The sequence below is a fragment of the Stenotrophomonas sp. Steno-Z10-BAI genome, assembly GCF_056393115.1.
Genome location: NZ_JBWJOZ010000005.1, coordinates 1 through 56394, shown reverse-complemented (window position 1 = coordinate 56394; position 56394 = coordinate 1). Strand labels below are relative to the sequence as shown.

Genomic DNA, 56394 nt, shown 5'->3' with positions numbered 1-56394 from the left:
ATTGCCGCACTGGATGCCAACATGCTGGCCCCGATCGAGCTGATCCGCACCACGGTGGATGGCATGATCGAGCGTGGTTTCGGCCGCGTGGTCAACATCACCTCCTCCTCGGTGAAGGCCCCCATCGACATCCTCGGGCTATCCAACGGCGCGCGCTCCGGCCTGACCGGGTTCGTGGCCGGGCTGGCACGCAAGACCGTCGCCCACAACGTCACCCTCAACAATCTGCTGCCGGGCCAGTTCGATACCGATCGCCTGCGCGGCAACTTCGCGTACCTGGCGCAGCAGCAGGGCATCGATGCCGGCCAGCTTGCCGAGCGCAAACGCACGCATATTCCCGCCGGCCGCTTCGGCACCGCCGATGAGTTCGGTGCCGCCTGCGCCTTCCTGTGCAGCGCACAGGCCGGCTACATCACCGGGCAGAACCTGCTGATCGATGGCGGCGCCTACCCGGGCACCTTCTGAGTCCACCGCACCACCGTTTTGAGCCGTGAGTACCCCATGACGTCCAGCTTCGATCCCCATCACGTCCGCCGCGCCTTCTCGCGCGCCGCCAGCAGTTACGACGCCGCCGCGGCACTGCAGCGCGAGGTGGAAAAGCGCCTGCTCGAATCGCTGGATTACCTGGAAAACCGCCAGCCGCAGGTGGTGCTCGATGTCGGCAGCGGCACCGGCCATGCCAGCGCTGTGATGAAGAAGCGCTGGCCGAAGGCCCAGGTGATCGCGCTGGATCTGGCCCAGCCGATGCTGCGCGAGGCGAAGAAGCAGGCGGGCTGGTGGAAGCCGTTCTCGCGCGTGTGCGGCGATGCGCAGGCGCTGCCGGTGCTGGACCAGAGCGTGGATGTGATCTTCAGCAACCTGTGCCTGCAGTGGGTGGAGGATCTGCCGGCGGTGTTCGCCGGGTTCCGCCGCGCGCTCAAGCCCGGGGGCCTGCTGCTGGTCTCCACGTTCGGGCCGGAGACCCTGATCGAACTGCGCGATGCGTTCGCCGCCGCCGACGAGGTGCCGCATGTCAGCCGTTTCGCACCGATCGCACAGTTCGGCGATGCGCTGATGATGTCCGGCTTCCGCGATCCGGTGCTGGACCGCGACCTGTTCACCCTGACCTACGACGACCTGACCGCACTGATGCGCGAACTGCAGGCGATCGGCGCCACCAACGCGCGCCAGGACCGCCGCCACACCCTGACCGGGCGCGGGCGCTTCGATGCCGCGCGGGCCGCCTACGAGCCGCTGCGGCGCGAAGACGGCACGCTGCCCAGCAGCTGGGAAGTGATCTACGCGCACGCCTGGGCGCCGGAAGGCGGCGCGCCGATCCGCGAGCGCGGGCACGATGTTGCCACGGTGCCGGTCTCGGCGATTCCGATCCGCCGCAAAACGCCCTGAGCCGACCCGCCGACCGATGGTCGGCTGTCCGTATGGTGGCTCGGTGGTCCGGCCGACCAACGGTCGGCTCTACGACGGGAACAGATCGCGATGGAAGAAGTAGATTTCCTGCGCCAGGAACCGCCAGCTGGTGTGGAAGCTGCGGAAGCGCGTGCTCGGCGTGGACGAGGCCAGCGCATCGATGCCCAGCTCGCGGCACAGGCGCAGCGCGCGGGCCATGTGCAGCGGGTCGCTGACGATGATCACGCGGTGCAGCTTGCGCTGATCCATCAAGCGCCGCGCCTCGATCAGGTTCTGCCGCGTGGTGCGTGAGGCGGTCTCGATCAGGATCGCATCGTCGGGCACGCCCTGCTTGAGCGCATAGCGGCGCGCCACCTGCGATTCGGAAAAGCGCGCGCCGGTGCCGCCGTAGCCACCGGTGAAGATCAGCAGCGGCGCATAGCCCTGCTGGTACAGGTCCAACCCGTGCCGGATGCGCTCTTCGAACACCGGCGACGGCTTGGCGTCATAGGCCGCCGCGCCGAGCACGATGATCGCATCGGCTTTCTGCGCCTGGTCGCGCTCGCCGATCCAGACGATCCACGCGGTGACCCCGAGCAGCCACACCGCCAGCACGATGCACAGCCGCCACAGCCACCCGAACACACCCACCCGCGTGCGCCGGCTCATGCCGCACCCCACGGCAGGGCATCCAGATCGACATTGCCACCGGACAGCACCACGCCGACCCGTTTGCCGGCAAAGCGCGCCGGTTCGGCGAGGATCGCCGCCAGGGCGATGGCCGAGGACGGTTCCACCACCTGCTTGAGCACCTGCCAGATCTGCCGCATTGCGGCGACGGTGGCCTCATCGGCGACGGTGATGACCTGCGCCGCGCCCTGCAGCAGGGCGAAGTTGGGCGCGCCGAGCGTCCCGCGCAGGCCATCGCAGACGGTGTCGGGGGTGAAGTCGATGCGGCGCTCGCCAGCCGCCAGCGAGCGTGCGGTATCGGCCGCGCCCAGCGGTTCGGCCAGAACCAGCCCGGTTGCCGGGGCGACCGCCTGCAGCGCCAGCCGCGTGCCCGAGGCCAGGCCGCCGCCGCCCACCGGCACCACCATCATGTCCAGGCCCTCGCTGGCGTGCAGCAGCTCCAGCGCCGCCGTGCCCTGGCCGGCGATCACCTGCGGGTCGGTATACGGATGCACCAGGGTCGCCCCGGTTTCGGCCTGGACCTGGGCGCACATCGCTTCGCGCGCGGCGATCGAGGCATCGCAGCGCCACAGCGTGGCCCCGTGACGGCCGATGTTGGCCAGCTTGGCGGCCACCGCGCCCTCGGGCACGACCACGTGGCAGGCGATGCCGCGGGTGCGCGCAGCCAGCGCCAACGCCGCGCCATGGTTGCCGGAGGAGTGGGTGACCACCCCGCGCCGGGCCTGCGCCTCCTCCAGCGCCCAGACGGCATTGCAGGCGCCGCGGAACTTGAACGCCCCGCTGCGCTGCAGATGCTCGGCCTTGAAGAACACAGTGGCGCCGGTCATCGCATCCAGCGTGCGCGAGCGCAGTACCGGCGTCACGCAGGCGTGCACGGCAATGCGCGCCGCCGCCGCCAGCACGTCGTCAACACAGGGCAAGGGTGAATCGCTCATGACGCAAGATTAACGTATGCCCCATGCCCACACCCGTCCGGATGAACGTGTCAGCATGGCAACCATTCATTCGGATCGGGCTGAGTTAAGGGCCGATTCAATGCCCTGGGCTGAAGCTGGCCCTACAGCCCTTTGGGGGGACCCCATCATGAAAATGCGCCTTGTTCTTGCCGGTGGCCTGTTATTGGCCCTGTCCGGCTGCGCGACGTACGACTATGTCGGCGGTGGCGGCGGCAATGGCTACTACCACGGCGCACCCTCGGTCGAGTATCGCTACCCGGCCGGCTATCCCTACGGCTACGGCAGCGGCTATTACGGCGGCGGTGGCTATTACGGCTACGGCGGGTATGGCGGTGGTTACGGCTATCCGGTGTATCGCCCGTACCCGAACTATCGCCCGCCGCACAATCATCGGCCGCCGCCGCGCCCCGGCAACGGCAACGGCAACCCCACCCGTCCGCCGGATCGCCCGCGTCCGAACAACGGCGGCTCGCCGTGGCGGAACATGGATTCGGTGGGTGGCCCGCGCCGCCCGCAGCAGCAGCAACAGCAGCGCCCATCCCCACCGCCCCAGGCACGCCCGGCCCAGGCCCCGCGTCCCTCTGCGCCGAGGATGAACGGTTCCCCGTGGCGGAATCTCAACAATGCGAACCAACGCACAGTTGAGCCGTGAGATGGCTTGATTTTCACGCGCCCGGCAGTTCACTCTAGTCGGGCAGTGACAGTCACGGTCACAAAGTGCCAAAAGCGACAAGTGACGTCACATTCGGCTCTATGTCGATATCCGCCAGGAACATCTGGATCCCCCCTGTTCCGGCCCTGTCGGATGTCGGCACCTACAACGCAGAAGGCCCCGCCAATGGCGGGGCCTTTTGTATCTGGCGCCCAGCCAGCCGCCGCGCGCCGGCAAAAAAACAGGGCCGGCAGTCCCCCGACTACCGGCCCCTCTGCTTCCCCACGATGCGCTTGGACCGGCCCCTGTTCCAATTCCGGTCCGTTACGCACAAGGCGCATGCCATCCTGGGTGCTATTGGGTTATCTGCAGAAAACGTGCCAACTTGAGGGTGGATTTCATCGCCCCCGACGAATGGCGCTAAAATCGCCACCCGCGCCCTGCCTACAGGGCTGACCCTGGGCCGCCCGGCCCCGTCCCGAGTTCCTCCGCCAATGACTGACTCCTTCTATCGCTACGACGTCATCGTCATCGGCGGCGGCCACGCCGGCACCGAAGCGGCGCTGGCGGCCGCGCGCAGTGGCGCGCGCACCCTGCTGTTGACCCACAACGTGGAAACCATCGGCGCGATGAGCTGCAACCCGGCCATCGGCGGCATCGGCAAGGGCCACCTGGTCAAGGAGATCGACGCCCTCGGCGGAGCGATGGCGCATGCCGCCGACCGCGCCGGCATCCAGTGGCGCACGCTCAATGCCTCCAAAGGCCCGGCCGTGCGCGCCACGCGCTGCCAGGCCGACCGCAATCTGTACCGGATGGCGATCCGCCAGATCGTCGAAGCCCAGCCCAACCTGACCGTATTCCAGGCGGCGGTCGATGACCTGATCATCGAAGGCGATGCCGTGCGCGGTGCGATCACCCAGACCGGGCTGCGCTTCAGCGCGGCCGCGGTGGTGCTCACCGCCGGCACCTTCCTGGCGGGCAAGATCCACGTCGGTGAAACCCAGTACGCCGCCGGCCGCATGGGCGACCCGCCGGCGACCACGCTGGCCGCGCGCCTGCGCGAGCGCCCGTTCGTGATCGACCGCCTCAAGACCGGCACCCCGCCACGCATCGACGGCCGTTCGCTGGATTACACCGTGATGGAAGAACAGCCCGGCGACGATCCACGCCCGGTGATGTCCTTCCTGGGCAGCGTGGCCGAGCACCCGGCGCAGGTCAGCTGCTGGATCACCCATACCAGCGAGCGCACGCACGAGATCATCCGCAACGCCCTGCACCGCTCGCCGCTGTACAGCGGCCAGATCGAAGGCATCGGCCCGCGCTACTGCCCCTCCATCGAGGACAAGGTGGTGCGCTTCGCGGAAAAGGCCAGCCACCAGATCTTCGTCGAGCCCGAAGGGCTGGACGTGGTCGAGATCTATCCCAACGGCATCTCCACCTCGCTGCCCTTCGATGTGCAGCTGGAGCTGGTCCGCAGCATGCGCGGTTTCGAGAACGCGCACATCACCCGCCCCGGCTACGCGATCGAATACGACTTCTTCGATCCGCGCGGGCTGAAGAACACGCTGGAGACCAAGTCCGTCAGCGGCCTGTTCTTCGCCGGCCAGATCAACGGCACCACCGGCTATGAAGAAGCCGCCGCGCAGGGCCTGCTGGCCGGGCTCAACGCCGCGCGCTTCACCCGTGACGACGCCGGCTGGTGCCCGCGCCGCGATGAGGCCTACCTGGGTGTCCTGGTCGACGATCTGATCACCCACGGCACCAACGAGCCCTACCGCATGTTCACCAGCCGCGCCGAATACCGGCTGCAGCTGCGCGAGGACAACGCCGATGTGCGCCTGACCGGCCTGGGCCGCGAGCTGGGCCTGGTCGACGAGCGCCGCTGGGCCGCCTTCCAGACCAAGCAGGATGCCGTGACGCAGGAAACCGCACGCCTGCGTGCGCTGTGGGCGACGCCAGGCAATGCGCTGGGCCGCGAAGTGGAGGCCACGCTGGGCGTGGCGGTCAGCCGCGAAACCAATGTGCTGGACCTGATCAAGCGCCCGGAACTGGACTACGCCACGCTCATGCAGGTGCCGTCGCTGGGCCCGGCCGTGGCCGATGCCAAGGTCGCCGAACAGGTCGAAATCGGCGTGAAGTACGCCGGCTATCTGGACCGCCAGCGCGACGAGATCGAACGCCAGCAGCGCCACGAGAACACCGCGATCGCGGCCGATTTCGATTACGCCGGCGTACGCGGTCTCTCGGCGGAAGTGCAACAGAAGCTCGAGCGCGTGCGGCCGCAGACCCTCGGCCAGGCCCAGCGCATCCCCGGGATGACCCCGGCGGCGATCTCGCTGCTGCTGGTGCACCTGGAGCGCGCGCGCCGTACCCGCGCCGCGTAACACGGCACCGACCGCCGGTAGAGCCGACCGGTGGTGTACGGACCATCGGCAGGCGGCGGGCGCACCCGCGCTATCATCGGGGGCCGGGACAACGCTGCAGGCGGCGTCCCAGCCCTGCGTTGCCGGAGTTTGCGCATGTCCCCGATCCGCCCCTTCCTCGACACACTGCCGATGCTCGGCGAGCGCGTCTACATCGATCCGGCGTGCACGATCATCGGCGATGTGGTGCTGGGCGATGACGTCTCGGTGTGGCCGGGCACGGTGATCCGCGGCGATGTGAACCACGTGCGGATCGGAGCGCGCAGCAACATCCAGGACGGCACCATCATCCACGTCAGCCACCACAGCCCGTTCAACAAGGGCGGCTACCCGACGATCATCGGTGAGGGCGTCACGGTCGGCCACGGCACCATCATCCATGCCTGCACGATCGGCGATTACTGCCTGATCGGCATGGGCGCCTGCATCCTGGATGGCGCGCAGGTGAGCACGCACGGCTTCCTGGGCGCCGGCGCGGTGCTTGGCCCGGGCAAGGTGGTCGGCGAAGGCGAGCTGTGGCTGGGCAACCCGGCACGGCTGGCGCGCACGCTCAGCGACAAGGAGATCGAGTCGCTGCATTACTCGGCCGATCACTACGTGCGCCTGAAGGACCAGTACCGGGGTTGATTGCGGCCACCCCGCTGGGCATCGGGATCCGTGCGCGGTAAAGTCCTCAGCCGACCAGGAAGCAGTCGAGAACCGCATGCCCCCGCTGGCAGACCGGAGAGGAATCCGGCGTCCCCTGTGGCCTTCCGTACGATCCACCGTGATGCGCCGCCGATGAGCGCGCCCATGCTGGATACCTACCGGGAGGTCATCACCCCCGAAGGCGTGCCTCTGCACCTGCCCGTGGCCGGGCCGTTGCCGCGTGCGCTGGCCTGGGCCATCGACTTCGTGATCCGCATTGGCGCGTTGATGATGCTGAGCATTCCGCTGGCGTTCCTCGGCGGGTTCGGCCAAGGGCTCTACCTGGGCCTGATGTTCCTGCTGATGTGGGCCTACACCATCGTCCAGGAAGCCTGCTGGGGCCGCACGCTGGGCAAGCGCGCGATGGGCCTGCGCGTGGTGGCGGGCGATGGCGGCCCCATCGGCTGGATGAGCGCGATCACCCGCAACCTGCTGCGCACCGTGGACATGCTGCCGTTCGGCTATGCGCTGGGACTGCTGTCGAGTCTGTTCGATACCCATGGCCGCCGTCTCGGTGACCTGGTCGCGGGAACCGTGGTGATCCACCAGGGCGCAGCGCCGTTGGGAGGTACCGTACCGGTCGGCAGCGTGCTGGCCCCGCCGCAGCCCCTGCAGCCGGCCGAACAGGCCGCCGTGGTCGCCTTCGCCGAGCGCGCGCCGCGGCTGTCGGTGCCGCGCCAGCAGGAACTGGCCGACATCGCCTCGCCGCTGACCGGGAGCCACGGCCAGGTCGGCGTGCTGCGCCTGTATGCGATGGCCAACTGGCTGCTGGGACGGCGATGAGACAGGAGCAGTTCGTCGCCCGCTACCAGGCCGAGTGGCAGGCGCTGGAACACTGGCTGGCCCAGCGCGGTGAGCGCCCGCGGCAGGCGCGCCGGCAGCCGGCCCACGAGGGCCTGGACGATGGCGATTTCCCGCAGCGCTACCGCCGCCTGTGCCAACAGCTCGCGCTGGCGCGCCGACGCGGCTACAGCCCGCAGTTGGTCGCACGCCTGCAGCAGTTGATGCAGCAGGGCCACACGTTGCTCTATCGCACGCCACGTCCGCAGTGGCAGCGCGCACTCGCCTTCCTGTTCGCCGATTTCCCGCAGCTGGTGCGCAGCCAGGCGCGCAGCATGTGGGTGGCCGCCGCATTGTTCGTGGTGCCGCTGGTGGGCAGCTTCGCGCTGATCCTGTGGCGCCCCGAACTGATCCATCTGCTGATGGACAACGCGCGGATCGCCGAATTCGAACGAATGTACGACCCGGCCTCGCCGAACCTGGGCCGCGACAGCGGCACCAACTGGACGATGTTCGGCTACTACATCATGAACAACATCAGCATCGGCCTGCGCACGTTCGCCTTCGGGCTGATTGCCGGCGTCGGCACCGTGTTGGTGATGCTGTTCAACGGCGTCGGCATCGGATCGGTCGCCGGCCATCTGCAGCACGTCGGCCATGGCGATCCGTTCTGGCGCTTCGTGGCCGGTCACGGTGCCTTCGAGCTGACGGCGATCGTGATCGCCGGCGGCGCTGGATTGCAGCTGGGCATGAAACTGCTCGCGCCCGGCCGCCGGCGGCGCATCGATGCGCTGGTCGAGGGCGGCGTGATCGGCGCCAGGCTGTGCGTGGGGGTCGCGGCGATGTTGCTGATCGCCGCCTTCATCGAAGCGTTCTGGTCCTCGATCGCCGCGGTTCCGGCATGGGGCAAATACAGCGTGGCGGCCGTGCTGTGGACCACCGTGTTCGTGTGGTTGTGGCGCGGCGGACGCGGAGCGGCCGATGCAGATTGATCGGCTCAACGTCGTCCTTCGCGCACGCTCGGGCTGGGAAGCCATGGAGCTGGGCATGGCGCTGGTGCGCCGGCATGCCGCGGCGATCTGGGCGCCCTGGGTCATCGTGTCGCTGCCGGTATTCGTGCTGCTCAACGCGCTGGCCTGGTGGACCGACAGCTTCGGCTGGGCCTGGCTGGCGATGTGGTGGCTCAAGCCATTGTTCGAGCGCATCGCGCTGTACGTGATCTCACGCGGGGTGTTCGGCGATGCGTCCACCACCCCGCAGACATTGCGCGCGCAGCGCACGTGGGGCTGGGAGGGCTTCTGGGGCTATCTCGGCTGGCGGCGCCTGAGCCCGCTGCGTTCGGTGCTGCTGCCGGTCAATCTGTTGGAAGGCGCGGATCCGGCGCATCGTCGCCAACGTCGGCGCGCCATCGCCGGGGGTGCGATGGGCCATGCCGTACTGCTGACGCTGGTGTGCATGGTCTTCGAGATCGTGCTGGTGGTCGGCGGCATCGCCGCGGTGTTCCTGTTCATTCCGGTGGACCTGCTGTCCGAGTCCTGGCGCGCGGCGTGGGAGCTGGCCAAGCAGGACATGCCGGCATGGATGCAGCTGGGCGTGAACCTGCTGTTCTGGTTGGCCGCCACGCTGATCGGGCCGTTCTATGTCGGTGCCGGCTTCGGCCTGTACCTGGACCGGCGCACGCAGATGGAAGCATGGGATGTGGAGATCGCCTTCCGGCGCCTGCATGCACGGTTGCAGCGGGCTGCGCCGCTGCTGGTCCTGGCCCTCGTGCTGGTCTGGCCAGGCGCGGCACTGCACGCCCAACAGGCGCCGGCGCAGTCGAACACCAAGGGTGCGTTGCCGGTGCCGGCCGATGACGCTCCGTCACCTGCGCAAGACGCCGATGCGGCTTCGGACGCGGACGCCGACGGTAGCGAAGACGATGACGCCGATGACCCGCCGCGTACGTACGACAACGATCCGGACAACACGCCCCCGGTCATCTTTGGCGCTGAAGCGGTGGATACGGCTGGCTTCCGACAAGCCGTGCAGCGCGCGTATGAAGACCCGCTGCAGAGCCCGACCCGCGAGGTCACCGAGTGGACGCGCATCGAAAGCGACGCAACCGAAGCGGAGAAGGCAAAACGTGAGGCTGCGGCCAAGGCCACTGGCCAACGCGGCAGCAAGGGGCCGCTGTTGCCGGCCCGGATCGCCGAATGGACGCTGTGGGCGGTGGTCGGGGTCCTGGTGTTGCTGCTGCTGGCCACCGCACCGCGCTGGCTGCCGTGGCTGCGCGGCTCCGGCCAGCGCCGTCGTGCGAAGGCCGCAGCGGTCATCGAAGAACCAATCCGGATACCGGACGTCGTGCCGCCCGATCCGGCGTCGCGTGCGCGTGCCCTGTGGCAGGAAGGACGCCCCCGCCAGGCGCTGGCGCTGCTGTACCGCGCCAGTGTGGAATCGATGAGCGAGCGCGCCGGGATCACGCTTCCGCCGGGTGCCACCGAAGCGCAGTGCCTGCGTGCCTCGCGTCGGATGCCGGTCGAGGCCGACCGCAGCCTGTTCGCGCGCATCGTGCGGATCTGGCAGTACGCGGCGTATGCCGGCCGATTGCCCAGCGATGAAGACTTCAATGCGCTGGCCACGATTCTGCAGGCCCAGTTCGGGTGGCGCGCGTGAGCGTCCGTCTGCGCTGGCTGCTGATCGTCCTGGGCCTGCTGGTGATCGGCGTGCCGCTGGCGATCCTGTTCCTGCGCACCCACGAGCGGGTGACGCACACAGAGCACCTGCCGCCACAGGGCGAAGCCAGCTACAACCCGCTGTACGTACTCGGCCAGGCGCTGCGTGCGGACGGGCTAACCGTGCAGTCGCGGCCACGCCTGGACCTGACCCGGATGCCGCTGGAACCGGGCGATACCGTGGTGCTGCTGCAGGACAGCGCGGAAGTGCCCGCACCTGCCGTAGCAACGCTGATGGCCTGGGTGGAGCGTGGTGGGCACCTGATCGTGCGCACGCCACCGGTGGGCAAGGACGCCGCCCGCAATGGCCCGCTGCTGGACGCGCTCGGCGTGGACAGCGCGGGCTACGGGAGCTATTGCCAGCAGTTCCACGTGCGCGATGACCCGCAGCATGTGGAGTTCTGCACCGGCCGTCGCTTCGCGGTGGAGCCAGCCGCGGGCATGGCGGTCGAGCGCGAGTGGGGCACCGCGGCCGACCTGGTCTTCGCCCGCCTGCGCCACGGCCGGGGGCACATCGATGTGTTGGCCGACATGGCCTTCATGCAGGGCAAGGGCCGGCCCAACCCGGCCGCCCCGCCGAACGCCGCCAACGCCCTCGTTGATGGGCTGCACGACAAGGCCCACCGCGACCTGACCCGCTACGTGCTGGCGCCCAACTATGGCAAGGGCACGATGTGGCTGGTCTACGCCTCGCGCCCGCCGTCGTTGTGGAACCGCGTGTTCTACCTCGGCTGGCCGGTGTGGGCGCCGTTGCTGCTGGCGCTGCTCGGCTGGCTCTGGCAGCGCGCGCAGCGCCTGGGCAGTGAGCTGCCCTCGCCTGCCGCGGAACGCCGCTCGCTGCTCGAACACATCCGCGCCAGCGGCGAACACCTGCTGCGCTTCGGCAAGGCACCGCTGTTGTATGACGCGGTCCGCCGCGCGTTCCTGGCGCGTCTGCGGCGGCGTTCGCCGAGTGCGGCCGCACTGACCGGCGAGGCCCGGGTGCAGGCCGTCGCCAGCCTGCTGCAGTGGTCGCAAGAGCGCGTGCAGACCGCCTTGACTCCACCCGCTTCCCACGACGTCGCCGGCCTGCGCGACCGCATCCGCCTGCTGATCCAGATGAGAAACCTGCTATGACCGAGCCGACGCTTCCGCCGCCGCTGTCCCCTCCCGCCGTGACGCCGTCGCCATCGCCGTCGCCGTTGTCCGAGCGCGTCGATGCCGTGCGCGAGGCCGTGGGCCGCGCCTTCATCGGCCAGCCCGAGGTGCTGGACCAGATCCTGATCGCGCTGCTGGCCGGCGGCCACGTGCTGATCGAAGGTGTGCCCGGGCTGGGCAAGACCCTGCTGGTGCGCGCGCTCGCCCAGGCGCTGGAGCTGGATTACGGCCGTGTGCAGTTCACCCCGGACCTGATGCCCAGCGATGTCAGCGGCCATGCGGTGTATGACCCGAAGACCGAGAGCTTCAAGATCCGTCGCGGCCCGGTGTTCACCAACCTGCTGCTCGCCGATGAAATCAACCGCGCCCCGGCCAAGACCCAGTCGGCACTGCTGGAAGTGATGCAGGAAGGCCAGGTCACCATCGAAGGCAAGGCGTTCGCGCTGACCCCGCCGTTCCTGACCCTGGCCACGCAGAACCCGGTCGAACAGGAAGGTACCTACCCGCTGCCCGAAGCGCAGCTGGACCGTTTCCTGCTGAAGGTGCTGATCGACTACCCGACGCTGGACGATGAGAAGCGCATGGTCGATGCGATCACCACCGGCCGCAGCGCCGCCGATTTCGATCTGTCGCAGGTGCCACGCGTGCTGAACGCGGCCGAGGTGGTCGCGTTGCAGCAGGCGACCGCTGCAATCACGGTCGACCCGGAAGTGATCGACTACGCGGTACGGATCGTCGCCGCCACGCGGCAATGGCCGGGTATCGCGCTGGGTGCCGGCCCGCGCGGGAGCATCGCGCTGGTGCGTGCGGCGCGTGCGCAGGCGGTGCTGTCCGGTCGTGATTTCGTCACCCCCGATGACGTGCGCGATATCGCCAGGCCCGCCCTGCGCCACCGTATCGCCCTCGCACCGGAACTGCAGATCGAAGGGCAGAGTGCCGACGATGCGCTGACCGCTTTGCTGGCCAAGGTGGACGCACCGCGCAAATGAGTGGGCGCGTCCTCCATCGCGAGCGACCGGCATGAGGCCGGGCGCACTGCTGCTGGCATTGCTGGCCGGCTGGGGCCTGCTCGGCGTGCCGGTGGTGATCGGCACATGGCCGCACGCGGTCTGGTGGGCGATCGGTGGTGGTGTGGCGCTGATCGCGCTGGTGGACCTGCTGCGCCTGCGTCGCCAACCCTCGCCGAGTGTGCACCGCGAGCTGCCGGAGTCGCTGGCACTGAATGTCGAGCGTGAGGCGACGCTGCGGCTGGAATCGAGCCGGCACCAGCGCGTGGAGGTATTCGATCTGGTGCCCGGCGGCTGGAGCCTGCACGGCCTGCCACGATCGCTGGCGCTCAAACCGTTGGTCACCAGCAGCGTGGCGTACCGACTGACCCCGACCGCGCGTGGCCGTTTCGTGTTCGAGGGGGTGCACCTGCGCATGCACAGTGCGTGGCGGCTGTGGCATCAACGGCGGCAGCTGCCGCCGGCGATGACGGTGCGCGTCTACCCCAACTTCGCACCGCTGACGCGCTTCGCCTTGTTCAGTGCCGAGCAGGCCTCGCGCCTAGTCGGCGCGCACCTCAAGCGCCGCCGCGGCGAAGGCACCGATTTCCACCAGATGCGCGAGTACCGCGTCGGCGACAGCCTGCGCCAGGTCGACTGGAAGGCGACCGCCCGCGCGCGCAAGCTGATCTCCCGCGAATACCAGGACGAGAAAAACCAGCAGCTGGTGCTGATGATCGACACCGGCCGGCGCATGATGGCCAGCGAAGGCGGGCTGTCGCACTTCGATCATGTGCTCAATGCGGCGCTGGTGGTGTCCTACCTCGCGCTGCGCCAAGGCGACGGCGTGGGCCTGTTCGCGGCCGGGGGCGACAGCCGCTGGGTCGCGCCGAAACGTGGCATGGGCACCATCGATACCCTGCTGCGCGCCAGCTACGATCTGCAGGCGCAGCCGGTCGCCACCGATTACCTCGCCGCAGCCACCGAGCTTTCACTGCGTCAGCGCCGTCGCTCGCTGGTGATGCTGGTCACCAACGTGCGCGATGAGGACATTGAAGATCTGCTCGCGGCCGTGCGCCTGCTGCAGCGCCAGCATCTAGTCTGCGTGGCCAGCCTGCGCGAGCGCGCGCTGGACGATGCGCTGGCCCAGCCGGTGGAGAGCCTGCAGGACGCTGCCCAGGCCGGTGCGATCGCACGTTACCTGCAGCAGCGCAGCGACGCACATGACGCGCTGCGCAGCCACCGGGTGATGGTGCTGGATGTCACCGCCGAGGCCCTGCCTGGCGCGCTGGTGGAACGCTACCTGGCGGTCAAGCGGGATGGGTTGTTGTAACGATCAGAGATAGATGCGCGTCGGCCCTTCGTCGATGATCGCGTGCGGTACGAAGCGGGCGCTGTCGCGGGTGATCCGGCTGTTGTCTTCGCGGATACCCATGCCACAGGCCTGGTCGCCCACGATCCAGCTGCCGATCAGCGGATAACCGCCATCGAACGCGGTGAGCGGATGCGCGGCCTGGCGGATCGCCGGGCCGGTGTACGGGCCTTCGCTTTCCTGCCAGCTGCCATCGGCCAGGTGCATCGCCACGTTCGCGCCCTCGCGCGAGAACAACGGCTTGCGGACCCAGCCGCGCGGCAGCTCGCTGCCATCGTCGAACTCGGCGGCGAGCAGGTTCGGGTGGCCGCGGTGACGCTGCCACAGCAGCGGCAGCACGCCCTTGTTGCTGAGGATCGCCTTCCATGCCGGTTCCAGCAGCTGCACGCCCGAAGCGGGCAGCGCCTGGCCGAACGACTCGGTCATCAGGTCTTCGAGCGGATACAGCTTGAACAGGCTGCCGATCACGGTGTCGTCGAGCGCGGTGAAGCGCCCGTCCTCGGACAGGCCGATATCCTCGATCGCGATCGCGTCGCCACGCAGGCCGGCCTGGGCCGCACAGTCGCGCAGGTAGGCGACCGTGCCCTGGTCTTCCTCCGACGCACCGACAGCACTGAAATACAGCGGCGGCGGCAGCTGCGCGGCCAGTTCGCCGAAGCGTTCGACCAGCGCCTCATGGATCGCGTTGAACTGATCGGCATGCGGTGGCAGCCGGTTCTGGTTGCGCTGGTCCTCCAGCCACTGCCACTGGAAGAACGACGCTTCGAACAGCGAGGTGGGCGTGTCGTAATTCAGCTCGTAGAGCTTGGCCGGGCCGGTGCCGTCGTAGGCGAAATCCAGCCGCCCATACAGGTGCGGCTCGCGGCGGCGCCAGCTGTCAGCGATCCAGTCGCGGAACAGCGGCGGGATCGCCAGCTGGTCCATCAACTGCTGGCTGCCCACCACCTCGTCCACCAGGTCCATCGCCATCGCATGCAGCTCGGCACTGGGGTCTTCGATGTCCTGTTCGATCTGGCGCAGGGTGAAGGCGTAGTACGCGGTTTCATCCCAGTACGGCAGACCATCGATGGTGTGGAAACGGAAACCCGACTCTTCGGCCCGAGCGCGCCATTGGCTGCGCTCGGCGATACGCACGCGCTGCATCGATCAGCCGCCGACGCTGCTGCGGTTGCTGCTGGTGTTGCCGAAGCCACCGCGGCTGGCGGTGACCGCCCGGTTCGGGGTGGCATTGACCGGGGCCAGGCCGGCCTTGCCGGCGCCGATGCCGCTGGCGGTGTTCATGCCGCCGGTGGACGGACCGGGGCGTGCCCAGCCCTTGGCCTTGTCCTGATAGGCCGGGCTCGCCGCCGGCTGCTGGGCCAGGCCCGCGCCGCCACGGTTGCTGAGCATCTGCGACATGAAGAAGCCCATCATCATCGGGCCGATGAACGAATGGCCGGTGGAGGTCTTCTGTTCCACGCACTGCTCGGCGTTGTATTCGGCCTCGCAGGCTTCGCGCGTGGCGTATTTGGGGGCGGCATCGGCCGACTGCTTCTGCGCCTCGGCAAACGCGTTGCGGCAGCTGGACGGATCGCCGGTGGCTTCGGTACAGGCCTGCACCGAGGTGTAGAGCCCTTCCTGCACCTGCACGGCCTCGTTCTTCTGGCAGGCGGTGAACAGCAGCGGCGCAGCGCTCATCAGCAGCAGCGCAGTGGTCCTGGAACGTTTCATGGCGTCATGCCCCCTAGTACGGTTATCTCCCCAATCATGCCTGATCGGGGCGAACAACCAAAACCGGCAAAGTCCAAAACATGAACAGCGTTTCAGCATTCGCTCTGGGCGGGGCCGCGGCAGCGGCGAAGGTGGTTGCAAACGCAACCGGAATTTTTCGGCAGAATCGAGGTGAAACGCGCCCCCACGGCCCGCCAGATCCTGCCAGCCACCATGCCTGAATACCGCTCCCGCACCTCCACCGCCGGCCGCAACATGGCCGGCGCACGCGCCCTGTGGCGCGCCACCGGGATGACCGATGGCGACTTCCACAAGCCGATCATCGCCGTCGCCAACTCGTTCACCCAGTTCGTGCCCGGCCACGTGCACCTCAAGGACCTGGGCCAGCTCGTGGCGCGCGAGATCGAGCAGGTCGGCGGCGTGGCGAAGGAGTTCAACACCATCGCGGTGGATGACGGGATCGCCATGGGCCACGACGGCATGCTGTATTCGCTGCCCAGCCGCGAGATCATCGCCGACTCGGTGGAGTACATGGTCAACGCGCACTGTGCCGACGCCCTGGTGTGCATCTCCAACTGCGACAAGATCACCCCCGGCATGCTGATGGCCGCGCTGCGCCTGAACATCCCGGTGGTGTTCGTCTCCGGTGGCCCGATGGAAGCCGGCAAGACGCGCCTGTCCGAGCACAAGCTGGACCTGGTCGATGCGATGGTGATCGCCGCCGATGAAAGCGCCAGCGACGAGAAGGTCGCCGAGTACGAGCGCAGCGCCTGTCCCACGTGCGGGTCGTGCTCGGGCATGTTCACCGCCAACTCGATGAACTGCCTGACCGAAGCACTGGGCTTGTCGCTGCCCGGCAACGGCTCCACGCTGGCCACCCACGCCGACCGCGAGCAGCTGTTCCGCCGCGCCGGGCGCCTGATCGTGGAGCTGTGCCATCGCTGGTATGGGGGCGAAGAAGCGGGTGCATTGCCGCGCGGCATCGCCACCCGCGAAGCGTTCGAGAATGCGATGACGCTGGACATCGCCATGGGCGGTTCCACCAACACCATCCTGCATCTGCTGGCCGCGGCGCAGGAAGCGGAGGTGGACTTCGATCTGCATGCCATCGACGAACTCTCACGCCGTGTGCCGCAGCTGTGCAAGGTTGCGCCGAACACACCGAAGTACCACATGGAGGATGTGCATCGCGCGGGCGGTGTGTTCGGCATCCTCGGCGAGCTCGCGCGCGGTGGCCTGCTGCATACCGACGTGCCGACCGTGCACAGCCGCACCCTGGCCGAGGCGATCGCGCGCTGGGATGTCGCGGTGAGCACCGATGAGACGGTCCACGATTTCTTCCGCGCAGGGCCCGCCGGCATCCCGACCCAGGTCGCGTTCAGCCAGGCCACGCGCTGGCCGACGCTGGACGTGGACCGTGCCGAAGGCTGTATCCGCGCCGTCGCGCATGCCTATTCGGCCGAAGGCGGGCTGGCGGTGCTGCGCGGCAATCTGGCCGTTGATGGCTGCGTGGTGAAGACCGCCGGCGTCGATGAATCCATCCACGTGTTCGAAGGCAACGCGCGCGTGTTCGAGAGCCAGGACGCCGCTGTACAGGGCATCCTCGCCGATGAAGTGGTCGCCGGCGATGTGGTGGTGATCCGCTACGAAGGACCGCGCGGTGGCCCGGGCATGCAGGAAATGCTGTACCCGACCAGCTATCTGAAATCCAAGGGCCTGGGCAAGCAATGCGCCCTGCTCACCGACGGCCGTTTCTCCGGTGGCACCTCGGGCCTGTCGATCGGGCATGCCTCGCCGGAAGCGGCCTCGGGCGGCACCATTGGCCTGGTCCGCAACGGCGACCGCATCCGTATCGACATTCCCGCACGGCGCATCGATCTGCTGCTCGATGACGCCACGCTGGCCGCACGCCGCGCCGAACAGGACGCGCTCGGCTGGAAGCCGCGCGAGGCGCGTCCGCGCAAGGTCACCGGTGCACTGAAGGCGTATGCGTTGCTGGCCACCAGTGCTGACAAGGGCGCGGTGCGCGACCTTGCGAAACTGGAGGACTAGCTCCACGCCACGCGTGGATGGGTGCAGTTTCAGGCTGCGGCGCGTTCTGATCGGAGAGCAGCCACGCATGGCGTGGCTCTACCGTTTCGCAACGCAACGCCCCGTTGCAAGTGTCGTGTACCGCTACCCGATCACCCGCTTGAACGGCGGCAGTGAATCGATGATGCGCTTGCCGTAGCGGCGGGTCAGCAGCCGCGAGTCGAGGATGATCACGCGGCCGGTATCGGTGGAGGTGCGGATCAAGCGGCCGGAGAACTGGGTCAGCGTACGCAGGGCGTGCGGGATCGCGATCAGGTTGAAGGCGTTCAGGCCACGGCTTTCGAACCACTCGCTCAGCGTGGAGGTCTGCGGGTCGGTCGGCACCGCGAAGGGCACCTGGGTGATCACCACCGTGGTGCAGGCCTCGCCGGGCAGATCGAGGCCCTCGCCGAAGGAATTGAGCCCGAACAGCACCGAGCCCTCCCCGGCCGAGGTGCGCCGCAGGTGCTCGTCGATCATTTTCTGCTTGGCGGTCTCGCCCTGCACCAGCACGTGCTTGCGCTGCGCGGCCGGCATCAGCTCGGCCACCTTCTCCATCTTCCAGCGCGAGGTGAACAGCACGATGCTGCCCTTGCCCCAGTCCAGCTCCTTGACCAGGTACTTCGCGATTTCCTTGGGGTGACCTTCCTTGTCATCCGGGGTCACCGGGAACGCTGGCACGATCAGCTGGGCCTGGTTGGGCAGATCGAACGGCGAGGCCAGCGAGACCATCTCGGCTTCGGCCGGAATGCCGTTGTCGATCGCCAGCGCCTGGAAATCGCCACCGCCGGTGAGCGTGGCCGAGGTCATCACCACCGAATCCACTTCATCCCAGAGCAGCTTGCGCAGCACGTTCGCGGCCGAGACCGGCGAGCCATGCAGGACCAGGTCGCCATCGCGCGAGAGGGTGATCCAGCGCGCGGTCGGCGGCTGGCCCTCCTTGTCTTCGCGGCGCCAGCCGGTCCACAGATTGTGCTGCTGCTCGATCATCTCCAGCGCCATGCCAAGGTTGCGCTGCAGGCGTTCGCGCGCGGCATCCTCGGGCTTGCCCTTGGCGACCTGCGTCAGCGCGGCATGCGCCCAGTTGAACAGCGCGCGGGTGTCGTCGGCGATGGTCTCGATATCGGGCATCCAGATCTCCGGCAGGCGGCCGTTCGGGGCGCGCCACATCGGCTCCTGGGCGGCCGGGTCCGGCCGCCAGCTGCGGTCGATCACATCGCGGAACGCCTTGAGCTGCTTGCTGACCTTGGCGGCGGCTTCGATGGCCTCGTTGGGCAGCAGGTTGCCCAGCTTGTCCTTGTCCACCGCGCGGTAGGACGCAGCGATCAGCACCTGCAGGCGGCCGGTGCGCTTGGCCATTTCGTCCAGCGCGAGGCTGGCCGCGCCCTGGTCGATGGCGACGTTGCCGATGTGATGCCCTTCATCAAGCACCAGCAGCATGTCCGAGGGCGGCGCGATCAGCGGCTGGCCGTTGTCGCTCTCGCCGATCGACAGCGCCGACAACAGCAGCGCGTGATTGGTCACCACGATCTGCGCCTCGCGCACGGTGTTGCGCGAGCGCAGTACCGCGCACTGCGCCGAGTAGGCGCACTTGCGCCCGGCGCAGCCCGAGGCGGGCGTGGTGATGCGCGAGCGCAGGGTGTTGCTGATCGTTTCCGGCGCGTTGTCCAGGTCACCGTTCCAGCGGCCTTCGAGGAAGGCCTTGCTCAGCGACTGCGCCAGGTCCATCTCGATCGGCGCCAACGGGCGGTCGAACAACGGCTGTTCGTCGTCGAACATGCCTTCCTGCGCGCCGTCGCCATGCGCTTCGGCCGCGTTGCGGGTGCACAGGTAGCGGGTGCGGCCCTTGGCCAGCGCCACGGTGGCTTCGATGCCGGTGGCCTTGAGGAAATTGGGGATGTCGCGCTCGACCAGCTGCGACTGCAGCGCCACGGTGCCGGTGCTGATCACCAGCTTCTTCTTGGTCGCCAGCGCAATCGGCACGCCGGCGGTCAGGTAGCCCAGCGACTTGCCGACGCCGGTCGGCGCTTCGACCACGCCGACGCCGCCGCTGTGCGAGAGCGCACGCGACACCACGCCGATCATCTGGCTCTGCGAACGCCGCGTGCTGAAGCCGGGCGTATTGGCCTGCAGCTTGGCGTAAGCATCGCGGATGCCGGCCTTGAGCTCGTCGTTCAGGGCGCGGGGGGCTTCAACTTTTTCGGTCACGCCGGGGGACTGCCTGACTGGATCACAGTCCCCATTTTCTCACGACCCGGGGGCCGTGACCGGCGCCATTTTCCGCGGCGGTTCATATCCGTGACGCGGCCCACGCCAACGCTGTGGGCCGCGACAGCCTGCTGCACCTGCTCAGCGCGGCGGCAGCGGCGCAACGGGCGGAACGGCGTGGCCGCGCAGCGCGCGGGTCATCGCCCAGACCAGCAGCACCAGCGCAAGCGCCTCGAACAGATTGAGTGCGAAGTGGCCGGCACCGAGCAGCTTGGACATCAGCTGCAGGTTCTCGTAGTTGCCCTGCTGCACCATCCACATCGGCACCAGGTTCAGCACCAGGCCGGCCAGGGTGGTCAGCGCCATCACGCCCAGTGCGCCCAGGGCCACGCTGCGGATCGCGCCGCGCGGGGTATCCACCACCCAGACCACGGCGATTGCCAGCGCAATCAGCACCGGCAGGCGCACGCCCACCATGGTCAGCATCGAGATCAGCAGATCCATGTCCACCGGTTCAGTCCTCGCCGGCCAGCGGGGCCAGCTGGGTGCGCAGCTCGGTGTAGACGGCATCGGTCTGCGGGCGCACGGCGTGCCACTGCAGGAAGCTCTCCGCCGCCTGTTCGACCAGCATGCCCAGGCCATCAACGATGTTGCGGCAGCTGGCCGAGCGCGCCCACGCAGTGAAGGCAATCGCAGCCTCGCCGTAGTTGAGATCGACCGCGGTGGTCATGCTGTTGACCAGCGACAGCGGCAGCTTGAACTCCGCGGCGCGGTCGCGGCCGGCCGAGGTGGCATTGATGATCAGCTCGAAATCACCCAGTTCGCGGATGTCTTCCCAGTAGCGGGTGATGGCGCGGCCCGGCTCGCCCATCGCATCGATCAGCGCGTCGGCGCGCTCCGGGGTGCGGTTGACCACCACCAGCTCCAGGATGCCGGCATCCAGCAGCGCCGGGGCCACGCTGCGCGCCGAGCCACCGGCGCCGATCAGCAGGGTGCGGCGGCCACGCAGGTCCAGGCCGTGGCGGTCGGTGAGATCCCGGACCAGGCCGATGCCATCGGTGGTATCGCCATGCCAGCGGTCGCCCTTGCGCAGCAGCGTGTTGACCGCACCGGCGCGGCGCGCGCGCGAGGTCAGCGTGGTGCACAGCGCGAAGGCAGCTTCCTTGTGCGGCGCGGTGATGTTGGCGCCCACGCCACCCTCGGCAGCGAAGGCCTCCAGCGCTGCCAGGAACTCGGCCGGCGATGCCTCGATCGCACGGTAGTCCAGCGCCAGGCCTTCCTGCCGGCCGAACGTGGCATGGATGTGCGGCGACTGCGAATGCGCGATGGGCTGGCCGAATACGGCGTAACGGTCGGTCATGGGTTTCCTGCTCCGGGCCTAGAATGGAACGCAAACCCCAACGGACGCGATGATGCGCATTCCATTGTCTCTGCTCGCGCTGAGCGCCAGTTTACTCTGCACACCCGCCGCGATGGCGCTTTCCGAATTCGGCATCGAGGGCATGGGCGTGGTCTCGACCAAGGCCAACGAAGCCCAGGCCACGATCGCGCCGGACGGCCAGCGCATCGTGTGGGCCAGCGACCGCGCCGGGGCCAGCGGCGGCTGGAACCTGTGGCAGGGGGTGCTGCGCGAAGGGCGCTGGCAGGACCCTGCCCCGCTCGCGCTCAACAGCGCCGACGACGAACGCGACCCGTACTTCAGCCACGATGGCCAGTGGCTGTACTTCGCCTCCAACCGCCGCGGCGGCCAGGGCGGGTTCGATCTGTACCGTGCCCCGGTGGCCACCGATGGCACCTTCGGGACCGTGCAGGCCCTGCCGGCGCTCAACACCCGCACCGATGAACGTGCCCCCGCGCTGCGTCCGGATGGACGCACGCTGCTGTTCTCGCGCAATGGCACAGCCACCCAGGGCGGCTTCGATCTGTATCTGGCGCCCGTGCAGGGCGAGGGATTTGGGACGGCGCAGGCCCTGCCGGCCCCGCTCAATACGGCCGCCGACGAACTCGGGGCCGCCTGGCTGGACAATGCGGGCGCGCTGGCCTTCACCCGCGCAAGCCGGGGGCATTCGCAGGTCCTGCTGGCGAGCTGCGATCACCGCCAGGCGGCGGTGCCGCTGACGCTGTCGTTCAATACCGCCGACGGCCAGACCGGCGCGCCGGTGGTGGACGCGTCCAAGCCTTCGGAGATGGTCCTGGCTGGCATGGCACGCGCACCGCGTGCCGGCGGGCTGGACCTGTACCGGATCAAGGCGCCGTCAGCACCGCGAGGTGCCGGCTGCGGTTGACGCCGCGGTCGCCGAAAGGCCGCCACGCATGGCGTGGCGCTACCCGTGATCGTGCTGGCCGAGCGCTAGTGCGCCTGCAGCAGCGCCGCGCGTTGCTGCTCGTACTGCGCTTCGCTGATCTCGCCGTGATCCTTGCGCTGGTTCAATGCCGCCAGCTGTGCCTGCAAGGCGGGCGACAGCTGCGCCTCACGGGCAATGCGCGCGGCGGCGGAGGGTTGCTCCGGCGCCTGCCGCGCGGCGCGGCGCACACCACGGATCACCAGCCCGATGACCACGGCAAAGGCCAGCACGCCGGCCGTCCAGGTCACCCACTGTAGCCATCCCATCGTCTGCATCATCCTCGTCCTGTATCGGGGTGGGCGCGTATTGTCAGCGTTCGCGCAGCCAACGCGCCACCTGCGGGGCGAAATAGGTCAACACGCCATCGGCGCCGGCGCGCTTGAAGCCGATCAACGATTCCATCACGCAGGCCCGCTCGTCCAGCCAGCCATTGGCGAAGGCGGCCTTCATCATCGCGTACTCGCCACTGACCTGATAGGCGAAGGTCGGCACGCCGAACTGCTGCTTCACCCGGCGCACCAGGTCCAGGTAGGGCATGCCCGGCTTGACCATCACCATGTCCGCACCCTCTTCCAGGTCCAGCGCGATCTCACGCATGGCCTCGTCGCCGTTGGCCGGGTCCATCTGGTAGGTCTTCTTGTCCGCCTTGCCGAGGCCGTTGGAGCTGCCGACCGCGTCGCGGAACGGACCGTAGAACGCCGAGGCGTACTTGGCCGAGTAGGCCATGATCCGCACGTTGACGTGGCCGGCGGCATCCAGCGCACGGCGGATCGCACCGATGCGGCCATCCATCATGTCCGACGGGGAAATGATGTCCACGCCGGCTTCGGCGTGCGACAGCGACTGCTTGACCAGCGCCTCCACCGTGATGTCGTTGAGCACGTAACCCTTGTCATCAATGATGCCGTCCTGACCATGCGTGGTGTACGGATCCAGCGCGACATCGGTCATCACGCCCAGCTCGGGGAAGCGCGACTTCAACGCGCGGATGGCGCGCTGTGCCAGACCATTCTCATCCCACGCCGCGGCGGCATCGAGCGACTTGCCGGCCGGATCGATCACCGGGAACAGGTCGATCACCGGGATGCCCAGTTCCAGCGCTTCTTCCGCCACGTTCAACAGCTCGTCGATCGACAGCCGCTCCACGCCGGGCATCGAAGCCACCGGCGCGCGGCCGGCCAGCTCGTGCACGAACACCGGATAGATCAGGTCGTCGGTGGTCAGCGTGTTCTCGCGCATCAAACGACGCGAGAACTCGTCGTGACGCATGCGGCGGGGGCGATAGTCAGGATGTGCCATGAGAAGCTCCGGAACGGAAGGCAGGAATTACTGCAGCAGGTACTGCCGCGGTTGCAGGGGCTCGGGCAGCGGCTGGACGCCCAGGCTGTCGAGCAGATCGATTTCGACGGTGCGCACCATCGCATCCAGCGGCAGGTCGTTGGATTCCAGCCCGAACGGCTCTTCCATCTCCTCGCCGAGCTGGTCCAGGCCGAAGAACGCATACGCCAGCACGGCCGAGACCACCGGCGTTGCCCAACCCAGCGAACTGGCCAGGCCGAAGGGCAGCAGCACGCAGAACAGCCACGCGCACCGGTGCAGCAGCAGCGTGTAGGCGAACGGCAGCGGCGTGGTCAGGATGCGCTCGCAACCGGCCTGGATGCTGGACAGCGCATGCAGGCGTGTTTCGAACTGCGTGTAGAGGTACGAATCCAGCTGACCGGCGCGCAGCGCCTGGGCGAGATCGGCAGCGATCATCGCCAACAGTTGATCCGGTGCATTGAGGCGCTGGCCGAACCGCGCGCGATCGGCCTCGGGTACCCACGGCAGCGCCGCCAGCGCCATGTCGCGGCCACGCAGGCGGGCCGCCAGCGCATGCGCGAAACCGATGCACAGCCGGCACACGCGATCACGCAGCGCCGTATCGTCGACCAGCAGCGCCTGGCACAGGCGGGCCAGGCTGCGTGATTCATAAATCAGCTGGCCCCATAGCTTGCGGCCTTCCCACCAGCGCTCGAAGCAGGCGTTGTTGCGGAAGCTGAGGAAGATCGACAGCACCAGGCCCAGCAGGGTGAACGGTGCCACCGACACGCGCTCGATGCCCGGCGGGTGCCACAGCTCGGCCAGGGCCGCGACCGCGACCGACAGCAATAGGATCGCCACGACCTTCGGAGCCACCGCCGGAACGATGGAGCCGCGCAGGATGTAGAGCAGTTGCCAGCCGTGGGGACGAGGACGAATGATCATCGGTGCAGGGAGAGCGCCCGGACGGGCGTGGACCGCCGGCAGAGCCGGATGCGGCAGCCGGTCATTCTACGCCGATGGTACCGGGCGGCCGTGAGCTGCGACGGTCGGTCGCACCCGCACGGCTCAGATGATGCCGCCACCCAGCCCGAGCCGGACGATCCCCACCACCACCACGATGCCGTTGAGCACCAGCCCGGTCCAGGCCCGGCCGCGCTTGCTGGCGTGGGTGAACAGGATGCCGATGGCGGCGATCACCGCACCCACCGCGGCAAACGGGATCAGGAACCAGTTGCCCCAGCCCAATAGCGGGATCAGGGCCACAATCATCCAGAGCAGCGCGACGATGCCCCACAACAGACTGATCAATCCCATGCCCGGCTCCTTGAGGTGAATGCGTGGCCCACCATAGCGGTTCCCGGCGCAGGCGCAAGCGGCAGCGAGACGCCGTTGGCGGGGGCCTCACCGGGGCGGTGCTAGGGTGCATTGGCAGGGGTTGGGACCGATTCAGTCGCCAGCACCGATCATCCCAGCCATGACACACAGGGGTAACGCCATGAACATCCGATGCGCTGCATTGCTGGGCCTGGCGCTGCTCAGCGCCGGCTGCGCCAGCACCTCCAAGGTCATGCTCGGCCAGGCGCGTGCCCCGGTCGATCCGGCCACGGTGCAGATTTATTCCACGCCGCCGGCAGGGTCACAGGAAATCGCCCAGCTCGAATCGGCCAGTGCGGTCGGTTTCGGCACACAGGGCCAGACCGATGCCGCGGTCATGCGGCTCAAGCGTGAGGCCGCCGCCCTCGGTGCCAACGGCGTGATCCTGATGGGCGTGGGCTCCAGCGGCTCGCCAGTCGGCATGTCCGTCGGTGCGGGCAGCTACGGCTCGCACGTGGGCGGTGGTGTGGGCATCGGCATCCCGACCACGCAGAAGCGCGCGGCCGGTGTGGCCATCTGGGTCCCGAATCCGCCGCCGGCGCCGCGCCTGCCGACGCAGACGATCACGCCGCAGCGGTAACGAAGGCCGCGGTAGACCACGACCGTTGGTCGTGGCTGCTGGGATAGCGCACCGACCAACGGTCGGTGCCTACCGCAAACGCGTCAGCGCTTGGCCGCGCTTTTGTACTTCGGCACGAAGACGTCATTGACGGCCTTGGCCAGCTGGTCCGGCGGCAGCAGGCCCTGGTCGAGCAGGAAGTTGTTGAACGCCAGCCGGTCGAAGCGATCGCCCAGCGCCAGCTCGGTCTGCATGCGCAGCTCAAGAATCCGGGTGTAGCCGTAGAAGTAGCTGCCGGCCTGGCCGGGCATGCGCACCATGTAGCGGTCCAGCTCCTGCGTGGCCATCGCCTTGGACAGGCCGACCTCATCGATCAGCACGCGCTCGGCGTTGGCCCGGTCGATCTGACCCAGGTTGAGCATCGGGTCCAGCATCGCGCGTGCGGCCCGCAGCAGGCGGAACTGCAGCGCGATCAGCTGACCGTCCAGCGGCTCGTACGGCACCATCTCCGCTTCGGCATACAGCGCCCAGCCTTCCACGTTGACCGAATTGAAGGCGAACATCGTGCGGGCCAGCGAGATGCCGCGCTCGACCATCGCGGTGAACTGCAGTTCGTGGCCCGGGCGGCCTTCATGCGCGCTCAGCGTCCAGGCGGCCGAGCCGAAGTTGAAATCGTCGTACTGCGCGGCCTTGTCGCCAGCGGCCGGGTTGCCCAGCGGCAACACGAAGGTGCCCTGCTGCCCGGTATTGCCGACCAGCGGCGCCGGCAGGAAATGCGGTGCCGGCGAGGCGGCGCTTTCGGCAGCCGAGCCCAGGCGCATCTGCATCGGGCGCTGCGGCACATCGACGATCTTTTCCTTGCGGATGATCGGGTCGATCGCATCGATCACGCCGCGGTAGTGGTGCTCGAGCTGATCGTCGGGAATCTTGTCGCCCTTGAGCGCACGTACCACGGCCACCGGGTCGGTGCTGTCGGTGACCTTCAGGCCCTTGGCCTGCACTACCAGCGGTGCCAGCTGGCGCATCGCCGAGCGGGTTTCCATGAATTCCAGCTGGGCCCGCTGCATCAGCAGCGCCGGGGCGATGTCGATGCCCACGCGCTTGAGCTGGTACGCATACAGCGGCTCGGGCAGACGCGCATCGGTGCGGGCCTTGGGCAGCACCTCGCGGCGGGTCCAATCGCGGTACTCGCGCAGCTGGCTGGCGATGGTCTGCAGCGCCTGCTCGGCGCCGGCCACCTTGTACTTGCCGAACAGCTGCTCGATGCCGGTGATGTAGGTGTCCACATTGGCCAGCGACTGCTCCACTTCGATCTTCGTCGGCTGCAGCAGGGTCTTGTCGCCCAGGCGCTCTTCATAGCGCTGGCGCGACAGCGTGGTCACCGGCTGCGTGCCCGGGGCAAGCCCGGCGTAGGCCTTCAGGCGATCCAGCGCCTTGGCCCGGCGCTCGGTGGGCACCTGGTCGGACAGCAGCAGGTTGAGGCCGCTGAACACCGTCTGCGGGGTGTCGCTCCACGGCAGCAGGTACTTCTCGTTGAGTTCGCTGCCTTCGATGTTCTGGTTGGCAGCGGCGATCATGATCGCCAGGTCCTGGCGGACGTTGGGATCGCGTTCGGTGGCGAGCTTGGCCTGCAGTTCACCGCGGGCCTTGGTCATCGCCGCGCGGTAGCGAGCACCGTTGTCGGGGCCGAAATCGGCCACCTTGTCGTCATAGCCGGGTACGCCGAAGAAGCCGGTCTCTTCCGGCTGGAACGGGCCCTGCGCATCGAGCAGGATCTGCGCCAGCGTGTTGCTGCGGGTGACCCAGGCCCGCGAGGCGGCGGGCTTGGCGGCAGCCGGGGCGGCCAAGGCCGGCGGGGCCGACAACGCGGCGGGAACGGTCAGGGCCAACGCGACAGCGAGGACAAGCGGCTTCATGCAGGAACTCCAGGGCAGGATGCCTGCGACCCTACGCACTTGGCGGGCCGGGGGCAATTGGCCGGAGGTCATGCCCCGCCGGGAGGCTGGCCGGCGGTGTCGAGAATGAACGGGTCGACAGGATATGGGTCGCGCACCGTGGGTGCCTCATTGGGAACCCGACGCAGATCGATGCGCAACAGTAGATCCCCAAATAGCTGATACAGCACGTGGCCCCGTGAAAAACTGGACATGAAGTCGCCGTTGCCCAGTTCGGTGATGTCCACGGTGCTCGGTATTCCCCCAGGCCCGCGCACCCCGATGATCGTTCCTGTCCAAAGTCGCCGCGATGTGGACGAGCGCTGGACAACATGTGTGCTGCCTTCCGCCACATACAGACGAACATCCTCCGGCTCGGTGGCGATGAGGGACGTACGTTCGATAACGAGCACCTCGTCGAACAGATCGACCTGGATCCGATCGGAGGCCAGTGCGGTCCGGTCCACCTTGACCCTCCGTGCCCAGTCGTACATTCCGGTGGAGTAGCGCTTGCGCGCCTCCGGCCCGGGGCCCCATCCATCGGCGGGCACCTCGATGAACGGTACCGCCGCCCACGTCGTCGACGCCAGCAACACACCACAAAGCGCGATCAACCAACCACACAGGATGCGTTTCACGTCTCCACCTCGCTTGGAGCATTGCCGGACATTGCCCGACCCGGCTTTCCACGTTTCAACGCTGGCATGATGAATGGAATTTCACTAGCTAACGCTAGGCACATTGCGTAGTTCTCTCGCCTGTAGGCAATGATCAAGGGTCTGGATAGAAGGCCGCAATCGTGGCACGCGTCTCGTTCAGCACGCGAACGTTGTGATGTTGCCGCGCCGTTCCGGCGGGTAGTCCATTGTGACTTCCGCTTGGCGAAGACCATCGATTGATGCGACCGCATTCGCGGTCGCTGCAATCGTAAGCCATCACTGTCCGCCAACGATCAGGCGTGTTCAGCGGCGCCTGATAGCCGTGGCCATATTCGAATTTCGGAGGATGGACGGAGGCATGCGCCAGGTCATGATCGGCGCCAAGCAAGTGGCCAATTTCATGAGCAAGGCTGTTCTTCTCGTCTGCAAGGCAGTTCCGCTCCACCACCGCAAACGCCGTCTCCTTCGTTGCCAGCAAGCGCTGTGCCTGGCCGCAAACAGTAGGTGCGTCGTCTGTATCGACGATCATCAAGATGAGATCCGCTTTCTCCATCTGCCGCATTCTATGGACGAGCCAGAGCGGCCCTTCGATGCCTAACGCTAGATCGTCCAGCGCCTGCAACACGGTCGATTCGGCATATCCGGGGAGCGCATTTCCCGCCCGCTGCAGGTCAACGAGAACTCCGCTCTCTCGAAATCCTTCATTTGCATGTGCGACAGCTCTTTGCATCATGCTAAAGATCTGCTCTCTCCCATCCGCCAGTGATTTGTTCCCATAGCCGAAGGCGACCCGGATAGTGGATCGCTCATCGGACTGAGTGACTTGGTCGAGAATGAGCGGATCCACTGGATATGGGTCGCGCACCGTGGGTGCCTCGTTCGGCAGCCTCCGCAGATCACTGCGCACCAACAGGTTCCCGAACAGTTGGTAACGAAGATGACCTCGGGTGAAGCTCGTCATCAACTCGCCATTTTCCATTTCGATGACGTGGACAATCTGGGGCATGCCCCCTGCACCACGCCCACCGACCACTTCACCCACCCACAGGTGCCGCGACGACGTGGCTTCACGATGGACTTCCCGTCCCGTTCCGATGGCCTGATAGAGCGGTGTAATGTCCGTCTCACTATTGGCAGCGCGCATACGGTTGACGACGAGAATGCCGTCAAACAGATCGACCTGAAGCTGGTCAGCCGCCAGCGCAGCACGGTGCACCTCTACCCGCCGGGCCCAGTCGAAAATGCCCTTGGAGTAGCGCTTGCGCGCCTCCGGTCCAGGGTCCCATCCGTCGGCGGGCACCTCGATGAACGGTACCGCCGCCCAGGTCGTCGACGCCAGCAACACGCCACACACCGCGATCAACCAACCACACAGGATGCGTTTCACGTCTCCACCTCGCCTGCAGCGTTGCCCGACCGGGCAGGTGCATCGAGGCTAACGGCAGCAGGTGCGCGGAACGCCGCGCGGCATCACGGTATCAACGAAACCATCCGTCATCTCGGATTCGAAAGGCTGACGCTTCCAAGCCACCCCTCAAAGACGGAGCGACGGTGGGCACTCGCCCTTGGCCCGGCACTCGGCCAGCGCGCAGCGCTCGGCGGCCTCGGCATCATCCAGCGCGGTCAGATCGATGGCGTCGTTGGCATCGGTGACCACATACAGCATCGGGTAGTCCCAGTGCACGCCACTGCGCTTGGCATTGAGGAACAGGCGGCCCTTCCCTTGTGGACCGCTCACCCCGATCACGAACTGGCTCTGCCCGTTGGAATGCATCGACCCCGCGGGCAGGTAGCCATCGCGCAGGGGCTCACCCAGCGCTTCAACCAGCTCGACGTTGCAGCGCGCGCGGCGCATGGCCTCCTGGTAGGGCGTGCTGGATTTGCTCCAGTACGCCCACTGGGACAGCGCGAACCACACCGCGCCCGCTGCCGCCGCCATGCCGACCACCACCGCCACTGGCATGGCCCAGCGCCAGTGACGGCGCCACCAACCGGTGCGCACGGTGGTACCAGGAAGTGCGGGCGGCAATGTCATCGGCAAACTCCTTGTCAGGCCGGTGGCAGCAACGGCGGATCAGGGCGCCAGGCAGCGCCCCAGGAAGTCCTCGGCCAGGCGGTAGCGGTGCAGCGCGTTGCTGCCCGACAGGCCGTGCTTGGCACCGGGATAGGTCATCAGTTCAAACGGCTGGCCGCGCTTCTGCAACGCGCTCATCAACACTGTGGAGTTGGTGAACAGCACGTTGTCATCGGCCATGCCGTGGATCAGCAGCAGGCGCGAGCGCAGGCCGTCGATATGCGCCAGCACGCGCGCTTCTTCATAGCCCTTGGGATTGTTGCCCGGCAGGTTCATGTAGCGCTCGGTGTAGTGGGTGTCGTACAGGCCCCAATCGGTCACCGGTGCACCGGCCACGCCGCAGGCGTAGCTGTCGGAGGCCTTGGCCAGCAGCATCAGGGTCATGTAACCGCCGTTGGACCAGCCCTGCACGCCGATGCGCGCCGGATCGACCCAAGCCTGCTGCTTCAGCCAGGCCACGCCGCGCAGCTGGTCGGCCACTTCCACCGTGCCCTGCACGCCGTACAGCGCACCGCCGAAATCACGGCCGCGACGCGGGGTGCCGCGGTTGTCCAGCGAGAACACCACGTAGCCCTGCTGGGCCAGGTACTGGTTGAACAGGTGATCGCCACGGCCGGGCCAGCTGTTGGTGACCGTCTGCGAGGCCGGGCCGCCGTAGACATACACCACCACCGGGTAGCGCTTGGCCGGATCGAAACCGGTCGGCTTGATCAGGCTGTAGTGCAGCTCGGTCTTGCCGTCGGCGGCGGTCAGGGTGCCGAACTCGACCGGGCGCTGCGCATCGAGATAGTGCGCGTAGGGATGTGCCGGGTCTTCAAGATTGTTCTCGACCAGGGTGGCGATCTTCTCGCCGTTGGCACGGTGCAGCGCGATCTGCGGCGGCGTGGTGGTGTTGGACCAGCTGTCCACGTAGACGCTGGCGTTGCGCGCGAAGCTGGCGGTATGCATGCCCGGGGTCTGCGACAGGCGCTGCGGCGCGCCACCCTGCAGCGACACGGCGTACAGCTGGCTGTCGCGCGGGCTGTCCACGCCGGCGCGGAAGTAGACCTTGCCGGCGTCTTCGTCCACGGCCAGCAGTTCGTCCACCGGCCAGTTGCCGGCGGTCAGCGCGGTGACGGTCTTGCCGTCATCGGAGATGCGGTACAGGTGCTCGAAACCACTGCGCTCGGACGACCACACAAAACCGCCCTGCTTGAGGAAGCGCAGGCTGTTGTGCAGCGGTACCCAGGTCGGCGACGTTTCGGTCACCAGGGTGCGCTGCTGGCCGCTGGCCAGTTCGGTCTGCACCAGTTCGAGCGTCTTCTGGTCGCGCGACTGGCGCTGGAAGGTCAGGTGCTTCGGGTCGCGCCAATCGACGCGGGCCAGATAGATGTCGGGGTTGCGGCCCAGGTCGATCCAGCGCGGCGTGGCGTTGCGGCGCGGGGCGATCACCGCCAGTTTGACGGTGACGTTGTGGTCGCCGGCGGCCGGGTAGCGCTGCTCGATCATCTCGGTGCGGTCGGCATACATCTCGTAGCGCTTCTGCACCGGCACCGGCGATTCGTCGATGCGGGCGAAGGCGATCGCCGAGTCATCCGGCGCCCACCAGTAGCCGGTGTGACGGTCCATTTCCTCATCGGCGACGAACTCGGCCACGCCGTTGCCGATGGTGTCGCTGCCATCGCCGGTGAGCTGGATCTGCTGGCCGCTCGCCAGATCGATCACCCACAGGTTGCGGGCGCGCACGAAGCTGACGAAGCCGCCCTTGGGCGAGAGCTTGGCATCGGTAGCGAAGCCTTCGCCGTGGGTGAGCTGGCGCACCGCGGCCTTGCCCTGCTTGCTCAGGTCGTACAGGTACAGCTCGCCACCGAGCGGGAACAGCAGGGTGCGGGCGTCCGGCGACCACTGGTAATCGACGATGCCGGTCATCGCGGCGATGCGCTGGCGCTCGCGGCGCGCCTTTTCAGCGTCGCTCAGGGTTTCCGTGCCGGGCAGCACCACCTTGGAATCGACCAGCAGATGGGTCTGGCCGCTGGCGATGTCGTACGCCCACAGGTCCAGCTGGTTGCGGTCCGCATCCTTGCCGCGCAGGAAGCTGACCTGCGAGCCATCCGGGGCCACCTTGGGTTTCATCAGGGTCGGGCCGGACAACGGCAGCGGGCCGGTGATGGCATCCAGGGTCAGTTTTTCAGCGTGGGCGATCGAGGTCGAGGCGAGCATCAGGGCGAGCGAAGCAAACAGGTGGCGCATGGAGGGTTCCGGGAGCGTCTGGGCAGTCCCCGGCCAGGAAAACGGCACGGGGAACGCTTCATCCTAACCAAAACCGCTCCGATCGTGCCGGGGATGGCGGGTATCCTGCCGCGCCAAGCGTGCCGGAAAGCCGGCCAGCGGCCGGCATGACCGGGCAGGCGACCAATGCGTCAGCGCTGGCCGAACAGGCGCTTGCGCTCTTCCTCGCTGAGCGGCTTTCCGGCCTGCGGGTTCACCTTCTCGCGCAGGGCATACGCGCGCTGGGTGGCCGGACGGGCGGCGATCGCGTCATGCCAGCGCTTGAGGTTCGGGAAGGCGTCAAAGTCCACCGGGAGCGTGTCGTAGGCCCCGATCCACGGATAGCTGGCCATGTCGGCGATGCTGTAGTCATCGCCGCCGAGGTAGGCACTCTCCGCCAGGCGCTTGTCCATCACCCCGTGCAGGCGACGCACTTCGTTGTTGTAGCGCTCGATCGCATAGGGAATCTTTTCGGGCGCGTAGACGTTGAAATGGCCCATCTGCCCGCTCATCGGGCCGAGCCCGGCCATCTGCCAGAACAGCCATTCCAGTACCGCCACGCGGCCGCGGGTGTCGGCCGGCAGGAAGCGGCCGGTCTTCTCGGCCAGGTACAGCAGGATCGCGCCGGACTCGAACACGCTTTGCGGGGCGTCGCCGTCGGTGGGCTGGTGGTCGACCAGCGCCGGCATCTTGTTGTTGGGTGAGATCGCCAGGAAGGCAGGCGTGAACTGGTCCCCGGCGCCGATGTTCACCGGCTGGATCCGGTACGGCAGCCCGGTTTCCTCGAGCATCAGCGTGACTTTGTGGCCATTGGGGGTAGGCCAGTAGTACAGATCGATCATGGCGAGGGCTCGCGAAGAGAGAATCCCGAGTCTAGTCCGTCACTCGGCTTGGCAGGGTCAAGCCGGACCGTTACGCTGCGCCGTCCCCGCAACGCAGCATTCCAGCATGAGCTCGACCTCGAAATCCCCGAACGCCCTGTCCACCCTCATCTTCGCCTCGCGCTGGCTGCAGGTGCCCCTGTACCTCGGCCTGATCCTGGCCCAGGGCGTCTATGTGTTCCTGTTCGGCAAGGAACTGTGGCACCTGCTGCACCAGGCAAACCAGATGGGGGAGCAGGAAATCATGCTGCTGGTGCTGGGCCTGATCGACGTGGTGATGATCTCCAACCTGCTGGTGATGGTGATCGTCGGGGGTTATGAAACCTTCGTCTCGCGTCTGCGCCTGGAAGGTCATCCGGACCAGCCGGAGTGGCTGAGCCACGTCAACGCGAGCGTGCTCAAGGTGAAGCTGGCGCTGTCGATCATCGGCATCTCCTCGATCCACCTGCTCAAGACCTTCATTGGTGCCGGCAACCTGGGCGCCCTGCCCGCCTGCAACAGCGAGGCGTACCTGAAGGCCGTCGCCGCCGTGGGCGATGTCATCAAGTGCTCCACGATGACCTCCGACGGTGTGATGTGGCAGACCATCATCCATGGCGCCTTCATCCTCTCGGCGATCGGCATCGCCTACACCGACAAGCTGATGAGCGGCACGCCAAGCAAGGCACTGTCTCACTGAGGCTTGCACGGCAGCGGCGGCATCGGTGAGGATGCCCCCTGCCCTGGACGCCTGGCCCCCGGGCCGGGCGGGGTGATGCTAGATTGCACACCTGCGGGTCCGCCGTGGACGTCGGGAAACGTCCATGGCCTTCGGTCGGCCTGACCGCATCAGGCCCTACGTATCGTCGTCTTCAAAGGGGAGTTGGATGTCGCACGTCAAGACTCATGGCCCGGCGCGGCTGTTCGCGCCGATGATCCTGCTGGTGGCCCTGTCCGCCTGCTCGGGCAAGGACGAGACCGTACCGGCGACGCCGGCGGCCCCTGTGGCCCCCACTGCTGCCCCGGCCGCACCGGCGGTGTCGGCCAAGGTCCAGTCGATGGGCACCGAGGAACTGCGCGAGCTGGCCAGCAAGGCGCTGCGCGAGAACCGCATGTACGCCCCGGCCGGCGACAATGCCATCGAGTATTACCTGGCGCTGCGCGACAAGACGCCGGATGACGCCTCGGTCAAGAGCGCGCTGACCGATCTGCTGCCCTACACCCTGATCGCCGCCGAGCAGAACCTGGGCCGCGAGGACTTCGCCGAGACCCAGCGGCTGGTCGCGCTGATCGAAAAAGTGGACCCGACCGCCCCGGCGTTGCCGCGCCTGAAGCAGGGCATCAGCGGCAGCATGCAGACCGCCCTCAAGCGCACCCAGGAAGAGACCGACAAGGTCAAGAAGGACGCCGAGACCCGCGCCAAGCAGCTGGTGGAACAGCAGAAGCTGGCCCAGCAGCAGACCACCGAAGCCGAGGCCGCACGGCAGATCGCCGCGCAGCAGGAAGCCGCGCGCCGTGATACGCAGGATGCCGAGCGCCAGGCCACCGCCCGTCGCGAGGCCGAACAGCGCCAGCAGCAGGCGGCCGCCCAGCAGGCGGCGGCGACCCGCCAGGCCGCCGCCGCACCCAGCCTGCGCCCAGTCAGCACGCCCGCCCCGCGCTACCCGGCCGACGCCCTGCGCTCGGGCACCTCCGGCGAAGTACTGGTCGAACTCACGGTCGGCACCGACGGCTCGGTGACCGCCGCTCGCGTGCTGCGCGCCACCCCGGCCCGCGTGTTCGATCGCGAAGCGCTCAATGCGGTCAAGCGCTGGAAGTTCGAACCGGTCGGTGCACCAGTCACGACGCGCCGTACGCTTGCCTTCGCGCCTGAAGGCGGCTGATCGCGGCGTCACGTTGGATGACGAAAGGCCCGGAGCGATCCGGGCCTTTTCTTTAACGGGGACGGGGGTGGTTAATAACGGGGACGGAGGTAGTTAAGCGCGCTTCTCTTACGGCTGCGTGCACCACAGGCCTAGCTCTTTTCCCTGCGTGGGTCTGCAAGGTAACGGTTCGCCATCAACGTTGCCGACCATGCCCCGTTCCGCTCGCTTGGTTCTCCCCGGCATTCCGCTTCACGTCATACAACGTGGGGTCAATCGCGCTGCACTGTTCATCGACGATGAAGACCGGCGTCACTACCTGCGCCTGTTGCGCAATGCCTGCCGCAAGCAGGCGGTAGCCATTCACGCGTTCGTGCTGATGGGCAATCACGTCCATCTTCTGATCACACCGTCTACAGTGGAGGGGCTGGCCCCCGCCATGCGGCAGTGTGGGCAGAACTATGTGCAGTACTTCAACAAGCGACATGTGCGGAGCGGTACGTTGCTGGAGGGCCGGTTCAAATCCTGTCTGGTGGATTCCGATGGTTACCTGTTGATGGTGCATCGATACATCGAGCTGAATCCGGTACGGGCCGCGATGGTGGCGTTTCCAGAGGAATATCGATGGTCCAGCGTTCGGGTGTACCTCGGCCTTGAGCACAACCCGATGCTGACACCACATCCCTGTTACACCCTCCTGGGCCCGACGCCGGAAGCGCGTGCGAATGCATACAGCGAATGGCTGCGGGCCAGCATTCAACCAGACGAACGAGAGCGGATCGTGATCTACGTCGCGCAGGAGCGCGCGTTGGGCAGTCCGCGCTTCCAAGACATGGTGGGACGGGCATTGCAGAGGTCCGTGGTCTGCAGGCCTGCGGGAAGACCGGTCAAGGAGACGGGCGACTAGCAGACTATCGGTCAGCGTCCTGGTACCACCTGACGCCCCCGAATTAACTACCTCCGTCCCTGTTATTAACTACCTCCGTCCCCGTTAAGAAGAAGGGCCCCTTTCGGAGCCCTTCGTGGATCAACCCGAAATCGCCAACCGTTCCTGGTGGTAGCGGCGCACCGCGGCATACCAGAACAGGGCCGCCAGCCCGAAGCCCGCGCCGAGGTAGACCGCCCACATCTGCGGGCTGATCGCTTCGTGGCGGATGATCTTGAGCAGCATCTGGTTCTGCGCCAGGAACGGCACCGCGAACTGCCACAGCTCACTCTTGATCGGGTACACCATCAGCGCATACCCCGGCAGCATCGGCAGCAGCATCAGCCAGGTCATGTGGCTCTGGGCTTCTTTCATGCTTTTGGCGGCCGCCGAGAGGAAGGTCAGCAGCGACGTACCGATGAACAGCATCGGCAGCATGATCAGCAGCATCTGCAGCATCGGCAGGAAACCCATGTTGAGCTGCCGGCCTACCCCGCCCGAGGAAAGCTGCGCGCTGATCTTGAAGGCCGCCAGGGTCAGCAACAGCGATGCCACACCGACCGCGCAGGCCGCAGCGATCTTGCCGCTGACGATCGCACTGCGCGGTGCGGGGGTGGCGAGCAGCGGCTCCAGCGATTGCCGCTCACGTTCGCCGGCCGTGGTGTCCATCACCAGGTAGGCGCCGCCCAGGAACGAGGTGATGGTCAGCAGGATCGGCAACAGCACTGACAGCATCATGCCGCGCTTGGCTTCGGCGGTGGCCAGATCCTGTGCGGCGACGTCCAGCGGTCGCGCCACCTGTGCATCGATACCGCGGGCCAGCAGGCGCAGCGCACCGACCTGCTGGCTGTAGCCGCCCAGTGCCGCCTCCAGGCGACTGCTGGGAATATCGGCGGCGCGGCGCGTACTGTCCTTGATGATCTCCACCAGCGCCGGGCGGCCGTCGGCCCAGTCCTTGCCGAAGTCCGGGCTGATGCGCAGCGCCACATCGATCCGCTGGCTGCGGATCGCCTCGGTGAGGTCTTTCGGTGCCTCGGTCGCATTCAGACCCTGCGACGCCAGGAAACGCACCAGATTGGGGGCATGCTCGCCGCCGATCATCGGGATTTCCAGCGGCTGCTCGATCTGCGTCTTCACCCGGCTTTCGGCCAGCTTGCTCATGCCCAGGATCAGTACCGGGTACAACAGCGGCCCCAGCAGCAGCGTCAGCGCGAGCGTGCGGCGGTCACGGGAGAGATCGCGCAGTTCCTTGCGCATCACGGTCAACAGCGTGGCGAACGAACTCATGCGTGCAATCCTTCTTCGGTACCGATCGCCTTGACGAAGGCATCTTCCAGGTTGCTTTCCCCGGTCTGTGCGCGCAGCTCATCGGCGCTGCCGGCGGCCATCACCGTGCCCTGCGCGATGATCACCACGTGGTCGCACAGCGCAGCCACCTCCTGCATGATGTGGCTGGAGAAGATCACGCAGCGGCCTTCGTCGCGCAGTCCCCGCAGGAACCCGCGCAGCGCGCGCGTGGTCATTACGTCCAGCCCGTTGGTGGGCTCATCCAGGATTACGTTGCGCGGGTCGTGCACCAGCGCGCGGGCGATCGCGGTCTTGGTGCGCTGGCCCTGCGAGAAGCCTTCGGTCTGGCGGTCGAGGATGTCATCCATCTCCAGCGCCGTGGCCAACACCTTGGTGCGCTCACGGATCCGCGCCGCGCTCAGGCCGTGCAGCTGGCCGAAGTAGGCGATGTTCTCGCGCGCGGTCAGGCGCTTGTAAACCCCGCGCGCGTCCGGCAGGACCGCCAACTGGCGACGCACTGCGACCGGGTCCACCGCCGCGTCGATGCCATCGACCAGCACGCGGCCCTGATCAGGTTTCATCAGCGTGTACAGCATGCGCATGGTGGTGGTCTTGCCGGCACCATTGGGACCGAGCAGGCCGGTGATGCGGCCGTCTTCGGCCTGGAAGCCCACGTTCTGGACGGCCTGGATCAGGCCGGTCTTGGTCTTGAACGCTTTATGCAGGTTCTCGGCGACGATCATGCGCGCCTCGCCCCGGTGCGGTACGAAGTACGGTTCATGGGGCCCATCCGTTGAACGAGGTGAATGCCGGCACCGGGCTGAGGGTATCCAGGCAGGTGGCGTCGAGCGACTTGGCGTCGGCCGTGTCGATGAACTGCCCGAGGATGCGCGGCATGCAGCCGGCGTTGATCGTGCCGTGGCCCTGCCCCTTGGCGAGCAGGTGACGGCCGTTGGGCAGCTGCTTGACCACCTGCTCGGCGTAGCGCGGCGGTGTGACCGGATCGAACTGGCCCGACAGCAGCAGCACCGGCAGCGTCGAGGCGAACGGCGCGGTGAAATCCTTTGGTCGCGAACCGGCGTTCCAGGCCGGGCACGCGGCGAAGAACATGCGCGCCACTTCCGGGCCCAGCACGCGGTCGCCCTGCGCGCCTTCCTGATAGCGATCGGCATCTTCGGCGCACAGCACCGACCACTGCATGCCTCGGTTCATCTGCACGCCGAGGGTGCGGCTGGCCATCTTGCTCAGCGACATCAGCGGTGCATATCGTCCTTGGGCAGCTTCATCCAGCATGACCGGCAGCAGCGAGGACAGCTCGGGCATGTACGAGAACATGAAGGCCAGGGCGGTGACCGAGTCGGCGGTCAGTACGCCATGCTCTGCCTGACCGGTGCCCGGGTTGCGGTACTCGACCTCGACCGGGGCCTTGGCCAGGGTCGCCATGACGTTGCGCAGCTGCGTGCGGGTATCCACCGGGAAGCGCTTGGCGCAGATCGGATCCTGGCGGCACTGCGCCGACTGCAGGCTGATCGCATCTTCGAAGGTGTTGGCGAAGTCACCGCCAACCACCAGATCGTTCGGCACCACACCGTCGATCACCACCGTGCGGGTGTGCTGCGGGTAGCGCGCGGCGTACTGCTGTGCCACGCGGGTGCCGTAGGAGCCACCGACCAGGTTGACCTTGTCCACGCCCAGCGCCTTGCGCACCGCATCCAGATCACCGATGGCCTCGGTGGTGGTGTAGAAGCGGGTATCGGCGCGGCCGGTCAGCGACTGCGCGCACTGGCGGGCGTAGTCCTCGATCAGCGTGCTGCTCGGCGCCGCATTCTCGTCCAGCGGCAGTTCCTTGCCCTGTACATCCAGGCAGCTCAGCGGATTGGACTTGCCGGTACCGCGCTGATCGATCAGGAAGATGTCGCGCTGCTTGCGCACGTCGCGCAGTGCCATGTTGACCGGTGCGGCAACCTCCGTCGCGGCCTGGCCCGGGCCCCCGGCGACGAAGAAGACGGGGTCGCCGTTGCCCGCGCCATCGTTGCCGGCGTTCAGCCAGGCGATGTTCAATCCGATCCTGCGACCGTCCGGTGCCGCCGGGTTCTCCGGCACCTGCAGCGTGGTGCATTGGGCTTCGACATTCGCGCTGGCCTGTGCGCTGGTCAGGGTGCAGGGCTGGAATGCGAGCGTCCCGTAGAGGCGCTCCGCCGCCTTGGGCGTCGCCTCCGGGGCAGCCTGGCAGGCAGCCAGCAGCAGGACTGCTGCGCTGGCCAGGGGACGGCAGGGAAGTCGCATGGTCGATCTCGTCCTGGAGTGAAGGGTCTCAGCATGCCATGACGACCGGGCGGCGCGGATGTGACTACACGCGTTGAGGCCGCCGTTGCGCCCGGTGCACGAAGATCTTCCTGTGGACCCGCCGAGCGGCGTCAGTCCACCAGGATCGCCGCTGCGCTGATGGTGCGGTCGCGGCCCTCGGCTTTGGCACGGTACAACGCGGTATCGGCGTCGCCGAGCAGGCGTGCGATGTCGTCACGGCCCGCATCGATGGCGAGGCCGATGCTGGCCGTGACCGGCACCAGCAGGCTCTCCACGCGGGCCGGTGATTCGCGCAGCGAACGCCGGATCCGATCCGCACACTGCAGTGCCTGCGCGGCATCGGCTCCGGGCAACACCACAACAAACTCCTCACCGCCATAGCGCCCGAGCAGGTGCTCGCGGTCGGCCACGCAGCCGGCCAGCACGTCGGCCACATGCCGTAGCACCGCATCGCCGGCCAGATGCCCCCAGCGGTCGTTGATCTGCTTGAAGTGGTCCACGTCCAGCAGCAGCAGGGCCAGCGGTCGCGGCGTGCGGCGCACCACCTGCAACAGGTTCGCGCCATCAGCGAGCACGGCACCGCGGTTGAGCAGGCCGGTCAATACGTCGGTGCGCGCCAGCCGCTGCAGATCGACCAGCATCCGTTCCACCAGCAGCAGCACCAGGGCGAAACAACGCGCCAGCTCCAGAATCAGGCCGGCCAGATACGTGGCGAATACCGGCGAACCGGCGCGCATGATGTCCTCGCCCGCATCCGGCGCCACCGGCAGGAACAGGCGTACCAGGTACAACAGGGCCTGCGCGGCGAACACCGCCGCTGCCAGCCGGCAGCTGGTGCGCTGGGCAGGCGGCGCGTGGCGCAGCAGCAACCACGCCATCCAGGCGTTGAGCAGCACCGCGAATACACTGAACACATTCAGCCGGATGACCAGGCTGGGATGGACCACCAGGAAAAAGGCGATGGCGCCGAGATACGTGGTGGCCAATGCCAGCGGCTGCCACCCGGGCAGCCGGCGGCCCAGATGGCGCGCCACGCCATACAGCATGAGGACACCGGACAGCGCGACGGCGACATTGCCGACGAGGATGCCCGCAACCTGCGGCAGATGGGGCCGCAGCGCCACCAGCGTCAGGCTGACCGAGAGCATCCACAGGCTGGCCGTCCACAGCCGCAGTGCCGGTTGCCGCCGCAGTACCAGCAGCAGCAGTGAAAAGCCCATGGCGATGCCCAGGCACAGCAGGAAGCCGAGCACGGCGATGGTGGGGAAATCCAGGGGCATCGGGTCAGCCAGGCGGAAGCGGCGCGCGGCGCATCTTACCGCCCGCCGCGCGCCGATGCCGCTGGCGGCCCTGCCCTGAGGCACGGCTGCCGGGGACTACTTACTGCTGACGTACTTCTCGCGCCGCACCTGCGGCGTGGGCAGGCCGGCAGCCTTCAGAACCTCGAACGTCGCATCGACCATGTCCGGGTTGCCGCACAGATAGGCGATATCGGTGGCCGGGTTCGGGGCGAATTCGGCCAGATGCTGCTGCACGTAGCCGTGGCGCACGTCCGGATGGGGGTTCTCCGGCAGCTCGCGGGACAGGCACGGCACGTAGCGGAAGCCCGGATGTGCAGCCGCGAAGGCATAGAAGTCCTCGCTGTAGAGCAGTTCGGCCGGCGTTCTGGCGCCCTGTAGCAGGACCACCTCGACCCCGCGCTCGGCCATGGCGGTCGCCAGCAGCGGCAGCATCGACCGGTACGGGGTGACCCCGGTTCCGGTGGCGATCAGCAGGTAGCGGGCGTTGTGGTCGCCCGGCTGCAGGCAGAACCGGCCGAACGGGCCGCTGGCGCTGACGTGACCCCCGATGTCCAGGCCCTCGAACAGGGCCGTGGCGGCGCCGCCGGGGACGAAACTGACCGCGATATCGACCGCATCGCCCGCGCCGAGCGCATGATCATGAATGGTCGCCAGCGAGTAACTGCGCTTGGTGGCAGTGCCGTCGGCGTACTCGAAATGGACCTGGATGAACTGGCCGGGCTGGAAATCCAGCGGCTGGCCGTCATCACGCAGGAACTGGTAATGGCCGATGGTGGGCGCCAGCATGCGCCGGTCGACCAGTTTGAGGGGGAATTGGGCAGGCACGACGTTTCGGGACAGTGTGTAGCCGGGGCGAGCCCTCGGGGTCTTCTATAATAGCCGCTCCCCGCCCCTATCCAGCGCCAGCCCTTAGGCGCGAAGGCAAGAGCTTGGCTTCCCAGAACACTCCCGCGCCCACCGCCGCGCCCGCCCTGCGGGTGCGTGACCTCCGCAAAACCTATGACAACGGCACCCAGGCGCTGAAGGGCGTCTCCCTGGACGTGGCCCCGGGCGACTTCTTCGCCCTGCTGGGCCCCAACGGCGCCGGCAAGTCGACCCTGATCGGCATCATCAGCTCGCTGGTGAACCTCAGCGAAGGCCAGGTCGAGGTATTCGGCAGCGACCTGGTGCGCAACCGCAGCGCCACCATGCGCCTGATCGGCCTGGTCCCCCAAGAGATCAACTTCAACCTGTTTGAAAAGCCCTTCGACATCCTGGTCAACTACGCCGGCTTCTATGGCGTGGCGCGTGCCGAGGCCGAGAAGATGGCCGAGGAAGAGCTCAAGCGCGCCCACCTGTGGGAGAAGGCGCAGGTGATGAGCCGCACCCTGTCCGGCGGCATGAAGCGCCGGCTGATGATCGCCCGCGCGATGATGACCCGCCCACGCCTGCTGATCCTGGATGAGCCGACCGCCGGCGTGGACATCGAGATCCGCCGCGACATGTGGCGCGTGCTCAAGGAGATCAATGCCGCCGGCACCACGATCATCCTCACCACGCACTACCTGGAAGAAGCCGAGCACCTGTGCCGGAACCTGGCCATCATCAACCATGGCCAGATCGTCACCCAGGGCCCGATGCGCGAGCTGCTGGCCAAGCTGGACGTGGAAGGCTTCCTGTTCGACATCGACGGCAGCCTGCCGGCCCAGCTGCCGGAGATCGACGGCGCGATCCTGATCGCCACCGACAGCCACACGCTGGATGTGGACATGCCGCGTGCGATGGACCTCAACCGGGTGTTTGACGCCTTGAACGCTGCCGGCATCCGCGTGCGTTCGATGCGCACCAAGAGCAACCGCCTGGAGGAGCTGTTCGTGCGCCTCACCGGCAACCAGGAGAACGTGGCATGAGCAGCATCCCGACCCCGGTCATCACCGACGGCCAGCGCAACCGCATCGCCCTGATGACCATCGTGCGCCGCGAAGTGGCGCGCATCCTGCGCATCTGGGGCCAGACCCTGGTGCCGCCGGCGATCACCATGACCCTGTACTTCCTGATCTTCGGCGGGCTGATCGGCTCGCGCGTGGGCGAGATGGGCGGCTACAGCTACATGCAGTTCATCGTGCCGGGCCTGGTGATGATGAGCGTGATCCAGAACAGCTACGGCAATATCAGCTCGTCCTTCTTCGGCGCCAAGTTCGGCCGCCACGTGGAAGAGCTGCTGGTCAGCCCGATGCCGAACTGGGTGATCCTGTGGGGCTATGTGTCCGGCGCTGTACTGCGCGGCCTGATGGTCGGCGTGATCGTGCTGATCATCGCCATGTTCTTCACCCCGGTGCGCATCCCGCATCCGCTGGTGACGCTGACCACGGTGCTGCTGGGCGCGACGATCTTCTCGCTGGCGGGCTTCATCAATGCGGTGTACGCCAAGAAGTTCGATGACGTGGCGATCGTGCCGACCTTCATCCTGACCCCGCTGACCTACCTGGGCGGCGTGTTCTATTCGGTGAAGCTGCTGCCGACGTGGGCCGAAGCGGCCACGCACGCCAACCCGATCTTCTACATGGTCAACGCATTCCGCTACGGCCTGCTGGGCACCAGCGACGTGCCGCTGTGGGTGGCCTACGCGCTGATGATCGGCTTCGTGGTCGCACTGACCGCGCTGGCACTGTGGCTGCTGAAGCGTGGTGTGGGGATGCGCAGCTGATGCGCATCCTGATCCTCGGCGCCGGCGGCACCGGCGGGTACTTCGGTGGTCGCCTGGCCCAGGCTGGCGTGGACGTGACCTTCCTGGTGCGCCCGGCGCGCGCGGCGCAACTGGCGCGCGAGGGCCTGGTGCTGCGCAGCCCGCTGGGCGATGCGACGTTCCCGGTCAAGCATGTCACCGCCGACGCGCTGCCCGCACTGGCGAGCGCCGAGCCCTTCGATCTGGTGATCCTGAGCTGCAAGGCTTACGACCTGGCCAGTTCGATAGAAGCGATCGCCCCGGCGGTCGGCCCGCGCACCACGGTGCTGCCGATCCTCAACGGGCTGCGCCATTACGCCGATCTCGATGCGCGCTTCGGCCGCGATGCGGTGCTGGGCGGGCTGTGCTTCATCAGCGCGACCAAGGCCGCCGATGGCGCGGTGGTGCATCTGGCACCGGCCGCAAAACTGACCTTCGGCGAGCGCGACGGCACCGGCAGCAGCGCGCGCGTGCTGGCGCTGGCGGCGGCCTGCGTACAGGCGGGCGTGGACCACGTCGCCACCGATACCATCGGGCAGGAGCAGTGGATCAAGTACACCTTCCTGACCACGCTGGCGGCGGCGACGTGCCTGATGCGCGCCGATGTCGGCACGATCGTGGCCACCGATGATGGCGCGGCGATCGTGCGCGGCCTGTACGAGGAGTGCGTGGCGGTGGCCGAGGCGGCCGGCGAGCCGATTCCGGCCAAGGCACGCGAGATCGCGCTGACCGCGACCACCCAGGCCGGCTCGGCGTTGAAGGCCTCGATGCTGCGCGATCTGGAAGCCGGCCAGCAGGTGGAGGCTGAGCACATCGTCGGCGACATGCTGGTGCGTGCACGCGCAGCCGGACAGGCGGCGCCGCTGCTGGCGGTGGCCTATGCACACCTGCAGGCCTACCAGCAGCAGCGCAAGGGCTGAGCGTGCCGACCGACACCGCGCCGGCACACGTGCTGGTGCTGGGCCTGGGCTACAGCGGCCGGCATCTGGCCGCGCTGCTGCACGCGCATGGCGTGGCCTGCAGTGGCACGGTGCGTGATCCGGCGAGTGCGCCGGAGGATGGGCTGCTCCGCCACCGTCTGGTGGCAGGCGAACCGATCAGCGCGGGCCTGTGCGAGGCAATCCGCACGGCCGAGGCCATCGTCTGCGCCGTGCCACCCGATGCGGAGGGCGACCCGGCGTTGCGCCTGCTCACCGATGCGCTGAGTGACAGCCCTGCCCTGCGCTGGGTGGGCTATCTCTCTTCGACCGCGGTGTATGCCGACCGCGCTGGCGGCTGGGTCAACGAGACATCCACTGCCGATGCGACCGATGAGACCGCCCTGAAACGTCTGCACGCGGAACAGCAGTGGCAGGCCCTCGCGCAGGCCCGCGGCATCGCCTCGGCGATGTTCCGGCTGCCAGGCCTGTACGGGCGCGGGCGCAATGCGCTGGTGCAGCTGGCGCAGGGCAAGGCGAGGCAGGTGGTGCGGCCGGGGCAGGTGTTCAACCGGCTGCATGTGGAGGACCTGGCCAGCGGGTTGCTCGCGGCAATGCACCCCGCCGAAGGCCATGCGCTGTATCTGCTCAGCGATGACGAACCGGCGCCGTCACAGGATGTGCTGGCGTATGCCGCGATGCTGAGTGGGCTGCCGCTGCCTGCCGCGCAGGCGTGGGACGCACCGGAGGTGGCCGCCTCCCTGCGCCGCTTCTACAGCAGCAACAAGCGCATCGATGGCCGCGCCACGCGCGCGGCACTGCAGTGGCAGCCACGCTTCACGACCTACCGCGAAGGGCTGGACGACGCGTGGGCCCACGGCGACGGACGCCCTGCGCTGCGGTAGCCCACGACCGGTACCTACCTTCTCAGGCCGCGCCAGGCAAGCGGAAGAACGCGCGCGTAGCCGCCGTCGCATTGGCGGCCGTGGTCGCCACGTCTTCCCCACGATCGCGGGCCAGCTCTTCAACAATGTGCGACAGGAACATCGGCTCGTTGCGACGGTCCTTTGGCAGCGGCTTGAGCGTGCGCGGCAGCAGGTACGGTGCGTCGGTCTCGATCATCAGGCGGTTGGCCGGGATGTGCTTGACCAGCTCACGCAGATGGGCGCCGCGGCGCTCATCGCACAACCAGCCGGTGATGCCGATGTACCAGTCTTGGTCCAGGTAGTCGAACAGTTCCTGGCGCTCGCCGGTGAAGCAATGCACCACCGCCGGGCCGAGCTTGCCGTCGAAATTCTTCATCTGCGCCATGAAATCGGCATGCGCGTCGCGCTGGTGCAGGAACAGCGGCTTGCCGTTCTCGGCGGCGAGCTGCAGCTGGCGCTCGAAGGCACGGTGCTGCGCCGGGCGCGGCGAGAAATCACGGAAGTAGTCCAGCCCGCACTCACCGACCGCCACCACCTCGGCATGGGCGTGCAGCGCGCGCATTTCCGCGTCGCATTCGTCGGTGTATTCCACCGCATGGTGCGGGTGCACGCCAGCGGTCGCGTACAGGAACCCCGGATGCTGGCGGGCCAGATCCAGCGCCATCGGCGAATGCTCGCGGCTGGCGCCGGTGATCACCATCTGCACCACCCCCGCCTCGCGCGCACGCGCCAGCACGGCGTCGCGGTCGCGATCAAAGGAATCGTGGGTGAGGTTGGCGCCGATATCGATCAGTTGCATGGGGCTGCTGCAGGACGGGAAACCCGGCCATTGTACCTGCGCCCCGGCAGGCTCAATCGGACGCCCCGCGCGCGGGGCGATCATGGCGCTCCCACCGCGTAGGCAGGCCGAACGCTGCGCAGTCGCGGCACGTCAGCGCGCCATCGGCGGTGGCGTCGAAACGCAGGCGGCGCGCGGCATTGTCAGCACACTCAGCGGTATCGTCAAGCAGCAGCGCGAGGCCATCCGTCCGCCGGCACAACCCCAGAATGTCCTTGCGACGGTCCAGCGTGCTGCCCGCCAATGCCTTCAGCGTGATGTAAGCCACGTCGTCGGCCAGCTGCAGGCTCGGATACACCGCTTCGCGCAACGTGCCATCGGCCAGTGCGCGCTGGATCGCAGCGTCATCGCTCAACCCCGCCGGCAGGTAGCGCGCCTGGATCTGCGCCCGCACGAGCACGGCCCAGTGGTTGCCATCGTAGGGTGCGTGCAGCGCCGTGTCCGCCTCGGCGGTGGCGGGCTCGGCAGCGATGGCAGCGAACGGCGCCATGGCGCCTGCGATCAACAACGACAGCACGCGTAGAGCGCAGCGCATCGGGGTATCCATGGGGTCAGGGCGGCACAGGGGAACACGCCCGCCGCGCGCTGGCAATGCGCTGCGCAGCGGACGCCGTATCCTTGTGCCATGAGCCCCCCGATTTTCCCCATCTCCACACTGCTGCCGCAGATCCTGACCACGCTGGAGCGCGGCACCCGACTGGTGCTGGAAGCGCCGCCCGGCGCCGGCAAGACCACCCAGGTGCCGCTGGCTTTGCTGGATGCGCCGTGGCTGGAAGGCCGCAGGATCATCATGCTGGAGCCACGCCGCGTGGCCGCCCGCAGCGCCGCGCAGTTCATGGCGCGTCAGCTGGGCGAGAACGTCGGTGACACCGTCGGCTACCGCATCCGCTTCGAGAACAGGATCTCGACGCGAACCCGCATCGAGGTGGTGACCGAAGGCATCCTGACCCGGATGCTGCAGGACGACCCGCTGCTGGAGGGCGTGGGCGCGCTGCTGTTCGACGAATTCCACGAACGGCATCTGGCCGCTGATCTGGGCCTGGCCCTGGCGCTGGACGTGCAGTCCCAGCTGCGCGAGGACCTGCGCATCGTGGTGATGTCGGCCACGCTGGATGGCGAGCGACTGGCGCAGTTTCTCGATGCGCCGCGCCTGAGCAGTGAGGGCCGCAGCTTCCCGGTCACGATCGCGCACTTCCCCGCCCGCCGCGACGAGGCACTGGAACCGCAGGCACGGCGCGCCGTGGAGCAGGCCTTGGCCGAGCATCCTGGCGATGTACTGGTGTTCCTGCCCGGCCAGCGCGAGATCGCGCGCGTGCAGACGGCGCTGCAGTCCGTGCTCGACCCGGCCGTACAGGTGCTGCCGCTGCACGGCGAACTGCCGGTGGACCAGCAGTCGCAGGTGCTGCAGCCCGATCCCGGCGGTCGCCGCCGCGTGGTGCTGGCCACCAACGTGGCCGAGTCATCGGTGACCCTGCCCGGCGTGCGGGTGGTGATCGACGCGGGGCTGGCGCGCGAGCCGCGCTACGACCCCAACAGCGGCTTTGCGCGCCTGGATGTGGTGAACATCGCGCAGGCCTCGGCTGATCAGCGCGCCGGGCGCGCTGGACGCGTGGCTGAGGGTTGGGCCTGGCGGTTGTGGCCGCAGTCGCAGCGGCTGGAGGCACAGCGACGGCCCGAGATCGCCCAGGTGGAGCTGGCCTCGCTGGCACTGGAACTGGCTGCGTGGGGCAGTGACGACCTCCGCTTCGTCGATACACCGCCAGCCGGTGCCCTGGCCGCCGCGCGGGAACTGCTGCAGCGCCTGCGCGCGCTCAGCGACAGCGGCACGCTGACTCCGTTGGGCCGGCGCATGCTGACCCTCGGCACGCATCCGCGGCTGGCGGCGATGCTGATGGCGGCAGGCAGTGGTGTCGAGCAGGCCCTGGCTTGCGATCTGGCCGCGCTGGTGGAAGCGCGCGATCCGCTGCGCCAGGGCGGTGATGCGCTCGCCACGCGGTGGCGGGCGCTGGCGGCGTTCCGCCACGGGCGGGCACCCCACGACGCCAACCGCGGCGGCCTGGCCACGATCGATGCCGCCAGCAAACAGTGGCGGCGACGCCTGCGCTGTGATGCCGCGCCCCCTGCATCGGTTGAAGCGCATCAGCTCGGCGACCTGCTCGCACATGCGTTCCCGGACCGGATCGCCGCCCGCCACCCGACCGATCCGCTGCGCTACCTGCTGGCCAACGGCCGCAGCGCGCGCCTGTTCGATCCCAGCGACCTGCGCGGCGAGCCATGGCTGGTGGCGGTGGAACTGCGCTACGAGGCACGTGACGCGTTGCTGCTGCGCGCCGCGCCGGTGGACGAGAACCGCCTGCGGCGTGACTTCCCGGCGCGCTTCACGCAGGACGACGTGGTGCGTTGGGACGGCGAAAAGCGCGCACTGGTCGCCCGCCGTGAGACCCGCTTCGATCGCATCGTACTGGACAGCCGCTCGGCCGGCCGCGTGGACCCCGCCCACGCCGCGAAAGCCCTGACCGAGGCCGTCGCCGAACTCGGCCTGGATGCCTTGCCGTGGACGGAGGGCCTGCGCCAATGGCAGGCGCGTGCGCTGGCGGTGCGCGCGTGGATGCCGGAACTGGCGTTGCCGGACGTCTCCGATGCAGCGCTGATGGCGACGCTGCCGACCTGGCTGACGCCCGCGTTCAACGGCAAGACACGCCTGGATGCCCTCGACGAATCCAGCCTCGGCGAAGCGCTGAAGTCACCGCTGCCGTGGGCGCAACGCCAGCTGATCGATCGCCACGCCCCGGTCCGCATCACCGTGCCCTCCGGCATGGAGCGCCCGATCCATTACACAGTGGATGCCGACGGCATCAGCCCGCAGGCGCCGGTGCTGGCGGTCAAGCTGCAGGAGCTGTTCGGCCTGAGCGACACCCCGCGCATTGCCGATGGCCGCATTCCATTGACGCTGCACCTGCTGTCCCCCGGCGGCCGCCCGCTGCAGGTGACCCAGGACCTGCGCAACTTCTGGGCGAACACCTACGCCGAGGTGAAGAAGGAAATGAAGGGGCGGTATCCCCGGCATCCGTGGCCGGACGATCCGTGGACGGCAAACGCGACACACCGCGCCAAGCCGCGCGGCACGTGAGCACGCCGCCCCCTTCCTCACCCGATGCGCGCATTCATGGCTGTCACCTGACCATCCCCCGGCACGTGGCTCGCGCAGCGCGGGGAACCGGCTACAGTCGTGATCCGGCCGTGGCAAATGGATAACACGCCCTACACGGCCATCGCGCGACACTGGATCAGAACCTTTAGGCAAGGACCCCCCATGAGCAGATTGACTGTGATTACCGACCGCGCCCTCGAGCGTGCCCTGGACATCGCCAGCACCGCCGGTGACGGCCTCAAGCATGCCGGCAGCAACCTGCGTCACTTCGGGCCGCAGGCGACCGACTGGATCAAGACTGGCGCCGCACTCGGTGCGGTCAAGACCGGCAGCAAGGTCGCCGCCAAGGTGGTGCGCCGCAATCCGGCCGTGACCATCGCCGCTGCCGCTGTCGGCGTGGGGCTGCTGGGCTACGCGCTGTACCGCAAGCAGCAGAAGAAAAAGCTTGCCAACGGCGGCGTGGTGAACGGCCAGGCGCAGCGCATAAGCGCACGCAACCGCCGCAACGAGACCGTGGTGGACGAAACCAGCGATATCGGCAGCGACGCCTGATCCGCTGACGCGTTACCGCATGTGCATCGAAACCGCCGGTCGCTACCGGCGGTTTTTTATTATCCGACCTCGCGCCATTGGCCGGGTTGAAGATCGCCGATCGCATGTGCGCCCATCGAGACACGCACCAGGCGCAACGTGGGCAGTCCGACCGCCGCGGTCATGCGTCGCACCTGGCGGTTGCGGCCTTCGCGCAGCGTGATCGCCAGCCACGCATCGGGCACCGTCTTGCGGAAACGCACCGGCGGCGTGCGCGGCCACAGCTCAGGCGACGGTTCCAGCCGTTCGACACCGGCCGGCAGCGTTGGCCCATCGTTGAGCAGCACGCCACGGCGCAGCGCCTGGACCTGCTCATCGGTCACCGTGCCTTCGACCTGCACCCAATAGGTTTTGTCGGCCTTGTGCCGCGGATCGGTCAACTGGTGTGCCAGGCCGCCGTCATCGGTGAGCAGCAGCAGGCCTTCGCTGTCGTAATCCAGCCGGCCAGCCGCGTACACCGCCGGTGGCAGCCCGAAACCGGCCAGGGTCGCGCGCGGCGGCTGGCTGCGGTCGGTGAACTGGCACAGCACGTTGAACGGTTTGTTGAAGGCGATCAGCATCGGGGCAACAGCGGCGGTGGGATGGCCCATTGTCCCATCCCCGTGCCGCCGCCGCGATCCGCGCGAACGTCAGCCGATGATCTTCATTTTGAGCAGGACGCGCGGGCCACGGCCTGCGCGGGTCGCTTACTTGCCCGGCTTCACGAAGCGCAGCGTCATGCGGTCGCTTTCGCCGATCGCCTGGTACTTGGCCTCATCGGCCGCGTCATGCTGGTTGGTCGGCGGCAGCGTCCACACGCCGTTCGGGTAATCCTTGGTGTCGCGCGGATTGGTGTTGATCTCGCTGCTGCCGGCCAGTTCGAAGCCGGCGGCTTTGGCCATCGCGATCACCTGCTGCTGGCCCACGTAACCGGTCTTGTCGTCTGCCGGCACATCGGCCTTGGCACGATGCTCCACCACGCCGAGCACGCCGCCCGGCTTAAGCACCGAGAAGAAGCCCTTGAACATGCCTTCGGCCTGGCCGCTGCTGCGCCAGTTGTGCACGTTGCGGAAGGTCAGCACCACATCGGCCGAGTTGGCCGGGCCGAACACTGGCGCCTTCGGGTCATAGGCGACCACACGGCTCTTGCCGAACACCGCGGCGTCGCCGGCAAATTTCTTGTCCAGCCCGTCGCGGCTGCGCTGCTGGTAGTCGCGGCCACGTCCCTCCGCCACGGCCATCGGATCGACCACGGCGGCGACGTACTGGCCCTTGTCGTGCAGCAGCGGCGCGAGGATCTCCGAATACCAGCCGTTGCCCGGGGTGATCTCGATGACCGTCTGGCCCGGCGCGACACCGAAGAACGACAACGTCTGCGCCGGATGGCGGTAAGCATCGCGCTTGACGTTGGCCGGATCGCGGCGGCTGTCCTGCACGGCCTTCTGCACGGCCGGGGTGATCGCGACCTGCGCGTTCGGACCGGCGGGCTTGATCGCCATCGCGGGGGCGGCAAGCATCAGGGTGGAAACAGTGAACAGGCAGGCACAGGTCAACGAACGGGCTTTCATCGGCGAGCTTCCGGTAGCGGGATGCCGCGAGCCTAGCAGCGAAGCGTGTACAGGTGTTCACAAAACGTTAGTGCGACGCAGCATTCCGGAACACTGTTTTGTGCCTGCTGCCGCAACGCTGTCACCACCCCGGCCGTATGCTGTGGAAACGATTCCCAGGGAGGACATCACCCATGACTGCTACGCGCGAACTCGGTCGTTCCGGCCTCCATGTCGCCCCCATCGCCTTCGGCGGCAATGTCTTCGGCTGGAGTGCGGACGAGAAGACCTCCTTCGCCCTGCTCGATGCCTTCGTCGATGCCGGCTTCAACCTGGTCGATACCGCCGACGTCTATTCCGCCTGGGTGCCCGGCAATCAGGGCGGCGAATCGGAAACCATCCTGGGCCGCTGGTTCCAGCACAGCGGCAAGCGCGACAAGGTGGTGCTGGCGACCAAGGTGGCCAAGTGGTCCGAACACCCCGGCCTGTCGGCCGACAACATCACCGCTGCGGTGGAGGATTCGCTGCGCCGCCTGCAGACCGACGTGATCGATCTGTACCAGGCGCACGAAGATGATGAATCCACGCCGCTGGAGTCCACGCTGGCCGCCTTCGGTCGCCTGATCGAACAGGGCAAGGTGCGCGCGATCGGTGCCTCCAATTACAGCGCCGAGCGTCTGCGCGATGCCTTGAGGGTATCGGCCGACTACAAACTGCCGCGCTATGAAACGTTGCAGCCGGAGTACAACCTGTACGACCGTGCCGGCTACGAATCCGGGCTGGAAGCGGTGGTGCGCGAAGCGCAGTTGGGCGTGATCAGCTACTACTCGCTGGCCAGTGGCTTCCTCAGCGGCAAGTACCGCAGTGCGGCCGATGCGGGCAAGAGCAGCGCGCGCGGCCAGAGCGTGGTCGACAAGTACGTCAATCCGCGCGGGCTGCGCATCCTCACCGCGCTGGACGATGTAGCCAGCGCGCATGGCGTGAGCCCCTCGCAGGTGGCGATCGCGTGGTTGATCGCGCGCCCGGGCATCACCGCGCCGATCGTCAGCGCCACCAGTGTCGAGCAGTTGAAGGATGTGCTGGCGGCCGCGAAGGTCGCGCTGTCGGCGCAGGATGTGCAGCAGCTGGATGCGGCGAGCGCCGAACAGGCCTGAGCCCACCGGCAGGTCTGACGGAGGACAGCCGCCGCAGGGCGGCTGTGTCCGTTTGGGCTGGGCATTCCGCTCCCGGACCGGCCGGGCCCCGGGTCTTATCGGCTGGCCCGGCTGTCTTCGGCGACCAGCGCATGGTGCAGGCTCACCCCGGCGCGTACGCCTTCGGCACTGGCCAGGCTGATGTTGCCGACCAGCGTGGCATCACCCGCGGCATAGATGCCGGGCACGCTGGTCTGCTTGCCCGCGTCGACCTGGACCAGCACGCCGATCGGGCTGTCCTCCAGCGCACAGCCGAGCTGCTCGACCAGCGGTGCCGCCATGTGCTGCCGCGCGGTGACGAACAGCGCGCGCAGTTCAACCCGGCGGCCATCGGCGAGCACGGCGGCGCTCAGCGCCGGTGCCTCGCCTTCCAGGCCAACCACCGCCGCATGCTCGATGCTGACCCCGCGGCGCTGCAGCGCGGCCAGGTCGTCGGTCTCCAGCGTCATGCCGTGTGCGAACAGGGTGACGTCGCCCCAGTCGGCGAGAAGCGCGGCCATCGTGGCGGATTTCTCATGCCCGCCCAGCAGCCCGATCGCGCCGCCGCCGATTTCGTAGCCATGGCAGTACGGGCAGTGCACCACGCTGTGCCCCCAGCGCTCGGCCAGTCCCGGCAGCTCGGGCAGTTCGTCGCGGATGCCGGTCGCCAGCAGCAGCTTGCGCGTGGCCCAGGTGTCACCGTTCTCGGTGCCGACCACGAAGCCATCCACGGTCGGTTGGGCGGTGGTGACCGTGTCACTGATCCACCGCACCGTGGGGTAGTCCAGCAGCTGGGTCTTGGCGTTGCGCAGCAGCTCGGCGCCGGCGATGCCGTCCTGGCCGAGCACGCCGTGCGAATGCGCGGCGAAGCGGTTGCGCGGCAGGCCGCCGTCGATCACCAGCACCTCACGGCGGGCCCGCGCCAGGATCAGGGCGGCGGACAGGCCGGCGAAACTGCCGCCGACGACAATCGCATCAAAGGTCATGGGGAACTCCTGCAGCGTGGTGGGCCAGGTGGCGGGCGAAGGCCTCGCCCAGGGTGGCCAGGGTGGTGTCGCGCAGGCGGGCCTCGAGCAGGGCCTGGGCCTGGCGGTAACTGTCGTCGAGCGCCTCGTTGACCACGCGCTGCACCGGGCAGCCGCGGCCGGTCTCGCGGGCGCCGGTGTGCAGCAGGGCAGGCGCACCGATGGCCACGTACACGTCATACAGCGTGATCTGCGCCGGTTCCCGGGCCAGCTGGCTGCCGCCGCCATGGCCACGCACGCTGGTGACCAGCCCACCCTTGTGCAGGGCGGACAGCAGGCGCCGGATCACCACCGGATGGGTGGGCAGGCAGGTGGCGAGCTGCTCGGAGGTGCGCGGGCCGTCCTGGCCGACCAGATGGGCCATCACGTGCAGCGCGTCGGAGAACTGGTTGCTGGCTTTCATGTAACAACGATAGTTACATATCAGTTGCCTGTCCAGTCCTGTTTTGTTCCATGCATGACCATATTTCATCTACACGCCATCATCACAACATTTAATGGAACGGTAACCGTGATTGGCGTCGCACTTCAGCCTGTTCCTGACAGACCGATACCGCATCGCCCTTCCTCACTTTTGATCTCTCATGACGTCCTCCGCACCGGCGCGTCCACGCGCCCTGAGTCTTCAATTCAAACTGCTGGGCGCGCTGTCGCTCGGCTTGGTCATCATCGTGCTGGCCGCCTTGGCCGGCCTGGGTTCGGCCTGGCGCAACCTCTCGGCCGAGGTGCCGGTCGAGGTGGCTCGCAAGGCACAGGCCGAGCTGTTGCAGCGCGAGTTCCGCCTGCAGGTGCAGGAGTGGAAGAACGTGTTGATCCGCGGTGCGGACGACGCACAACGCGAACGCCACCTGGCAGCCTTTGATGCGGAAGGACGCCGCGTCGAAGCGTTGGCCGGTACGCTCGCCACCAGCCGCGACGAACAGACCCGCACGCTGGCCAACCAGTTCCTGGCCGAGCACCGCGCACTGGACGCTCGCTACCGCGGCGCGCTCGAGGCGTTCGCGGCCAGTGGTTATGACACCCAGGCCGGCGATGCACTGGTGCTCGGCGCCGACCGGGCCGTGGGCACTACGCTGGATGCGCTGGCCGCGCGTGCCAGCGAACGTGCCGAGTACGAAACCAACGCCACCTCCGAACGCGCACGCGCCGCGCTGGTCGCCTCGGCCATGGTCACGGCGCTGGCGGCGCTGATGCTGTTGGCGGTGCTCACCCTGTGGCTGCGCCGCGCGGTGATCGCGCCCGTGGTTGCGGTGGAAGCGGCCGCGCGCGCGGTGGCACGCGGTGATCTGGAGCATGCCGTGGTGGTGCGCAGCGGCGACGAGATCGGTCGCCTCGGCACCGCGATGCGCGAGGTCACCCAGACCCTGAAGGACGTGCTGGCCGCACAGGCGACGATGGCGCAGCGCCACGATGCCGGTGAGATCAGCTACCGCATGGACGCGAGCGTGTTCCCCGGCGGCTACGGCCAGATGGTGCGCGACACCAACACGCTGGTCGCCAACCATATCCAGGTGAAGCTGCGCGCGATCGAGATCATGGGCCATTACGCGGTCGGTGATCTGTCGGTGGACATGGAGCGCCTGCCCGGCGAAAAGGCGGTGATCACCCAGGCGCTGGATACGGCCAAGGCCAACCTCGGTGCGATCAATGCCGAGATCAAGCGGTTGGCCGCAGCGGCTGCCGTAGGCGATTTCAGCCAGCGCGGCGATGAAGCGCGCTACCAGCACGACTTCGGCGAGATGGTGGGCGGCCTCAACCGCCTGATGCAGACCACCGAGCAGGATCTGGGCGAGGTCTCACGCGTGCTGCAGGCGATCGCCGGCGGTGATCTCAGCGCGCGCATGCGGGGCGATTTCCACGGCGTGTTCGCCCGCATGCGCGATGACATGGCGCGTACCACCGGTCAGCTGACCACCATCGTCGGCGACATCAAGCAGGCCGCACAGTCGATCCAGACCGCCGCGGGCGAGATCGCTGCAGGCAACAGCGACCTGTCGCGCCGTACCGAGCAGCAGGCAGCGAATCTGGAGGAGACCGCCGCCTCGATGGAAGAACTGACCTCCACAGTGCGCCAGAACGCCGAACACGCACGCCAGGCCAACCAGCTCTCGATCAGTGCCGCCTCCGTCGCCTCGCAGGGCGGTGAGGTGGTCGGCCGGGTGGTCACCACGATGGGCGCGATCCAGTCCTCGTCGCGGCAGATCGCCGAGATCATCAGCGTCATCGACGGCATCGCCTTCCAGACCAACATCCTCGCGTTGAACGCAGCCGTCGAAGCGGCACGTGCCGGTGAACAGGGCCGCGGCTTTGCGGTGGTCGCCAGCGAAGTGCGCACGCTGGCGCAGCGTTCGGCCGGTGCGGCCAAGGAGATCAAGGCGCTGATCGATCAGTCCGTCGCCGATGTCGACAGTGGCGCAGCACTGGTGCGGCAGGCCGGGCAGACCATGGGCGAGATCGTCGGCAGCGTGCAGCGCGTCACCGACATCATGGCCGACATTGCCGCCGCGTCGCAGGAACAGTCGGCCGGCATCGAACAGGTCAACCAGACCGTGGTGCAGATGGACGAAACCACGCAGCAGAACGCGGCCCTGGTGGAGGAAGCCTCCGCGGCGGCACGCAGCATGGAAGAGCAGGCCGTGGCCTTGAATGCCGCGGTGGATGTGTTCGTGCTGGATGCCGGGCGCGGGGCGGTGAGCGGATTGGCGCGCGCGGCGTGATGCAGCCGTAGTGCCGGCCA

The 56394-nt window shown here is 67.8% G+C and carries 53 protein-coding genes (1 of these 53 only partly in view); 25 read left to right on the top strand and 28 right to left on the bottom strand.

Features of this window, described 5'->3' with window-relative positions; genetic code table 11:
• Window positions 1-465: the 3' portion of an SDR family oxidoreductase gene (locus tag AC06E9_RS13440; RefSeq protein ID WP_121040749.1), read on the top strand. Its footprint begins 318 nt before the window's first position; the window shows 465 of its 783 coding nt (coding positions 319-783); the start codon falls outside the window, past its left edge; its stop codon occupies window positions 463-465.
• A gap of 36 nt (window positions 466-501) precedes the next feature.
• Window positions 502-1386: a malonyl-ACP O-methyltransferase BioC gene (gene bioC, locus AC06E9_RS13435; RefSeq protein WP_121040751.1), complete on the top strand. Its 885-nt coding sequence runs from the start codon at window positions 502-504 to the stop codon at window positions 1384-1386.
• A gap of 69 nt (window positions 1387-1455) precedes the next feature.
• Here bioC and AC06E9_RS13430 read toward each other — a convergent pair whose 3' ends face one another.
• On the bottom strand, window positions 1456-2067 hold the full coding sequence (locus tag AC06E9_RS13430) for a YdcF family protein (RefSeq protein WP_183073725.1): 612 nt from the start codon (window positions 2065-2067) through the stop codon (window positions 1456-1458).
• Window positions 2052-3011 carry a pyridoxal-phosphate dependent enzyme gene (locus tag AC06E9_RS13425; protein WP_121040755.1) on the bottom strand — a complete coding sequence of 320 codons (960 nt, stop codon included), beginning with the start codon at window positions 3009-3011 and terminating at the stop codon, window positions 2052-2054. The genes AC06E9_RS13430 and AC06E9_RS13425 overlap by 16 nt, the downstream gene beginning before the upstream one ends.
• 148 nt (window positions 3012-3159) lie before the next feature.
• On the opposite strand from AC06E9_RS13425, the gene AC06E9_RS13420 reads away from it, so the two are divergent.
• The 9 genes from AC06E9_RS13420 (at window position 3160) to AC06E9_RS13380 (ending at window position 13744) form a co-directional block, all read left to right on the top strand.
• Window positions 3160-3684 carry a hypothetical protein gene (locus AC06E9_RS13420; protein WP_121040757.1) on the top strand — a complete coding sequence of 175 codons (525 nt, stop codon included), beginning with the start codon at window positions 3160-3162 and terminating at the stop codon, window positions 3682-3684.
• 494 nt (window positions 3685-4178) lie between these two features.
• Window positions 4179-6068: a tRNA uridine-5-carboxymethylaminomethyl(34) synthesis enzyme MnmG gene (mnmG, locus tag AC06E9_RS13415; RefSeq protein WP_121040762.1), complete on the top strand. Its 1890-nt coding sequence runs from the start codon at window positions 4179-4181 to the stop codon at window positions 6066-6068.
• 135 nt (window positions 6069-6203) lie between these two features.
• On the top strand, window positions 6204-6734 hold the full coding sequence (locus AC06E9_RS13410; protein ID WP_121040764.1) for a gamma carbonic anhydrase family protein: 531 nt from the start codon (window positions 6204-6206) through the stop codon (window positions 6732-6734).
• A 153-nt stretch (window positions 6735-6887) separates the two neighbouring features.
• Window positions 6888-7577 (top strand): RDD family protein, encoded by a 690-nt coding sequence (locus AC06E9_RS13405; RefSeq protein WP_121041324.1) that lies wholly within the window; start codon window positions 6888-6890, stop codon window positions 7575-7577.
• Window positions 7574-8566 (top strand): stage II sporulation protein M, encoded by a 993-nt coding sequence (locus AC06E9_RS13400; protein ID WP_121040766.1) that lies wholly within the window; start codon window positions 7574-7576, stop codon window positions 8564-8566. The genes AC06E9_RS13405 and AC06E9_RS13400 overlap by 4 nt, the downstream gene beginning before the upstream one ends.
• Window positions 8556-10229 carry a DUF4129 domain-containing protein gene (locus AC06E9_RS13395; RefSeq protein ID WP_478056218.1) on the top strand — a complete coding sequence of 558 codons (1674 nt, stop codon included), beginning with the start codon at window positions 8556-8558 and terminating at the stop codon, window positions 10227-10229. Before AC06E9_RS13400 ends, AC06E9_RS13395 begins: the two co-directional genes overlap by 11 nt.
• Complete coding sequence (locus AC06E9_RS13390) at window positions 10226-11404, top strand: DUF4350 domain-containing protein (RefSeq protein ID WP_282257924.1); 1179 nt, start codon at window positions 10226-10228, stop codon at window positions 11402-11404. The genes AC06E9_RS13395 and AC06E9_RS13390 overlap by 4 nt, the downstream gene beginning before the upstream one ends.
• Window positions 11401-12414 (top strand): AAA family ATPase, encoded by a 1014-nt coding sequence (locus AC06E9_RS13385; protein ID WP_121040770.1) that lies wholly within the window; start codon window positions 11401-11403, stop codon window positions 12412-12414. Before AC06E9_RS13390 ends, AC06E9_RS13385 begins: the two co-directional genes overlap by 4 nt.
• A gap of 31 nt (window positions 12415-12445) precedes the next feature.
• Entirely contained in the window at window positions 12446-13744 is a 1299-nt protein-coding gene (locus AC06E9_RS13380; RefSeq protein ID WP_478056217.1) for a DUF58 domain-containing protein, read from the top strand.
• A gap of 3 nt (window positions 13745-13747) precedes the next feature.
• Here the strand turns inward: AC06E9_RS13380 and AC06E9_RS13375 are convergent, their stop codons facing one another.
• Window positions 13748-14926: a glutathionylspermidine synthase family protein gene (locus tag AC06E9_RS13375; protein WP_478056216.1), complete on the bottom strand. Its 1179-nt coding sequence runs from the start codon at window positions 14924-14926 to the stop codon at window positions 13748-13750.
• Window positions 14927-14929: 3 nt separating this feature from the next.
• Window positions 14930-15493, bottom strand: a complete 564-nt coding sequence (locus tag AC06E9_RS13370; protein ID WP_121040776.1) for a DUF1190 domain-containing protein — start codon at window positions 15491-15493, stop codon at window positions 14930-14932.
• Window positions 15494-15706: 213 nt separating this feature from the next.
• On the opposite strand from AC06E9_RS13370, the gene ilvD reads away from it, so the two are divergent.
• Entirely contained in the window at window positions 15707-17545 is a 1839-nt protein-coding gene (gene ilvD, locus AC06E9_RS13365) for a dihydroxy-acid dehydratase (RefSeq protein WP_282258049.1), read from the top strand.
• 123 nt (window positions 17546-17668) lie between these two features.
• On the opposite strand, the gene dinG is transcribed toward ilvD, so the two are convergent.
• The 3 genes from dinG to aroE all read right to left on the bottom strand — a co-directional run bounded on the left by dinG (window position 17669) and on the right by aroE (window position 21131).
• Window positions 17669-19771 (bottom strand): ATP-dependent DNA helicase DinG, encoded by a 2103-nt coding sequence (gene dinG, locus AC06E9_RS13360; protein ID WP_478056215.1) that lies wholly within the window; start codon window positions 19769-19771, stop codon window positions 17669-17671.
• 141 nt (window positions 19772-19912) lie between these two features.
• Window positions 19913-20275 carry a hypothetical protein gene (locus AC06E9_RS13355; RefSeq protein ID WP_121040780.1) on the bottom strand — a complete coding sequence of 121 codons (363 nt, stop codon included), beginning with the start codon at window positions 20273-20275 and terminating at the stop codon, window positions 19913-19915.
• Between the two features lie 10 nt (window positions 20276-20285).
• Window positions 20286-21131: a shikimate dehydrogenase gene (gene aroE, locus AC06E9_RS13350; RefSeq protein ID WP_121040782.1), complete on the bottom strand. Its 846-nt coding sequence runs from the start codon at window positions 21129-21131 to the stop codon at window positions 20286-20288.
• Window positions 21132-21183: 52 nt separating this feature from the next.
• On the opposite strand from aroE, the gene AC06E9_RS13345 reads away from it, so the two are divergent.
• A complete protein-coding gene (locus AC06E9_RS13345) occupies window positions 21184-22056 on the top strand; it encodes a TolB family protein (protein ID WP_478056214.1) in 873 nt (290 codons plus the stop codon).
• Window positions 22057-22121: 65 nt separating this feature from the next.
• Here AC06E9_RS13345 and AC06E9_RS13340 read toward each other — a convergent pair whose 3' ends face one another.
• The 4 genes from AC06E9_RS13340 to AC06E9_RS13325 form a co-directional block, all read right to left on the bottom strand.
• Complete coding sequence (locus AC06E9_RS13340) at window positions 22122-22394, bottom strand: SHOCT domain-containing protein (RefSeq protein ID WP_121040784.1); 273 nt, start codon at window positions 22392-22394, stop codon at window positions 22122-22124.
• Window positions 22395-22425: 31 nt separating this feature from the next.
• On the bottom strand, window positions 22426-23415 hold the full coding sequence (gene hemB / locus AC06E9_RS13335; RefSeq protein ID WP_121040786.1) for a porphobilinogen synthase: 990 nt from the start codon (window positions 23413-23415) through the stop codon (window positions 22426-22428).
• A 27-nt stretch (window positions 23416-23442) separates the two neighbouring features.
• The gene (locus AC06E9_RS13330; protein ID WP_478049958.1) at window positions 23443-24360 is read right to left on the bottom strand and encodes a bestrophin family protein; all 918 of its coding nucleotides are present in this window, start codon (window positions 24358-24360) and stop codon (window positions 23443-23445) included.
• Between the two features lie 123 nt (window positions 24361-24483).
• Complete coding sequence (locus AC06E9_RS13325; RefSeq protein WP_019185442.1) at window positions 24484-24732, bottom strand: hypothetical protein; 249 nt, start codon at window positions 24730-24732, stop codon at window positions 24484-24486.
• Window positions 24733-24913: 181 nt separating this feature from the next.
• On the opposite strand from AC06E9_RS13325, the gene AC06E9_RS13320 reads away from it, so the two are divergent.
• Entirely contained in the window at window positions 24914-25372 is a 459-nt protein-coding gene (locus AC06E9_RS13320) for a hypothetical protein (protein WP_019185443.1), read from the top strand.
• 83 nt (window positions 25373-25455) lie between these two features.
• Here the strand turns inward: AC06E9_RS13320 and AC06E9_RS13315 are convergent, their stop codons facing one another.
• The 6 genes from AC06E9_RS13315 to AC06E9_RS13290 form a co-directional block, all read right to left on the bottom strand.
• On the bottom strand, window positions 25456-27267 hold the full coding sequence (locus tag AC06E9_RS13315) for a DUF885 domain-containing protein (RefSeq protein WP_478056213.1): 1812 nt from the start codon (window positions 27265-27267) through the stop codon (window positions 25456-25458).
• A gap of 68 nt (window positions 27268-27335) precedes the next feature.
• Window positions 27336-27923 carry a hypothetical protein gene (locus AC06E9_RS13310; protein ID WP_147433887.1) on the bottom strand — a complete coding sequence of 196 codons (588 nt, stop codon included), beginning with the start codon at window positions 27921-27923 and terminating at the stop codon, window positions 27336-27338.
• Between the two features lie 133 nt (window positions 27924-28056).
• Window positions 28057-29331, bottom strand: a complete 1275-nt coding sequence (locus tag AC06E9_RS13305; protein ID WP_461769668.1) for a M12 family metallo-peptidase — start codon at window positions 29329-29331, stop codon at window positions 28057-28059.
• Between the two features lie 147 nt (window positions 29332-29478).
• Window positions 29479-29979 (bottom strand): cytochrome c oxidase assembly factor Coa1 family protein, encoded by a 501-nt coding sequence (locus AC06E9_RS13300; RefSeq protein ID WP_461769669.1) that lies wholly within the window; start codon window positions 29977-29979, stop codon window positions 29479-29481.
• 39 nt (window positions 29980-30018) lie between these two features.
• Window positions 30019-32247 carry a S9 family peptidase gene (locus tag AC06E9_RS13295; RefSeq protein ID WP_478056212.1) on the bottom strand — a complete coding sequence of 743 codons (2229 nt, stop codon included), beginning with the start codon at window positions 32245-32247 and terminating at the stop codon, window positions 30019-30021.
• Window positions 32248-32417: 170 nt separating this feature from the next.
• Window positions 32418-33107 (bottom strand): glutathione binding-like protein, encoded by a 690-nt coding sequence (locus tag AC06E9_RS13290; protein WP_478056211.1) that lies wholly within the window; start codon window positions 33105-33107, stop codon window positions 32418-32420.
• Between the two features lie 106 nt (window positions 33108-33213).
• Here AC06E9_RS13290 and AC06E9_RS13285 point away from each other — a divergent pair, with 106 nt between their 5' ends.
• The 3 genes from AC06E9_RS13285 to AC06E9_RS13275 all read left to right on the top strand — a co-directional run bounded on the left by AC06E9_RS13285 (window position 33214) and on the right by AC06E9_RS13275 (window position 35894).
• Window positions 33214-33825, top strand: a complete 612-nt coding sequence (locus tag AC06E9_RS13285; protein ID WP_121040802.1) for a TIGR00645 family protein — start codon at window positions 33214-33216, stop codon at window positions 33823-33825.
• Between the two features lie 187 nt (window positions 33826-34012).
• Entirely contained in the window at window positions 34013-35008 is a 996-nt protein-coding gene (locus AC06E9_RS13280) for an energy transducer TonB (RefSeq protein WP_152152148.1), read from the top strand.
• Between the two features lie 190 nt (window positions 35009-35198).
• Entirely contained in the window at window positions 35199-35894 is a 696-nt protein-coding gene (locus AC06E9_RS13275; protein ID WP_478049955.1) for a transposase, read from the top strand.
• Between the two features lie 120 nt (window positions 35895-36014).
• Here AC06E9_RS13275 and AC06E9_RS13270 read toward each other — a convergent pair whose 3' ends face one another.
• From AC06E9_RS13270 to AC06E9_RS13250, 5 genes are all read right to left on the bottom strand, one after another.
• Window positions 36015-37199, bottom strand: coding sequence for an ABC transporter permease (locus AC06E9_RS13270; RefSeq protein WP_121040808.1), 1185 nt, complete (start codon window positions 37197-37199; stop codon window positions 36015-36017).
• The gene (locus tag AC06E9_RS13265) at window positions 37196-37942 is read right to left on the bottom strand and encodes an ABC transporter ATP-binding protein (protein ID WP_259261997.1); all 747 of its coding nucleotides are present in this window, start codon (window positions 37940-37942) and stop codon (window positions 37196-37198) included. Before AC06E9_RS13265 ends, AC06E9_RS13270 begins: the two co-directional genes overlap by 4 nt.
• 34 nt (window positions 37943-37976) lie before the next feature.
• Entirely contained in the window at window positions 37977-39485 is a 1509-nt protein-coding gene (locus AC06E9_RS13260; RefSeq protein ID WP_478056210.1) for an alpha/beta hydrolase, read from the bottom strand.
• 131 nt (window positions 39486-39616) lie between these two features.
• Window positions 39617-40786, bottom strand: coding sequence for a GGDEF domain-containing protein (locus AC06E9_RS13255; RefSeq protein WP_152152142.1), 1170 nt, complete (start codon window positions 40784-40786; stop codon window positions 39617-39619).
• 96 nt (window positions 40787-40882) lie between these two features.
• Window positions 40883-41632 carry a ferredoxin--NADP reductase gene (locus tag AC06E9_RS13250; protein ID WP_121040816.1) on the bottom strand — a complete coding sequence of 250 codons (750 nt, stop codon included), beginning with the start codon at window positions 41630-41632 and terminating at the stop codon, window positions 40883-40885.
• Between the two features lie 104 nt (window positions 41633-41736).
• On the opposite strand from AC06E9_RS13250, the gene AC06E9_RS13245 reads away from it, so the two are divergent.
• From AC06E9_RS13245 to AC06E9_RS13230, 4 genes are read left to right on the top strand one after another with little or no spacing between them, the layout of a single operon-like run.
• Window positions 41737-42696, top strand: coding sequence for an ABC transporter ATP-binding protein (locus AC06E9_RS13245; protein ID WP_121040818.1), 960 nt, complete (start codon window positions 41737-41739; stop codon window positions 42694-42696).
• Window positions 42693-43493, top strand: a complete 801-nt coding sequence (locus AC06E9_RS13240) for an ABC transporter permease (protein ID WP_121040820.1) — start codon at window positions 42693-42695, stop codon at window positions 43491-43493. The genes AC06E9_RS13245 and AC06E9_RS13240 overlap by 4 nt, the downstream gene beginning before the upstream one ends.
• Window positions 43493-44431, top strand: a complete 939-nt coding sequence (gene panE, locus AC06E9_RS13235) for a 2-dehydropantoate 2-reductase (protein WP_478056209.1) — start codon at window positions 43493-43495, stop codon at window positions 44429-44431. Before AC06E9_RS13240 ends, panE begins: the two co-directional genes overlap by 1 nt.
• Before the next feature lie 2 nt (window positions 44432-44433).
• Complete coding sequence (locus AC06E9_RS13230) at window positions 44434-45333, top strand: Rossmann-fold NAD(P)-binding domain-containing protein (protein WP_478056208.1); 900 nt, start codon at window positions 44434-44436, stop codon at window positions 45331-45333.
• A gap of 22 nt (window positions 45334-45355) precedes the next feature.
• Here AC06E9_RS13230 and AC06E9_RS13225 read toward each other — a convergent pair whose 3' ends face one another.
• Window positions 45356-46153: a TatD family hydrolase gene (locus tag AC06E9_RS13225; protein WP_121040826.1), complete on the bottom strand. Its 798-nt coding sequence runs from the start codon at window positions 46151-46153 to the stop codon at window positions 45356-45358.
• Window positions 46154-46205: 52 nt separating this feature from the next.
• Window positions 46206-46727: a hypothetical protein gene (locus tag AC06E9_RS13220; protein ID WP_478056207.1), complete on the bottom strand. Its 522-nt coding sequence runs from the start codon at window positions 46725-46727 to the stop codon at window positions 46206-46208.
• A gap of 90 nt (window positions 46728-46817) precedes the next feature.
• Between AC06E9_RS13220 and hrpB the strand changes: the two genes are divergently transcribed.
• Both hrpB and AC06E9_RS13210 read left to right on the top strand, forming a co-directional pair.
• Window positions 46818-49322: an ATP-dependent helicase HrpB gene (hrpB, locus tag AC06E9_RS13215; RefSeq protein WP_478056206.1), complete on the top strand. Its 2505-nt coding sequence runs from the start codon at window positions 46818-46820 to the stop codon at window positions 49320-49322.
• A 183-nt stretch (window positions 49323-49505) separates the two neighbouring features.
• Window positions 49506-49895 carry a hypothetical protein gene (locus AC06E9_RS13210; RefSeq protein WP_121040832.1) on the top strand — a complete coding sequence of 130 codons (390 nt, stop codon included), beginning with the start codon at window positions 49506-49508 and terminating at the stop codon, window positions 49893-49895.
• 59 nt (window positions 49896-49954) lie between these two features.
• On the opposite strand, the gene AC06E9_RS13205 is transcribed toward AC06E9_RS13210, so the two are convergent.
• Both AC06E9_RS13205 and AC06E9_RS13200 read right to left on the bottom strand, forming a co-directional pair.
• Complete coding sequence (locus AC06E9_RS13205; RefSeq protein WP_152152188.1) at window positions 49955-50494, bottom strand: pseudouridine synthase; 540 nt, start codon at window positions 50492-50494, stop codon at window positions 49955-49957.
• Between the two features lie 126 nt (window positions 50495-50620).
• Entirely contained in the window at window positions 50621-51481 is an 861-nt protein-coding gene (locus AC06E9_RS13200; protein WP_152152132.1) for a class I SAM-dependent methyltransferase, read from the bottom strand.
• Between the two features lie 173 nt (window positions 51482-51654).
• Between AC06E9_RS13200 and AC06E9_RS13195 the strand changes: the two genes are divergently transcribed.
• Window positions 51655-52614 (top strand): aldo/keto reductase, encoded by a 960-nt coding sequence (locus AC06E9_RS13195; RefSeq protein ID WP_282258041.1) that lies wholly within the window; start codon window positions 51655-51657, stop codon window positions 52612-52614.
• Window positions 52615-52709: 95 nt separating this feature from the next.
• Here AC06E9_RS13195 and AC06E9_RS13190 read toward each other — a convergent pair whose 3' ends face one another.
• Together AC06E9_RS13190 and AC06E9_RS13185 are read right to left on the bottom strand one after the other, a co-directional pair.
• A complete protein-coding gene (locus AC06E9_RS13190; protein ID WP_478056205.1) occupies window positions 52710-53618 on the bottom strand; it encodes an NAD(P)/FAD-dependent oxidoreductase in 909 nt (302 codons plus the stop codon).
• On the bottom strand, window positions 53608-54060 hold the full coding sequence (locus AC06E9_RS13185; RefSeq protein WP_478056204.1) for an Rrf2 family transcriptional regulator: 453 nt from the start codon (window positions 54058-54060) through the stop codon (window positions 53608-53610). Before AC06E9_RS13185 ends, AC06E9_RS13190 begins: the two co-directional genes overlap by 11 nt.
• A 181-nt stretch (window positions 54061-54241) precedes the next feature.
• Between AC06E9_RS13185 and AC06E9_RS13180 the strand changes: the two genes are divergently transcribed.
• A complete protein-coding gene (locus tag AC06E9_RS13180) occupies window positions 54242-56374 on the top strand; it encodes a methyl-accepting chemotaxis protein (protein ID WP_478056203.1) in 2133 nt (710 codons plus the stop codon).
• Window positions 56375-56394 lie beyond the last annotated feature (20 nt).

Excerpts from the sequence above, each read along its gene's own strand:
- bioC (WP_121040751.1), top strand. The coding sequence starts at position 502 with ATGACGTCCAGCTTCGATCCCCATCACGTCCGCCGCGCCTTCTCGCGC.
- AC06E9_RS13425 (WP_121040755.1), bottom strand. The coding sequence starts at position 3,011 with ATGAGCGATTCACCCTTGCCCTGTGTTGACGACGTGCTGGCGGCGGCG.
- AC06E9_RS13420 (WP_121040757.1), top strand. The coding sequence starts at position 3,160 with ATGAAAATGCGCCTTGTTCTTGCCGGTGGCCTGTTATTGGCCCTGTCC.
- mnmG (WP_121040762.1), top strand. The coding sequence starts at position 4,179 with ATGACTGACTCCTTCTATCGCTACGACGTCATCGTCATCGGCGGCGGC.
- AC06E9_RS13410 (WP_121040764.1), top strand. The coding sequence starts at position 6,204 with ATGTCCCCGATCCGCCCCTTCCTCGACACACTGCCGATGCTCGGCGAG.
- AC06E9_RS13405 (WP_121041324.1), top strand. The coding sequence starts at position 6,888 with ATGAGCGCGCCCATGCTGGATACCTACCGGGAGGTCATCACCCCCGAA.
- AC06E9_RS13400 (WP_121040766.1), top strand. The coding sequence starts at position 7,574 with ATGAGACAGGAGCAGTTCGTCGCCCGCTACCAGGCCGAGTGGCAGGCG.
- AC06E9_RS13395 (WP_478056218.1), top strand. The coding sequence starts at position 8,556 with ATGCAGATTGATCGGCTCAACGTCGTCCTTCGCGCACGCTCGGGCTGG.
- AC06E9_RS13385 (WP_121040770.1), top strand. The coding sequence starts at position 11,401 with ATGACCGAGCCGACGCTTCCGCCGCCGCTGTCCCCTCCCGCCGTGACG.
- AC06E9_RS13380 (WP_478056217.1), top strand. The coding sequence starts at position 12,446 with ATGAGGCCGGGCGCACTGCTGCTGGCATTGCTGGCCGGCTGGGGCCTG.
- AC06E9_RS13375 (WP_478056216.1), bottom strand. The coding sequence starts at position 14,926 with ATGCAGCGCGTGCGTATCGCCGAGCGCAGCCAATGGCGCGCTCGGGCC.
- AC06E9_RS13370 (WP_121040776.1), bottom strand. The coding sequence starts at position 15,493 with ATGAAACGTTCCAGGACCACTGCGCTGCTGCTGATGAGCGCTGCGCCG.
- ilvD (WP_282258049.1), top strand. The coding sequence starts at position 15,707 with ATGCCTGAATACCGCTCCCGCACCTCCACCGCCGGCCGCAACATGGCC.
- AC06E9_RS13355 (WP_121040780.1), bottom strand. The coding sequence starts at position 20,275 with ATGGATCTGCTGATCTCGATGCTGACCATGGTGGGCGTGCGCCTGCCG.
- aroE (WP_121040782.1), bottom strand. The coding sequence starts at position 21,131 with ATGACCGACCGTTACGCCGTATTCGGCCAGCCCATCGCGCATTCGCAG.
- AC06E9_RS13345 (WP_478056214.1), top strand. The coding sequence starts at position 21,184 with ATGCGCATTCCATTGTCTCTGCTCGCGCTGAGCGCCAGTTTACTCTGC.
- AC06E9_RS13340 (WP_121040784.1), bottom strand. The coding sequence starts at position 22,394 with ATGATGCAGACGATGGGATGGCTACAGTGGGTGACCTGGACGGCCGGC.
- hemB (WP_121040786.1), bottom strand. The coding sequence starts at position 23,415 with ATGGCACATCCTGACTATCGCCCCCGCCGCATGCGTCACGACGAGTTC.
- AC06E9_RS13330 (WP_478049958.1), bottom strand. The coding sequence starts at position 24,360 with ATGATCATTCGTCCTCGTCCCCACGGCTGGCAACTGCTCTACATCCTG.
- AC06E9_RS13325 (WP_019185442.1), bottom strand. The coding sequence starts at position 24,732 with ATGGGATTGATCAGTCTGTTGTGGGGCATCGTCGCGCTGCTCTGGATG.
- AC06E9_RS13320 (WP_019185443.1), top strand. The coding sequence starts at position 24,914 with ATGAACATCCGATGCGCTGCATTGCTGGGCCTGGCGCTGCTCAGCGCC.
- AC06E9_RS13315 (WP_478056213.1), bottom strand. The coding sequence starts at position 27,267 with ATGAAGCCGCTTGTCCTCGCTGTCGCGTTGGCCCTGACCGTTCCCGCC.
- AC06E9_RS13300 (WP_461769669.1), bottom strand. The coding sequence starts at position 29,979 with ATGACATTGCCGCCCGCACTTCCTGGTACCACCGTGCGCACCGGTTGG.
- AC06E9_RS13295 (WP_478056212.1), bottom strand. The coding sequence starts at position 32,247 with ATGCGCCACCTGTTTGCTTCGCTCGCCCTGATGCTCGCCTCGACCTCG.
- AC06E9_RS13290 (WP_478056211.1), bottom strand. The coding sequence starts at position 33,107 with ATGATCGATCTGTACTACTGGCCTACCCCCAATGGCCACAAAGTCACG.
- AC06E9_RS13285 (WP_121040802.1), top strand. The coding sequence starts at position 33,214 with ATGAGCTCGACCTCGAAATCCCCGAACGCCCTGTCCACCCTCATCTTC.
- AC06E9_RS13280 (WP_152152148.1), top strand. The coding sequence starts at position 34,013 with ATGTCGCACGTCAAGACTCATGGCCCGGCGCGGCTGTTCGCGCCGATG.
- AC06E9_RS13275 (WP_478049955.1), top strand. The coding sequence starts at position 35,199 with ATGCCCCGTTCCGCTCGCTTGGTTCTCCCCGGCATTCCGCTTCACGTC.
- AC06E9_RS13270 (WP_121040808.1), bottom strand. The coding sequence starts at position 37,199 with ATGAGTTCGTTCGCCACGCTGTTGACCGTGATGCGCAAGGAACTGCGC.
- AC06E9_RS13265 (WP_259261997.1), bottom strand. The coding sequence starts at position 37,942 with ATGATCGTCGCCGAGAACCTGCATAAAGCGTTCAAGACCAAGACCGGC.
- AC06E9_RS13260 (WP_478056210.1), bottom strand. The coding sequence starts at position 39,485 with ATGCGACTTCCCTGCCGTCCCCTGGCCAGCGCAGCAGTCCTGCTGCTG.
- AC06E9_RS13255 (WP_152152142.1), bottom strand. The coding sequence starts at position 40,786 with ATGCCCCTGGATTTCCCCACCATCGCCGTGCTCGGCTTCCTGCTGTGC.
- AC06E9_RS13240 (WP_121040820.1), top strand. The coding sequence starts at position 42,693 with ATGAGCAGCATCCCGACCCCGGTCATCACCGACGGCCAGCGCAACCGC.
- panE (WP_478056209.1), top strand. The coding sequence starts at position 43,493 with ATGCGCATCCTGATCCTCGGCGCCGGCGGCACCGGCGGGTACTTCGGT.
- AC06E9_RS13225 (WP_121040826.1), bottom strand. The coding sequence starts at position 46,153 with ATGCAACTGATCGATATCGGCGCCAACCTCACCCACGATTCCTTTGAT.
- AC06E9_RS13220 (WP_478056207.1), bottom strand. The coding sequence starts at position 46,727 with ATGCGCTGCGCTCTACGCGTGCTGTCGTTGTTGATCGCAGGCGCCATG.
- hrpB (WP_478056206.1), top strand. The coding sequence starts at position 46,818 with ATGAGCCCCCCGATTTTCCCCATCTCCACACTGCTGCCGCAGATCCTG.
- AC06E9_RS13210 (WP_121040832.1), top strand. The coding sequence starts at position 49,506 with ATGAGCAGATTGACTGTGATTACCGACCGCGCCCTCGAGCGTGCCCTG.
- AC06E9_RS13205 (WP_152152188.1), bottom strand. The coding sequence starts at position 50,494 with ATGCTGATCGCCTTCAACAAACCGTTCAACGTGCTGTGCCAGTTCACC.
- AC06E9_RS13200 (WP_152152132.1), bottom strand. The coding sequence starts at position 51,481 with ATGAAAGCCCGTTCGTTGACCTGTGCCTGCCTGTTCACTGTTTCCACC.
- AC06E9_RS13195 (WP_282258041.1), top strand. The coding sequence starts at position 51,655 with ATGACTGCTACGCGCGAACTCGGTCGTTCCGGCCTCCATGTCGCCCCC.
- AC06E9_RS13190 (WP_478056205.1), bottom strand. The coding sequence starts at position 53,618 with ATGACCTTTGATGCGATTGTCGTCGGCGGCAGTTTCGCCGGCCTGTCC.
- AC06E9_RS13185 (WP_478056204.1), bottom strand. The coding sequence starts at position 54,060 with ATGAAAGCCAGCAACCAGTTCTCCGACGCGCTGCACGTGATGGCCCAT.
- AC06E9_RS13180 (WP_478056203.1), top strand. The coding sequence starts at position 54,242 with ATGACGTCCTCCGCACCGGCGCGTCCACGCGCCCTGAGTCTTCAATTC.